Genomic DNA, 57671 nt, shown 5'->3' on the forward strand with positions numbered 1-57671 from the left:
GCACCGGATTGATCTTTGATTCCAGATTTGGCAATCCTGCACGCAGGCTGCATGAACTGGATTGCTCTTTACTTTCGATTAGCTTCTCGCGTCTGAATCCTAGACTGGCTAAGCTTTTGTCCGAGCGTGGGGTGGAAATTATGGCTTGGACTGTGAACAAAGCGAAAGAGATGCGTCGCTTAGCCGACATGCATTCTGATATAATGATCTGTACAAACCGCCCGGATATATGGGGCGACACCTTTCTGAAGGTATAAATAATCCAAATCGATGGGAAAGAGAGCTGACTGTTTATGTGCGCTGCTGTTAATAATCTATATTGTGTTGGACGCAACTACAAGCTACACGCGGAGGAATTGGGTAACAATGTGCCCGTGGAGCCGCTCATCTTCATGAAGCCCTCACATGCGGCTGTTTCCCTCGATAAAGCAGTAATTAAGCTGCCAAAGGATGCGGGTCAGATTCATTATGAAGGTGAACTTGTACTGCGTATTGCACGTGATTATACACCAGGCATGAGCGTGGAGGATCTGGTAGATGTAATGGCACTGGGACTGGATTTCACGCTGCGTGATGTGCATAATGATCTGCAGAAGAAAGGTTTGCCGTGGACGCCAGCTAAAGGCTTTAAAAATGCCGCACCACTCACCCCTTACATAGCGTTTCCAGATAAGGAAGAGCTGGAGGGAACTGATTTTACAGTGGTGAAAAATGGGGTGGAAGTACAACGCGGCAATGTTAAAAACATGATTTTTTCACTTCAAAAAATTGTTGGTTTTATCGCCGAGCGCTACGGGTTAGGGAAAGACGATGTGATATTTACAGGTACTCCGGCAGGCGTGGGTCCTACTGTAGCTGGCGACGCTTTCGAGCTGTACTGGGGCGACAAGCTGATGGGGACTTGCCTGATCGGTTAATAGATCTGTTGGAGATGAATCTATGCAGTGGGTTATTGGCGCTTTAGGCGCTTTGATTGTTGCGGGAGCGGCATATTGGAAGCAGTCTTTAAGTCTCTCTGGCATGATTGCCGCGGTAGTGATGGGCACTATTTATTTTGGTGCCGGAAATGCTTTTTGGTTTGGGATATTGCTGATCTTCTTCATCACTTCAAGCCTGCTGTCCAAACTTCATCATGATAATAAAGCAGAATTAGAGCTGACGTATGCTAAGACGGGCCGCCGCGATGCCGGGCAGGTCTTTGCTAACGGTGGACTTGGCATGGTTCTGGTTTTTCTGAATGCGATCTTCCCGAATGAGCTATGGGGGTTCCTATTTATTGGTGTAATGGCTACAGTAACCTCGGATACATGGGCTACGGAGATCGGAACACTGAGCAAGAAACCGCCTCGTTCTGTCCTTACGGGTAAAGTTCTTCCTGCCGGAGCTTCGGGTGGTGTATCCAGCTTAGGTACGCTGGCGGCAGCAGCAGGAGGCGCACTCATCGGTGCGTCAGCTTGGCTGCTGCGTATGATATCCGGCATGCCGGATCACTCTTTCGTGCTGCTTACCCTAGCAGGACTTGCCGGAGGATTAGTCGGCGCCTTTGCCGACTCTATCCTTGGTGCAACCGTGCAGCAGATGAACCGCTGTACCGTATGCGGCCGCGAAGTGGAAGGCTCACAGCATTGTGGGGCTCCAGCTGTACACGCAAGAGGCTGGAAGTGGATGAGCAATGACGCAGTCAATGCCATCAGCTCTATCCTAGGAGGTACGGCAGCCTTACTGCTGAGCATGATCATTTAGCATTTGAATTTAAGCTTTGAACGGCACAGTTTAGGGAGGGACCGATGAGTAGCACATCCAATCAAAAACATACTGCTATTCTGGATGCCGCATACGAGCTCTTCGGTTCAGGTGGATTTTACGAAACGAAGATGTCGGAAGTGGCGGAGCAAGCCGGGATAGCAAAGGGCACCGTTTATTTATACTTCAAGAGCAAGGAAGAATTATTCATGGCAGTGACTCGCCGCGATTGTGAGGGATTTCTCCTGCAATTACAGGAAAGGCTGAAGGCTAGTGATACTTTGGCCGGTAAACTGTCGATCATTGCTAAACATCACCTGAATTATTATTATGAACGCAAGCGGCATACGAAGCTCTTTTTCCGTGCCCCTAACAATAATCCTGAATTAGTGGCGTATATGACTCAATTTATGGAGCAATACATGCAAGATGTGGTCAAGGTATTATTAGAAGGTGGAGCATCCGAGCCTGAGCTTATGGCACAGTCCTACATAGGGATGCTGGATCGTTTGAAGATGGATATTTTATTTGATCCGTCTTTTACGGAGGAGGACGCGTATAAACGCGCTGATTTCGCTGCTGGTCTTTTTATTAGAGGGGCCATGATCACCTGAATTTTGGATAGGATGATAGACCGGATAAATAGCATTGGTTAGATGCGGGCCGGTTTTATGAAAATATAAGGCAAGCGAGGAAATAGCATGAATATTATGACCGTGGAACATCTTTCCAAGAGTTATGGCGAGAAAGTACTCTTTAGCGACGCTTCATTTGGTATGGACGATCGGGATAAAATTGGCTTGATCGGTGTGAATGGAACGGGTAAATCAACCTTTTTACGGATTATTGCCGGTCTGGATACTCCGGATGGTGGACAAATTGCCATCGGGAATAATGTAAGAGTACAATATTTGGCGCAGAATCCTCCTTATGATCCTATGAATACAGTTTTGCAGCAAGTGTTCGCCGGGGATGATCCAGACCTTGCTACCATGCGTGAGTATATGGAGACTATGTCCCAGCTTGAACAGCAGCCTGGTAATGCTGAACTGGAAGGAAAACTAGTAAAGATTGGGCAGGCGATCGACGCTGCGGGAACATGGCATTTGGAGAGTGAAGCCAAAAGCGTGCTTACCAAGCTAGGCATCTTAAAGTTTGATGCGTTAATGGACACACTTTCTGGTGGACAACGTAAACGTGTGGCTCTGGCAGCTGCACTGATTACCCCCTCTGAACTGCTGATTCTTGATGAGCCTACCAACCATATTGATACGGATTCCGTGGCTTGGTTGGAGCAATATTTGCAGAAACGGCGCGGCGCTCTTTTGATGGTGACGCATGATCGTTACTTCCTGGAGCGTGTGGCTAGTGTCATGCTAGAGCTGGATGGTGGCCAGCTTTATCGTTATGAAGCTAACTATTCACGGTTTCTAGAGCTTAAAGCCGATCGAGAAGAACGAGAAGCCTCTGCCGAACAGAAGCGTAAGAATCTGTTGCGTACAGAGCTGGCTTGGATTCGTCGCGGTGCCAAAGCCCGTTCAACAAAACAGAAGGCAAGAATCGACCGCTTCGAGAAGCTGAAAGAGAGTACGGGAAGCAGCTCGAACGGTTCATTGGATATCTCTGTGGCTTCTACACGTTTAGGTCGCAAGATCATTGAAATTAATGATCTGTCGAAAGCGTTGGATGGTCGTCAGCTAATCAAAGATCTCAGCTATATCGCTGTACCCCAGGATAGAGTGGGCATCGTCGGCCCGAACGGCAGCGGCAAATCAACACTCTTAAATATGATTGCAGGTCAGCTGCAACCCGATAAAGGTGAAGTTCAGCTTGGCGCTACGGTTAAGCTTGGTTACTTTACACAAGAGCATCAGGATATGGATGACAGTATGCGTGCCATTGAATACGTGAAGGAAGAAGCAGAAGTGATACGGACAGCAGACGGCAGTGTGATTACGGCTGGTCAAATGCTGGAACGCTTCTTATTCCCTCCTGCGATGCAGTGGACACCGATCTCCAAGCTGTCCGGGGGCGAAAAAAGACGCTTGTATCTGCTTCGTGTATTGATGGGAGCGCCTAACGTATTGCTTTTGGATGAACCTACGAACGATTTGGATATCGGCACATTGGCTGTTTTGGAAGATTATCTGGATGAATTTCCGGGTGTCGTCTTTACCGTATCCCATGACCGTTATTTCTTGGACCGTACGATAGATAAGCTGATTGCTTTTGAAAATGGCGATATCCGGATTCATGTTGGCGATTATACGGAATATGAAGAATGGCTGGCCAAAAATGTACCGTCACGCATTGGAGAACCGAACAAAGAAGGAAGCTCAAAGCAAAAAGAGGCCGCGGACACTGCTAGCAACTCTGCAGCTTCAACGGCTCCCAAAACAAAACTCAAATTCAGCTTCAAGGAACAGCGTGAATATGAGGGCATTGATGAGCAAATTGAGCTTGCAGAGCAACGTTTGACGGATATTAGTGTACAGATGGAGGCGGCTTTTGCTGACTCTGGAAGGCTGCAGGAGCTAGTAGAGGAGCAACGCCTAGCCGAAGCAGAGCTGGAGCGTCTTATGGAACGCTGGACCTATCTGAACGAGCTTGCGGAGAAAATCGCTGGTAAGGCTTAAACCCGTTGGATGGCTTTGAATGAAAATAGGGGAGGGCTCTGTGTGGAAGATAAACTTAAAGCTGCCGTAGCCCTACGCAACGCTGGTAAAGCGGAAGAAGCCAAAATGATGCTGTTTGAGCTATATGAGCAGAATGCTGGGGACGCTGAACTTCTATATCAATTGGCCTGGACGCATGATGTGCTGGGTTTGGAGCGGGCGGCAGTACCCTTTTATGAGAAAAGCTTGGCGTTAGGATTACCTTCTGAGCAGAGAGTTGGCGCTCTATTGGGACTGGGCAGCACCTACCGGACACTCGGAGAATACGAGAAGTCAAAAGGTCTTCTGATGCTGGCTGTTCAGGAGTACCCGGAGAATAAGGAATTTCCGGCGTTCCTAGCCATGACCTTGCACAATCTTGGAGAGCATAGTCAAGCGATGGAGCTGCTGCTTAAGCTGTTGGCAGAAACCTCTGCGGATGAAGGGATAAGAAGTTACAGTAAGGCCATTTCTTATTATTCAGATAAACTGGAGCAAGTCTGGGATTGAGGCTGGCTTTTAAATCACAGTGATTCTTACAAATCACTACCCGGACACAGCTGACCTTAAACGCAGCATTATAACCCATTTGGAATGTTAACGGACACCACAATCGCTATTGACACTAAAAGCACCCAATACGTTCCTTTTTTGCGTGAATAACGTCGCTTGGGTCCGAAACAATGCTCCAAAGGCTAATAATTTGCGAATAACGCCATCTGGGTCCGTAAGCACCAGCCGAAAGTGAAGACCACCGGAAATTCCGGGAGTGTCTGTTGAAGAACAAGTGAACCACCAATAAACAAAAAAAGAGTAGGGTCCTCCACTAATTGGAGAATTCTACTCTTTTATTTTTCTACTTATTTATTTCGTTCCGTCCACAGCAATCATTTGTACTACAGGCCGAGAATCGCCGGGTACAATGATTTCCTTCGCATTCATCTGGGAAGAGCCATCTCCGTCCAAGAAGATGCCCTCCAGACCCTTAGCAGGAACTGTCTGGAGGATCGCTGAGCGGAACTCTGCCGCTGTTGAGAGCGTTGGGGTAACAATCAGCCAGAGCTTTCCTGTGTTGTCATACACCATGCCTGAGCGCAGGCGTTTCTCATCAGCGTAAGGAAGATGCCCTTCAGCTACTGCCGCTTCCCTTAAGTCTTCGTGTCCCAGATTCATACTAATGCCACCTTGCGCAAAATAATGCTGGCGATCAGTAATCTTCAATTCTTCTCCAGAAGAGACAACCTGTACGGAGAAGCTACGGTTGGCACCATCCCAGACAAGGGTTCCACGTGCGTATTTAGCATTGAACCAGCCAGACCCATAACCCTTCTGGGCTCCGTTGACTGGAGTATCATTCATGATAGCCATGGATAAAAGCGCATCTTGATAGAAAAAACCACCGTTAATCCCATATGCATTAACTTGCCGTAAAGGGACACCCGCGGCCTTGAGCTTAATATCTTCAGGTGAAAGTGACATCATATAGAGCTGAACGTTATCTGTACTCACTGTTTCCAAAAAGCTATAGGCGTGAGGAAGACCTTTAAAGGGATCTTCCTTGTGATTTCTAAATACCAGAAACAACGATAGCGCTAACCCCACTATCAATAACACCAGAAGTGAGACGATAAGTCCCTGTCTGCGCCTCCAGAGCTGGTTCAGCTTGCCAGAGCTACCCTCAGTTTGTCCCCACATAAGCAGCGAGAAGCTTAGCAGTGTTCACTACAGCTTGCTTATGCGTACGTTCCATGGAGTGGGAGGCATGTACACCTGGGCCAATCAATGCTGCACGGATATTGTTTCCGCCTCTGAGCGCTGCGGAAGCATCGGAGCCGTACATAGGATAAATATCAACGGCATAAGGAATTGCGAGTGCTTCTGCCAGTTCAATCAAACGACCTGTCATAACATAATCGTAAGGGCCGGAAGAGTCTTTTGCACAGATGGATACATCGGTTTCTTTACAGCTGAGATCATCACCCATGGCGCCCATATCGACGGCAATCATTTCATTGATTTCACCAGGAATCCAAGCTGTACCATGTCCCACTTCCTCGTAGTTAGAGATGAGGAAAGAAAGGTTGTGGAGAGGTTTCCAGCCTTCACGTTTAATACTTTCCAGCAATCCGAGAAGGGCAGCCACGCTTGCTTTGTCATCTAAATGACGGGATTTAATGTAGCCGCTAGGCGTAATCACTGCACGTGCATCGAAAGAGATGAAATCTCCGACGGAAATGCCAAGCTTGAGTACGTCTTCTTTAGAAGATACCAGCTCATCAATACGTACTTCCATGTTCTCCTCTGATCGTTTGAAGTCACGAGCGTCTGGATATACGTGAACAGATGGATGGCTGGTTAAGATGGTTCCTGTATAAGTTTTGCCGCTACGGGTATGGATCGTGCAGTATTCATTCTCAATGCTGTGCATGGCGAAGCCACCCACAGAGGTCAGACGCAGTGTACCATTAGCTTTAATCGAGCGGACCATGGCACCAAGTGTATCCACGTGAGCGCTGATGCCAATAGTACGAGAGGGATCTAAGCCAGGGACGTTAAGAATTACGCCGCCTTTTTCATTCCAGCTTAAAGGTACGTTCAGCGCAGCTGCTTCTTCAGCAACTAGTGTCATTACCTGTGCGGTGAAACCGCTTGGGCTGGGGGTGTCGAGTAATTTTTTTAGGATGGAAAGTATGTAGTCTTCATTAGGTTGAATGGTAATCATTAGTTAAGCCCTCCTGTTAAGCCATCATTGTCTGTGTTAAAAGAATCCAGTGAAGTGTCGGCATCACGAAGCTTGGTAAGCTCAGCAGTTAAGCTTTTAATTTGCTTTTGTAGTTTGTATTGACGAAAAATGCCGTAAGAGCCCACGATGATTCCGCCAATTAACGCGCAGCCAAGAATAACGAGTATAAGTGGTATATTAACCACATCAAAACCGAAATTGACTTGAACGGGATCAACGTTGATGACTGCGAATATGGCGGTTAGCAGCGCGAAGATTAGACCCGCAATTAGTGACCATTGAATTCTCATTGAATTCTTCCTCCTCAGGGGGATATAACAATATAAAATCCCCTGCCCAGATAGGGCAAGGGATTAATGTAATACTAAGCTCTCTGCCTTATTTGGTCAACTGTTCCATTTGCTCGATAACACTTTCGAACACACTCATCGCTTCGCGAATCGGCTCAGGAGACGACATGTCAACGCCTGCTTTTGACAAAATATTGATGGAGTAATCACTGCCACCGCTCTTCAGGAAGCCGAGGTAACGATCTACCGCCGGTTTACCTTCTTCAAGGATTTGTTTGGCAAAGCTAGTCGCTGCCGAGAAGCCTGTTGCATATTTGTAAACATAGAAGCTGTTATAGAAATGCGGAATTCGTGCCCATTCCATCTCGATATCCTGATCTACAACCATTTCTTTGCCGTAGTATTTGACATTCAGGTCGTAGTAGATACTCGAAAGATCTTGTGGGGTAAGCGAATCGCCCTCTTCAACACGCTGATGAATGATCTTTTCGAATTCTGCGAACATTGTTTGCCGGAAAATCGTTGTCCGGAACTGATCGGCATAGTAAGTGAGCAGATACATTTTTTCCTTAGGATCTGTAGACTTTTTGAGTAGATAATCCATAAGCAAAGCTTCATTGGTAGTTGAAGCAACCTCTGCAAGGAAAATGGTATACTGTGCATCCCGATAGTTCAGAGCGTTGTCTGAAAAATAAGAGTGTAGAGCATGACCCATCTCATGTGCCAGAGTAAACATACTGTTCAGATTATCGTTATGGTTCAGCAGGACGTATGGGTGTGTGCCATAAGGGCCCCAGCTGTAAGCTCCAGAGCGTTTATTCTCGTTCTCATAGACATCAATCCAGCCATTGTCGTAGCCTTTTTGCAGCACATTCAGATAATCTTCACCCAGCGGTTTGAGGCCTTCTTTGGTAATTTTCTTCGCTTCTTCGTACGTGATATCCAGCTTATATTCATCTACTAGTGGTGCAAATAGGTCATACATATGTAACTCATCCACACCAAGCAGCTTTTGACGCAACTTCATGTAACGGTGCATTAAAGGAAGACTCTCATGAATCGTATCGATCAGGTTGGTGTATACCTCTTTTGGAATGTTATCACCGTAAAGAGACATTTCCATTACAGATGGATACTTGCGGACGTGTGAGAAAAAGACGTTTTTGTTCACATTGGCGCTAAGCGTTGCTGCGATGGTGTTTTTTTGCTTACGATAGGTGTCATAGACTGCTTTAAAAGCATTTCGGCGAACCTCGCGATCGGAGCTTTCCAAGAACTTGATATAGTTGCCGTGAGTCAGCTCGACCTCTTTGCCATCTTCATCTTTAATCTTAGGGAATTTCAGATCTGCGTTGTTCAGCATACTAAAAATATTCTGAGGCGCTTGTGCTAGGTTTCCAACTTGGGCAAGCAGAGCTTCCTCAGCCTTGGACAATACATGCGCTTTCTCACGTTTCATCTCTTTTAAAGTGAAGGTGTAAGCGGACAGTTCAGGATCAGCAATAAATTGATCCAGCTTCTCAATAGGCAGTGCCAAGATTTCTGGGGTTACAAAAGAAAAGGCTTCGCCTGCTTCGATCCCAAGCTTCTTCGCTTTGGAGGACAAAGCTTGATATTCAGGATTAGCAGTGTCTTCATCCTGACGCATATGAGCATAGACAAAGAGTCGCTCAGTGGAGACGGACAGCTTGTCATCCAGCTCAAAACATTGTTTCACAGCTTCTGCGGAATCAAGTTTACCTTGGAAATCAGCAGCTTTTTTGATCAGTGATTTAGCTTCAGCATATTCTGCATCCCAATCCTTCTGAGAGGCAAATATATCTTCAAGCTTCCAACGATTCTCAGCAGGTACTTCACTTCTCTTCAATAATTGTTCCATAGAAACCCTCCTAGAATGATGAGATGTAGTAGGCATAATCTCCCTCGGCAATACTGTGGATGATATTTCACCCGGTAGCAAGCTGAGCACAAGTAGAAGAGGGATGGACTTGAGTGTAATAGGCATGACGTCCTCCTCTTTGAAAAGTAGAGTCAGCTTATTATGTCCTGCTAAGTCCTGATTATTAATATTTAGTCTTCTTTATATGGTAGTTATGCCAACAAGCTATAAATAACAAAGATGAAAGCAAACAGAATCATTACGACCGCAGCCATGGCCATGCCCCGCTTTAGTTTCGGCGGGACACGATCCTTGGTCATAATTAATACTGCGCCTAGACAGAGGACTAGGACAACATAAATCGTGAGATTTTCGTTATTCATTTCCTGTTATACCTGTTTGAAAGCTGCAATGATGTTTTTGTACTCTTCTTCATTGTCTTTATAAGATTCTTTGTTGAAGCGGTTATTCACCCATTGCATCATCGCTGGACGACTCAGGAAGGTATGTGTTTCTTCTCCCCATTGATCGGAAATTTCGCGGAGTACAATGTAGCGGCCTTGAACTTCTACCGTCATCATATTCCATTTGTCTGTTTTGTATATTTCATGTTTTTTGATCATTATCATTACCACCCTGGCGATTTTTGGCTTTTGGCTCAATGATAACGCACTGGAGAAGGGAAAAGCAAATTAAATCATATATTAAGGGTTGGGTTTGATTGATTTGAACAGAAGATTGCAGTATACTATAGTTATACGCCATATATGGCGGTTATTTTTAGGAGGTTGTTCAATTGAAAGGTACAGTAAAATGGTTTAACGCAGAAAAAGGTTATGGTTTTCTTCAAGTAGAAGGCGGCGAAGATGTATTCGTACACTTCTCAGCAATTCAAGGTGAAGGATTCAAGACTTTGGACGAAGGTCAAGAAGTAGAATTCGACATCACTGATGGTAGTCGCGGACCGCAAGCTGAAAACGTAGTAAAATTATAAGAAACAGCAGGACAGTTAAGCTGTCTGCTACAAATATATAATTTACTTGGCAAGCCCTTGCAAGAGTGGTTACCAACTTACAGAACACAGTTCTTTCGGGAACTGTGTTTTTTTACGCCCACTATAGATGTTCTCCTAAATGAAAAAGGTCGTTGCACTCCATTGAAGGGGAGTGCAACGACCTCTTTGTATTATGGAATAATACCAACCCTAATTATAGGGAGGCTTTTTTGTTCTTTTTTCTGAAATAATTGATCGGCTCCAGGTTGGATTTCAATAAATGCTGTCCCAGAAACCCTGCAAAAGCAAGCAAGCTGAAACCCGTAGCCACTATATAAAAAATATAACGCCCCGCCTCTTGATAAATAATGCCGCCAAAGGTACCGCTAAGCAGCCCAGAGGCACTTGACCAAACGACGGTGAAAATGGCAAGACCTGTTGCCCGAAGGCGATCCGGGATAATCCGGGTGATATAACGGACAGATGTTACATAAAAAACACCAAATGATATACTGTGCATGGCTTGAATGGCAATCATTGAGCCTGGATGATCCGCCAGGGACATCAAAAGAAAACGCAGAGCATACATCAGACTCCCCAAGGCCAGCAAGGGCAATTCTTTGAATTTGTCGCCGTATCTGCTGAGGATAAATAATACAGGGATCTCACTAAGAGCTGACGCGAGCAATGCCCAGCCAATGATTTCCTCACCTGCGCCTAGTTGTTTTAGACTGATCGTCAGAAAGGCTTCGTTCATTCTATGGCCCAACGCGAGTACAAACACACAGCCGAAGAACCACAACACCTCTTTTTGCAACAATATATCTTTAAGTCCATTTTTGCTATTATCAGCTTCAGCTGTGTCCTTATCTTGATTCGTTGTTTCTATAACAGCAGGTCTCTTAACATCCTTAAGACCTAGGGTAATTAAAAGTGCAGCAATAATGATGATGATACATAGGGTCAAGCTCCAAGTAGAGCCCAATGCTCTTAATGCATAGCCAACGGTTAGAGCAAAGAAAGAGTAGCCTAAGGAGCCAAAAACGCGAATGGTAATGAAGTTCCGTCCGTGCCTTTCGGCAACTTTGATAGCCATTGTATCGGCAAGCGGAAAAACTGGGTAATAGAAGAAGTAGAAGAAGGACAAAATAAGCATGACAGATGAAAATTCGGCCGCTCTGGCTAATAGAAGACCAGTTACTAATTGACCCGCAAGTAGTATGAACATGATCTTTCGAACGGTGCCTAACTTATCGCTTATCATACTCCAGAATAGATTGGATAGGATGGAGATAAGGGGGCCGAGGGAATACAAGTAGCCTATCTGAGAACTGCTAAACCCTAAATGTGTGTAGAATAAAGGAAAGTAGGATACTACAAGGACGCTGGTACCATATATGGTAAAGAGAAAGGAACGCAGCCAGTTTTGATCACTGTAAAGGCTGCCGGTCCGTTTTGAAAACATGGATTGCACTCCTCCGAAATTGAAATATGCCTAGTATAGCATAAAGCAATGGGGAGATGTTTTTAAAAACTGCTGTATTTCTGAATCTTTCATGATTTTACGAAAGTGATTTTGTTGTTTGTACAAATACGCCTGATCATATTATAATAAGTGGTGATTTGGATAAGGAGACAACAATGTGGAGGCACTGTCATTGAGTGAATTAGAGCAAGGCCGTTACCTTAGCCCGCGTGGTCCACTGGGACTTATGAACAGGGTCTATAAGTACGTGCTGCCGGAAGTGAGAGAATGTCTCCATTTCTGGCGCCAAGATGCGAACGGGATTCCCGATCCCGAGCTCCGGAAGCAAGCACTTGCCAGCATTGAAACTAAAGAGTTTCATTGCATAGGCGGTGGTATTTATGCCGCCGGCAATTTATCGATGAAACATATACTGATTCCGCTAATTGTTGCTTATCAAACTATCAGTGATTATCTGGACAACTTATGTGATCGCAGTACTTCGCTTGATCCTGCAGATTTCAGGCTGCTGCATCAATCTATGCTGGATGCTATTGATCCAAATGCTGAGCCAGGTAATTATTATGCGCTTCGAAGTGAACAGAATGACGGCGGATATTTGTACAGGCTGGTTCGTAAATGCCAAGAAATGATTTCTTTGTTGCCAGGTTATTCCGCTGCTGCAGCGGAGATTCGAGAACTGGCTGTGCTCTATACAGATTTACAAGTGTATAAGCACATCCGCCCGGAACTCAGGGAAACAGCCCTGAAGGAGTGGTGGGAGGAACAGGGCAGTCGAGCGCCGCATCTGCAATGGAATGAGTTTTCGGCTGCAACGGGATCAACACTAGGTGTATTTATGTTATTTCTTTCCGCATGTGATCCGAAGCTGAACCAAGCTTCTGCGGCTTCGATTCGAGCTGCGTATTTTCCGCATGTATGTGGTCTGCACATTATGCTGGATTATCTGATTGATCAGGAAGAGGACCGAGCAGGCGGTGATCTTAATTTCTGCAATTATTATGATGACACAGATACCATGCTGAGTCGGATCGCTGCAATGGTTGAGTGGGCCCGTAAGGATGTTCGAAATCTTCCAGAGTCTTCGATGCATCGTATGGTGATTGAGGGATTGCTGGCACTTTATTTATCTGATCCCAAAGTTAGCGAACAGCGGGAAGTTCGCTCTGTATCTAAAAGCCTGATGAAAGGCAGTCCGCTTACAAGACTGTTCTTCTTCGCTAACAGCCGTTGGATACGCAAACGCTTTTTGTAACCATGTCGCGAAGTTGTTTTTATAAGATGTATCAGGCTTCGCACAATTTTAAGGAGGAACAACAGAATGTCTAAAATTCAAAAAATCGCAGTATTGACTAGTGGTGGAGATTCACAGGGAATGAACGCCGCTGTTCGTGCGGTTGTAAGAAGCGCACTTTATTTCGGTATTGAGGTATTTGGGGTGCAACGTGGTTATCAAGGTCTGCTGAATCGCGATATTTTCCCAATGGATCTTCGCAGTGTAGGGGATATTATTCAACGTGGCGGTACTGTTCTGCAGTCTGCAAGATGTCTGGAGTTCACGAAACCGGAAGGACAACAAAAAGGCGCGGATATCCTTAATGAACTGGGTATCGATGGTCTAGTAGTTATCGGTGGAGATGGTTCTTATAAAGGAGCTAACAAATTAAGTAAACTTGGTATCAAGACTATGGCTTTGCCAGGTACGATTGATAACGATATCTCCTTCACAGACTACACTATCGGGTTTGATACAGCGGTTGGCGTTGTTGTAGACGCTATTAACAAGTTGCGTGACACTATGTCCTCCCATGAACGTTCTTCGATTGTAGAGGTTATGGGACGCCACTGTGGCGATATCGCGCTGCATGCTGGACTGGCTTCCGGAGCAGAAACAATTCTTGTGCCGGAAATGCCGTATGATTTGAATGAAGTTGCTGACCGGATGCGCGATAACTTTATCAGAGGTAAACGTCACAGTATCGTAATTGTTGCCGAAGGCGTTGGTAAAGGTGAAGATGTGGCTCAAGCTCTGAAAGACCGTCATGCTTCTCTGGATGCACGTGTTACTGTACTCGGACATATCCAACGTGGTGGAACACCAACTCCTGGAGACCGGAATCTGGCTAGCCGTCTTGGCGATTTTGCCGTACGTAAGCTAATCGAAGGTGAATCCGACAAGGCTTGTGGTATCATCAAAGGTGAATTAACTCTTACAGATATTGATCTCGTTGTAAATACGAAAAAGGGCTTTGACCTGGAGCTGTACGAGCTGGCTTCCCGTCTTTCCCAATAATTAGCGACGCTATATATAAAAAGGAACAGCTGCGAGATGCGCACTGTTCCTTTTTTGTGTAATATGGATCGTTAACTCTGTGGTTGTTCCTGTGTGTATTGTGCGGCATAACGCCGTTGAACTTTGATAAGCCGAGACAATAGCAGGGTCGCACCGATGGCAAGACCGGTGATAAGACCAATCCAGTAGCCGAATGCTCCTAGATCTGTATAAGTTGCAAGTACATAACCTGTAGGTAAGCCAATTACCCAATAGGCAATAAAACAAATGATAAAGGCTGGGTTAACATCCTTATATCCGCGAAGCGCCCCTTGAGTAGGTGTAGCAATTGCATCTGAGATTTGAAAAAAGATTGCATAGATCAGGAAATGCTGAATCAACGAGATGACATCGGGTTCATCTGAATATAGACCAGCTACATGATTTCCGGCAAACAAGAGTAATAAAGCTGTGGCCAGCGAAAGGATTGCCGCCAGCCCGATACCCATTATGGCATATTGGCGTGCATCCTTTTGTCTGCCAGACCCGGTCTCGAAGCCGACGAGGATGGTAAGGCTGATGCAAATACTGAGCGGAATCATATAGAGTGTTGTTGCAAAATTGATTGCTGCCTGATGCGCGGCAATTGTTACGGTGTCAAATCGGCTCATTAACAAGGTTACAGCGGAAAAGACAGCCGTTTCGAAAAAAATCGAGAAACCGATGGGTACTCCGATTTTGAGCAAATCTTTAATGCTGTTTAACGATATGAAGTAGAAATTACGGAATAATCTGAGATTTACAAAGGCCTGAGAACGATATATGAACAGTAGAGCAACGGCAAATATAACCCAATAGGTAATGGCTGAAGCTACGCCTGCACCAACACCCCCGAGACGAGGAAATCCGAAGTTCCCGAAGATGAGCAAATAGTTCAAACCTACATTTACAGGCAAAGCTATTAGTGTAATACACATGGATACGCGTGTTTGTCCTAAAGCGTCTATACAGCTACGAAGTACCGTATATCCAAACAGGGGGATAATTCCGAACGAAATAGCACTGAGGAAGCGGAAAGCAACATCTCTTACACCAGGCTCCAAGTTCATAAAATTAAGAATAGGTGACAAGGCAAAGCTGCCAATCAGCAAGACGATGATCGAAACAATTAGTGACAGCCAAATACCTTGTGTGACTTGAAAGGCGACATCCTTATCTTTTTTGCTCCCGATGAGCTGTGAAACAATAGGTGTGATCCCCATAAGAATACCGCTGAGACCGGTTTGGATTGGAATCCAAAGACTAGTTCCTATCGCAACTCCTGCCAGATCGACGGTCCCGAATTTACCGGACATATTAGTATCAAAGAAGGTGATCGCGGATAAAGCAATTTGTGTAACAAGGATTGGGAATAAAATATGAAAAAATTGTCCTGCCTTTTGTTTTAAAGAGGTGGTCTGTATCATAATTCTGTGCCTCATTCTTTATGATTTTTCATGGAATAGGTTAAATAGTTCAATAAGTTTCCGTTAAAAGACCCGGCAGACGCCGGGTCTTTAGCATACGTATATCAGATCAGCTATAAATAATAAGGGCTGTATTCATTGTTTTTCGTAATCAACATCGGCTGTATAGCGATTGTTGGCGTTCCAGAGAAGGAACTCATCCACATTCTCATCTTTCAAAGCGCGGATTTGATCTTCCACCTGTTTTTTACCATATTTCACATAATGACCACTTCCGAGCCAGCTTGCTGTAAAGTCTTGAATCCAAGGCCGAATAACGGGTTTGTAGCTGCCCAGTGGATCAAGCTTCTTATGTGTATCAACCATGGAGCCTTTGATTGTAGCGTAAGGATCTAAGTCGGGCTCTTTCACGCCAAACCATCCCGTTGAATAGTGACTTGGATAAACCATTGGACTGATAACATCCACATTCTTGGATATTTTAACAAAGTCTTGGCCGATACCCTCAGCAGGGGCAGATGCGGCATATCCAAAAATATCTACGGACACACGGACACCAAGTGGAGCTAGCTCTGCTTTGGCATATTTAACAAAATTAGATACAATTTCTACGCGTGAATCACTGGTTTTAGTGTATTTAAGGGTTTCAGCGCGTTTTTCGAATCCTTCCGGAAAACGAACATAGTCGAACTGAATTTCTTTGAAGCCGAGCTTGACAGCCTCCTTGGCGATATCCACATTGTATTTCCAAACATCTTCATTATAAGGATTAACAAAGCTGTCGCCGCCTTTATTCTTCCATACAGTGCCATCAGAATTAACAAAAGACATCTGCGGGTTCTTCTTGGCAAGAATGGAATCTTTAAAAACAACAATCCGGGCGATAGGATAAACATCATGTTTCTTCAAACGTTCCATTAACTTGCTGATATCTCCAATAAAAGGCTGAGGGTTACCGAGCTTCTGAAGGTCGGCATTATCGGTCTTATATGTGATATAACCCGCATCGTCCTTAATGTCTATAACCATTGAGTTAAGTTCGGTTTGGTCAAGCAATGTAAGCAGCTTTTCCATTCGTTCCCCACCAGCACTGTAGGCGGTAACATAAATGCCTTTTACTTTGGGTGCGTCTGGCTGTGGATCGGTGTGTAACATACTTTCTGAGTTTGTTGCTTCAGGTGAAGCGCTTGGAGCTGGAGTTGCTACATTCGAATTGTTGTTTTGTTGTGCAATGATGGGGGGATTCATGGCGGACTTCAAAGCGATCGCCACTTCAGCGTCATGTTGGTTCTGTTGTACGCCTACGCTTCCCAAGGCCATCATCAGTAGAGCCCAGGTGATGTTCATTCGTTTTTCTCTCCCTTTATGTACTTTCCCCTAAATTATATAGGAACGGTTGCTCCCAAAAAGAACAGTGTTGTAACAATATTAGCTCAGATTGGGAATAAAAAACCGCCTTTGTTGTTTATAAACGAGATGTATGGATTCGAAACGGTATGAAAAAAGTAAATGCCGCCTTAAATCGGCAACAGGGCCGAACCCAAGGCGGCAACTATCAAGACTTCTCTTGCGGCTTGCTCATTGAAGATACGCAGAATTCTGATGTTCACAGATGCTGTAATGGATAATATCCATGGCATCTGCAGGTTCCAGAATACTTAGCCCGTCTCGCAGAACGATTACTGAATTTAATTCGTCCTGTTTGAGAAACGGCATCATATCAGGATACCACCTCATGACGATTGCTGACAGTTTTACCGTTTCCATTTCCACAAAAATCACCCTTTCCTTTTTCGATAGTTCTGAATAGATTCAGTGTTCATCGGAAAACGAAGTGCTTTGGAAAAAAGAGGGGTAAATCTCAATCTTTATGAAATTGTTAGGGTTCTGCGTGTGTATAATATATCATAATTCTGAGTTTGGTGCATTTTCCAATACTAGGAATTTTTATTTCCTCATTTTGTCTTTCCGAAAGGAACCCATAACACCCACTGTTTCAACAATATTTACAAAAGCTTGCGGATCTGTCGTGCGGATGATACGTTGCAGTTCTGCAAGTTCGTAGCGGGTTGTTACCGTCATTAGCATGTCCTTTTCAACGTGAGAATAAGCGCCTTCTGTTTTAATCTTTGTGACACCTCGTTGAAGGCCTATTAGATGTTGCAGTAATTCATCTGTACGGTTTGTTACAATATATACGGTTACCTTTAAGTGGCTGATATGAATCATATCCAACACTTTACCTGTTACATATATAGATACCATTGATGAAAGTGCTAAATTCCAGTTCTGGTCAAGATAAGCGGCCGCCAGGATAACTAGTCCATTTAAACTTACCACTACATTGCCGACCGGGAAATCACGGTATTTAGTGATAATTGAACCCAAGATGTCAAAACCTCCGGAAGAACCTCCTGCACGGAAGGAGATACCGCAGCCAATCCCAACGAGAACTCCGCCAAATACAGAGGACAGCAGCATATCTGTAGCCACCAGATGCTCAGGAATCACCGTTAAGAACCAGGTTGTAAACACAACGGATAACATGCTCATAATAATAAATCTCCGGCCTAACTGGAACCAGCCTGCAGCCAGCAGAGGAATATTAAAGAGCAAGTATAGGAGGCTTATGTTTAATGGGGTGAAATAACCCACTAACATGGAAAGCCCAGATACGCCACCACTTAGTAAACGGTGTGGAATTAAAAATAGATTAAATCCACTGGCGATCAGTGCTGCCCCTAAAAAAACAACCAAACAATTCAAAATCTGTCTTAACAAGTAAATCCACCCTTATATATATATTTAAAAAAATAAAACATGAAAGCAATGAAAAGAAAGGAACCCACTGGTATTCTCACATGTGTTTGTGATATAATGTATAGGATATTCTTGAGTAGAACGTTACAATGGTATTTTTGCATTGCATCGGATGTAAAGCTACAGTTGCTCAGGTACAACAAGGTACCTGATGATTAGGGAGGCTTTTCGTCCCAAAAGCGCTATATCATGCAGAAAATAGAGCATGATTGGACAGCCTATAAATGTGTTTACCGCTACTTAAGAATACAGACAAGCATGTGGAATGTCCACTGTATAGAAGGAGCATGAATAATTTGAAAACATTCGCAGAATTTGGCTTGGAGCCAAAAGTGCTACAAGCAATCACAGAGTTAGGATTTGAGGAGGCAACACCGATACAGGAACAGTCGATCCCATTAGCATTGACTGGGTCGGATCTGATCGGTCAAGCTCAGACTGGTACAGGTAAGACTGCTGCTTTTGGTATCCCCCTCATTTCGAAGATTAACCGTGAAGACGAAAAAATCTTGGCCCTTATTATGGCACCAACTCGTGAGTTGGCCATCCAAGTGTCAGAAGAAATTGGCAAACTAAGCCGTTTCAAAGGTCTTCGCTCGTTGGCGATTTATGGCGGACAGGATATTGGACGTCAAATCCGTGGATTGAAAAAGAAACCACAAATCATTATTGGTACACCTGGTCGTTTGCTCGATCACATCAACCGTAAAACGATCCGTTTGGATGATGTTCAAACCGTTGTATTGGATGAAGCAGATGAAATGCTGGATATGGGCTTTATGGAAGATATTCAGACTATCTTGAAGCTCGTTCCTGTAGAACGTCAAACCATGTTGTTCTCTGCTACAATGCCACCAAACATTCAACGCCTAGCTCAACAATTTCTTAACAACCCGCAACATGTCTCCGTTATTCCGAAACAAATCAGTGCCCCACTGATTGATCAAGCTTATGTGGAAGTGCCTGAGCGTCAAAAGTTTGAAGCTCTTAGTCGTTTGATTGATATGGAATCACCTGAATTAGCTATCGTATTCGGACGTACTAAGCGCCGGGTTGATGAGCTTGCTGAAGCTTTGCAAAAACGCGGATATTCTGCTGATGGATTGCATGGTGACTTGTCACAGAACCAACGTGATGCTGTAATGCGTAAATTCCGTGATGGCAGCATTGACGTGCTGGTAGCTACTGACGTAGCGGCACGTGGTCTGGACGTATCCGGCGTAACTCACGTAATTAACTTTGACTTGCCACAAGATCCTGAAAGCTATGTACACCGTATTGGTCGTACAGGACGCGCAGGTAAAGAAGGTACGGCTTGGTCATTCGTTACTCCACGCGAAATCGATCACCTGCATTTGATCGAACGTGTTACTCGTCACCGGATTACTCGTAAACCTTTGCCAACAATGGCTGAAGCTATTGAAGGTAAACAACGCGTTACTGCTGAGCGTTTGCTTGAAGTGGTAGAAAGCGGAGAGTTGAACGAGTACAAAGGAATTTCTATTCAATTGCTTGAGCAATATGATTCCGTACAATTGTTGTCCGCAGCTATGAAGCTTCTCACTGGCGACAAGAAGGATTCTGCAATTGAATTGACTCCTGAAGATCCAATTCGTGCTAAACGTCGTGGTGGCAAAAACGATATCCGCAGTGGCCGTAAACCTAATGGTGGTTATGGCGGAAACCGTGGCACTTCCGGTGGCAGCAGTAGCGGTGGTGGATACCGTGGTAACCGTGATAATAACGGTGGCGGTAGTCGTGGTGGCTATAGCAGCGGTGGCAGTAACTACGGTAGCGGCAGTGGCGGCTATGGCGGTGGCTATAAAGGCAACCGTGATGGTGCACCAGCTCGTGACGGTGGTGCAAACCGCAGCGCAGAGCGTAAACCATACACTCGTCCAAGCAGCACGAGCACTCGTCCTGCAAAACGTGAAGATTTCGATAATTAATACTTCGTCAAGATACCAAAGAAGACGAGATGCCGCATTGCGGTTCTCGTCTTCTTTTTGCTGAAATATAAGGATGTTTGGTGAATTGTTGTGTCCTTAGTAGGGCGCGAATTTGTTTTGTGAGATATTAGTATCCGAATGTACGAGTGATGATAACGAGCAAGATAAACAATACGAGGATCGTGCCTGTAGAAGTCCAACCGCCGAAGCCAACAGGTGTAGACATGAGATAACCTCCTTTAGAATGTGGGGATTTTGGTATTTCTTATGGTTACAATCCTAATATATGGACTATAAAGGCTTTACGTATAGACGATAGTCTATAATTCAGAAAGTTGGGCTATGGAAATGAGGAGGTCAAATGAGGTATAGTTAAGATATGTAGTATGTAAGAGACAGAGGAGGAAGGGAATTGGAGTTTAAAGGAGCAATGGGCGGCTTATACCGCGTGACAGAATGGATTTCACGTATCGCAGGAAGTAATATCTTATGGGCACTATGTTCCGCCCCGTTTTTGTTTTTTGGTGTTTTAAAGATGATTATGTTAGGGACAGGCGCAGGTGGAGCGAACGAGCAAATTACATTGAACTGGGCAATGGGGATTCTAGCGCCCTTTACGGTGTTTCCAGCTTCAGCCGCTTTATTTACTGTAGTACGTAAGTGGGTAATGGGGAATACGGATGTAGGAACTTTTCGTACATTTTTCCAGGGGTATAAAGAGAACTATGTAAAAAGCATGCTCGGAGGAGTTATCTATACATTGATGTTCGTTGTTATGTACGTTGATGTAACAGTTTACATGACACAAATGCCTAACTTCAGAATTGTTGGTATTTTGATGTTGGTGCTGATGATACTTTTGTCGGTATCCATGTTTAACTTCTTTTCCATTGTGGTTCATTACCAAATGGGCTTCAAGCAAGTGATGACCAATTCTATATTGCTGACTATAGCACGCCCAATTCGTGTGTTCTCTACATTGATTGCAGCCGCGGTTCTTGTTTATATCGGTCTTAGATATCCGGCTCTGTATTTCATTTGTATTCCAACGTTGATTGCAATGGCGGCCTTCTTTAACTTCTACGCTACTTATAATAAGCTACAGCTGCAAGTAGAAAAGAAGAAACTGAAAGAGCAGGAAGAAGCAGAAGCAGCAGCATTGAACAATCGGGCGGATGAATACGACGACGATGACGATGACGATGACTACGAGGATGAAATTGATGAAAAGGACACCAAACGCATTTAACAAAATGCTGGATTAAGCGTTGGATATTTCCAGGTAATTAATTCCTGTGTAAAAATAAAGCGCATACAGGTTTACTTTTTCGTTAAAACGCAATATAATAATAACAAATCCTGCGATGTACGTTACGGTTACTCGTTGTTTTGAACCAATGATAATGTCTTGGGAGATCTACACGAAGCGCAGCTGAACCGCCCTGTCTATATGACTTGGGGAATTCAAAAACGTTTTCTGCGATCACCCACCTGCTCTAGCAGGTTCAGAAGACACTGTAGCCGGACGGCATAAGCGGGTTTTCTCTTGTTTAAGCCAAGGCGCCCTGTTTCCCGTGAATAATGGGAGCGGGCGCTTTTTTGTATGTCTGGAATAAAGGGAAAGTGAGTTATACCCTTTTGTTCCTGAGACAAGAGTGTTACACTTATAATAATGAACTTGGGATTTGTAGAGGGGGAAGAATTTTGTCGTTAAAAAGAACCTTGGTTGGCTTATTCCGCAGTCATGATGGAACAAGCGACCGCGCCAAAGATCCGACATTAAAAACGCGTTATTACAATCTAACTAAAGACAAAGCATGGGAAGAAGTTTCATCAACTTTAAAGAAAGTTCCTGGATTTAAGGTGCTTCACGAAGTGGAGTCTGTAGGTGAGATTACTCTTGAGAAAAGAACGGCATTTGGCCGTACGCTGGACATTACGGTATCGGTGCTAAATACGACGCCTGTTCGTTGTGGTGTAGATATGTATTCTGCATCTAGAGGTTCACTTGGTGATCTCGGGGCGAATTACCGTGTGATTCAACGCTTGTATGCATCTTTGGACAAAAAATTAGGAAAATACAAAGCAGACTGAATTTTAGAGGCCCGTCAAACCCTTCTTGCTTAGGGGTAGTATGAATGCGTTTACGTAAACGGTGAGCTGCTCAGTGTGTTATCGATAAATCTTTCTATTACAAAAAAAAGCGGGAGAAGGATGGACCTTCTGCCGCTTTTTTAACAGAGATAATTAAGTATTGTTGGAATAACCGCTACTGATTAAAGGATTAGAGCAGCTTCTTCACGGCAGCAATAGCATCTTCATAGTTAGGGTGCTCGGTCATTTCACTCAAATATTCAACATATACGATCTTGTCGTTCTTATCCAGAACAAAGATGGAGCGCATATCTAAGCGGAATTCTTTAATCAGCACACCATAGGCTTGTCCAAATGAGGTTGCTTTGTGGTCGGATAGAGTAATAACTCGATCGATACCGGCAGCACCGCACCAGCGAGCTTGGGCAAACGGCAGGTCCGTGCTTACCGTGAGAATTACCACATCGTCACCAAGCTCTGCGGCTTCACTGTTGAACCGGCGGGTCTGTGCGTCACATACCCCGGTATCAAGAGAAGGGACAACACTGATTAGCTTGATTTTACCGGCATAATCACTTAGAGACACGTCTTCCAGAAGATTCTTGCTCAGAACAAAATCGGGTGCAGGATCACCAGCTGTTAGCTTAGGTCCTACGAGAGTGATGGGGTTGCCTTTAAAAGTAGCTACGCCTGTTTTTTCTTGCGTCATATCCTTGTTTTCCTCCTCGAATTATAATATTGGATTCTTACTGCCACAATAAATTATAATCTTAATAGCAGGAAGATGTCCAACCGGACAAGATATATATGTAAAGGGATGGGTGTTATGATATTTATTCGATACGAAAATTGGAAAAGTTATGTCCGGTATTATCCGGTAACCTGTCTGCTCATATTGGCCAATGTGATCATGTTTATCCTGACGGTAATTAACGGAGGATCAACTAATATTCAAACGCTTATTGATTTTGGTGCTATAGTTGATGTGAGTCCGTACAAAGAGGAACTGTGGCGCTATCTGGCCGCTATTTTTTTACATAATGGGTTTTCCCATCTGTTCTTTAATTGCTTCGCTCTCCTGGTGTTTGCACCGCCTCTGGAGCGATTGCTGGGCTGGTGGCGTTATGCGCTGCTCTATGTGGCGGGTGGTTTTCTGGCAAATCTGCTTACAATTGCGATTAGTGCCCGCTCAGTTGTGGAGGTTGGTACGGTTTCGGTTGGCGCTTCTGGAGCAATCTACGCCATTTATGGTGCATTTTTATACATTGCCGTTATTCAACGGGCGATGATGGATGAGGGCTCGCGTAAGACTTTATACGGATTGCTAATGATCGGGATCATTATGTCGTTTGCTACACCGAATGTGAATTGGGTTGCACATCTCGGAGGTTTGGTTTCTGGCTTTTTCGTATATGGGCTAATTATTCGTATATTCAAAAAAAGCCTAAGACAGGGGCGATGATGGAGTGGAGCTAAGACAGCTGCAATATTTTTTAAAGGTAGCTCAAAAAGAACACGTAACAAGAGCGGCAGAAGAGCTTCATGTAGCGCAGTCTGCGGTAAGTCGTCAGATTCATCAGCTGGAGCAAGAGCTTGGGGTTGATCTATTCATGCAAAAAGGGCGCAATCTGCAGCTTACCCCTGTTGGGCAGCTCTTTTGCAAGAAGGTTGAGAGTATCCTTAAGGAGTTGGAGCATTCAGTAAATGAGGTGCATGAATTTCTGGATCCCGAGCGTGGTGAGATTCGGATTGGATTCCCGCATAGCCTTGGCACACATCTAATCCCGACTATCGTTGCAGATTTTCGTAAGTATTATCCTCATGTCAAATTTCGTTTTAAACAAGGATCTTACCCTTCTTTGATAAAAGACGTATTGTCTGGAGAAGTGGATTTAACTTTCATTTCACCTTTTCCTGAGAATGATGAGCATGTCTCGGGGGATATTGTAATGACTGAAGAGTTGTTTGCGATTCTTCCTCAGAATCACCGGTTGGCAGGAGAATCTGAAATTCGGTTGGAACAGCTGCAAAAAGAGAAGTTTGTTCTATTCAGCCAAGGCTATTCGTTGAGACCTATCGTTTGGCAAGCTTGCTTGCAGGCGGGATTCCAACCGCAGATTGCTTTTGAAGGCGGAGAGACCGATACCATTCGTGGTTTGGTGGCCGCAGGGATGGGTGTAAGCCTGCTTCCGGAGATGGCGTTCTATCAGACGAATCCTCTCCAACCAGCCCAGGTGAAGGTTGTGGAGCCTGCGGTGACGAGAACGGTTGGCTTGATCTACCGTACAGATAGTAAATTACCGCTGGTGGCACGTTCCTTTCGGACTTTTTTAATCTCCTACTTTAAAGCTAGGCAAAATAATACCCCGGTCGGCTCTTAGCCTTCCGGGGTTTTTGTTGTTTAGAGGTATGCGATATTAGTCGCGGTTGCCTAAAAAGACTGTGATCAAGCGAAGCAATTCAAGCAAGGATACTAGAGCGGCAGCAACATAAGTTAATGCAGCGGCGTTGAGAACCTTTGCTACTCCGCGTTCTTCTTCGTTGCGGATGAAACCTTGTTCTACCATGACCTGACGAGCCCGGTTACTGGCGTTGAATTCTACAGGCAGCGTTACGAGCTGGAATGCAACAGCTGCTGAGAAGAAAATGATACCCAAGCCTATAAGATTAAAGTAACCGAAGATGAAACCTGCCATCAGCATGAAAGGCGCGATGCCTGATGCGAAATTAACTACCGGGAACATCCGGTGACGAAGTGTCAACATAGGATAACTTACTTTATGCTGAATCGCGTGGCCTACTTCGTGACAAGCGACAGAAATTGCAGAGATGGAACTTTCATAATACACAGGCTCTGATAAGCGTACAACTCTGTGGATGGGGTCATAATGGTCTGAGAGTGTGCCTCTTACAGGTTCAATCGGAACATCGTGTAAGCCATTAGCATCGAGCATACGTCTCGCGGCTTCATATCCAGTCAGGCCGTTCGAATTAGCTACCTTTGACCACTTGCTGAAGGTTCCTTTGACTCTAAACTGTGCCCACAATGAGAAAAGAAAAGCAATAATTACTAATAGGTACATAAACATAGATGCATTCCTCCACTGTATTGTAAATATGGTATTTACATTGGCGGTCCTTGCGTAAGCAATAGCCGGATCGCTTCCATGCAGGCTAATCCCTGAGGGAGCAGATTTGAAAGTACGCGACTGGCCTGTCCTGGCTTCAAACCACTAATAAGAGGTTCAAGGGCTTTTACTTCCCGTTCTAGCCGCTGCATTTGCTGCTCTAACTCAACTAATTTATCAGAGACGTCAGTTTCTGGTGTTGCCTCGTTCCATTTGCCTAGCATAGATTTGATTTCTTCCAATGAATACTTGTCATGCTTTAATTGAGTAATACGTTCTAAAGCAGCCAAGGTTTCATGGCTGTATAGCCGATAATTTTTGGTGCTTCTAGATTCCGGGGAGATTAATCCCAGTTTCGTGTAATAATCAATAGTTCGTTCACTAATGTGAGCAGCCTTAGCTAATTCTCCAATTCGATACAAAATCATATCCCCATTTAATCTCGCCTCACTAATTGAATATGACTGCCGATAAGTGGCGGTCATCTCCTAAATTGATGGTTTCTTATGCTATCTGTAATGATAACAAACTGGAAACCATACAGTCAAACGTCATACTTTCATAAAGTATATGCAGTAAAGAAGGGTTAATTCATGAACGGTGATCTGTAGTTTCTATACAATACACTCAAACTCAAAGGGATATCAAATTTGAAGAATGATTGGGGTTGAAAACTATAAGTTACCCCAATACATAACATTAAATGTTATGTATTTTGTGGTTTTGGTAAAAGATGAGTTCAATTATCAGGTAATATAAATGAGGTTGTGCGCGTAGTTATTTTTAATGAAAATGCAGCTAGAATCAGGCCTTTAGGACCTCTAGTCCATTAGTACTGTGAAAATTTCGTGTGCTCAAATAAAATAAAATAAAAACATTCCTAAAATAGTCTTGTCAATTTACCTGACTTCTGATTATAATGACATTAAGAGTTTCACGCTTTGTTAGAAAATATAACATTGGGGAGTGGGGTAAAAATGAAAAAGAAATGGTTGATGATGTTACTGGCCATGATTACACTGATGATTTATCCGGTAAGTGCTTTTGCAGCGGACGGTCCGACGAACGTAGACTTACAAGTCGGATTGGACACAGCGTTTACCTTCCTGGCATTCATTTTAGTATTCTTTATGCAAGCAGGGTTTGCAATGCTCGAAGCGGGTTCGGTTCGGATGAAGAATGCAGGGCACGTAGCAGGTAAGACAGTACTTACCCTGGCTATCGCAAGTCTTTGCTTCTGGGCTATCGGCTTTGGACTTGGTTTCGGTAACGGCAATGGCTTCTTCGGTACTACAGGCTTCTTGTACGGAGGAGATTCAACCGCAGCTTCCTTTGAATCACTTGCATTTTCTGATGTTACTTTAAATGTTAAATTCTTATTCCAAATGGCCTTTGCAGCAGTTTCCTTGGCTATCGTATCTGGTGGTATGGCAGAACGTGCGAAGCTAAGTGTGTATATCATTTTCGGAATTTTGTTCTCCGTCGTAATTTATCCAGTTGTAGCTCACTGGGTATGGGGCGGTGGCTGGTTGGCTGAGCTGGGTATGCAAGATTATGCAGGTTCCACGGTTGTCCATCTTACAGGTGCAACGGCAGCAGTCGTAGCAACCATATTGCTTAAGCCTCGGCTTGGTAAGTTTAATAAAGAAGGTAAACCCGTGATCATTCCAGGTCATAACCAAGTATTTACTGTACTCGGTGTTATTATCCTCTGGTTTGGTTGGTTCGGATTCAATCCAGGTAGTGCTTTGTCCCCAATGGGCGGTTTCTTCGGTCACGTAGCCCTAACAACGAACATCGCAGCAGCAGCAGGTGGTTTGGCAGCATTGATTGCTTCTTGGTTGTACTTTGGTAAGTCTGATATTCCAGCAATGCTGAATGGTGTTCTGGCTGCATTGGTTGCAATCACAGGAGCGTGTGCTTTCGTTGATCCATGGGCAGCAATCATTATTGGTTTTGTAGCCGGTGCTTTTACATTCATGACTTCCCAATGGCTGGAACGTGCAGGGCTTGATGATCCAATCTATGCTTTCTCGGTGCATGGTATTGCGGGGATGTGGGGTGCAGTTTCAACGGGTCTGTTCGCTGTACCTGAGCTTATCACTAAAGGCGGCTTGGTAGGTGAAGCTGGGTTGTTCTACGGTGGTGGTTTCCATCAACTAGGCGTTCAAGTGCTTGGTGTGGTTGGAACATTTGTTTTCGTAGCCGTTCTTTCTTTCATCATCTTGTATGTAATGAAGGTAACTATCGGACTTCGTGTTACAGAAGAAGAAGAATTGATGGGCCTGGATATCAGTGAACATGGTACTTACGGATACCCTGAGCAAATGAAATTGATCGCAGATTCGGAATCCAAAACCCTTAAACAATAACATTTCAACTCGGACAGGGAGGCGGACCGTGTGGCATCGATGGAGTTAACAGATGAGTATAATGAAGAAAGCTTTAGGACCATCGTATTGGCCGGTTCGTCAGAGGAGCTTAGGGAGAGGCGTGTTGCCTGTCAAAAAGTACTTCTCGAACAGTTGAATGTTATTCCTATAGAGGAATGGATGTTCCGTGTGAATACTATGCATGATCTTATTGCCCAAACCGCAGTACTCATATGTGAGGCGCAGATGAAAGAGGCGGGCTATGGCCCGCCTCCCTGTGCTTATTCCTTTATTGTGTTTGGCAGCAGTGGGAGGCAGGAGGCAACGCTTTGGAGCGATCAGGATAATGGCCTGATAGTCGAAGGAGAGCCTGATGGGGAAAAAAATCGCTATTTCGAATTTTTCGGAACTTTGTTATCCGATATGCTTGAAGAAGTAGGATATGAGAAATGTGCGGGGAAGGTAATGTGCTCCCAAGTCATGTGGCGTAAGACATTATCTGAATGGATAGAGCAGCTTGATAGCTGGAGAACTCAGTTGGAATGGGAGCCGATCCGGTATCTTATTATCTCTTCTGATATGCGTCATGTGGCAGGAAGCGTGAAGTTATCAGCGAAGTGGCAAGAAGCTTTCTATGAAGGCTTTGCGGAAAATGAGCAGCTGTCTAATGCTGTTCTTCGCAATACAGTACGCCACAAAGCGACTTTGAATTTACTGGGACAGGTGTTAACAGAACGGTTTGGTGATTATGCAGGCGGATTTGATGTTAAGTATGGGGTCTATATTCCGTTAGTGAACATTGTTAGACGGTTGTCATTACTACATGGCATTAGAGCTGGCTCGACATTAGAGCGGATTGAAGCGCTTGATAGGCTTGGGAAATATCAACATTTAGAGGATATTCGCAGAGCTTTCTTATTAGCAATGCGGTTGCGAGTGAACACGCCATATAGTGTTCAGGATGGATTGTTAATCAGCAGTGATTATGTAGCTGAGAGTGAATTGAAGAATAAGCAGCTGCTGTCTGAGCTGCGTGAAAGCCTGCTGCTTGTCAGACGCCTTCATCGGGCGCTGCAGCGTCAGCTCCGCTCAGCGGAAAGGTGGCGGTCATGAGGGAGCCGAACAAAAGCGGAGGATTCTGGAGTAATCTAAGACAAGGTGGAATGCCCTCGGCAATTGCTTCGATGAGAGGTGGAGAAACTGCACAACAGACTGCGCAGCAAATGGCCTTTATTAGATCTTTGATGCGAGAGAAACGGCGGCCTGAGGTGCTGCATACCCCATTGTCTGAATTAGAGACAGTGATCTTTGATCTAGAGACTACAGGCTTTTCCCATCAGCATGGGGATGAGATTATGTCTTTTGGAGCCGTCAAGGTTGTTGGAGAGCAGATCAAAGAAGAGGAATGCTTTTATACACTGGTGAACTGTCAGACGGCTATTCCGGAGGATATTACAAGGCTGACTGGGATTACGGAAGAAATGACACAATCCGCTCCCTCCTTAATGGATGGCCTTCATAATTTTATGTCCTTTGTAGGTCAGAATGTGCTGGTTGCACATGCAAGCTCACATGATAAGGCTTTTCTTAATGCTGCTTTATGGAAAACCTCTAAAGTTCAGCTAACACACCGTGTGCTGGACACGATGATGTTAGCGCGATGGCTTGAGCCACAGCGAAGTAATTATTCGCTGGATGAGCTGCTATATGTGCATGAAATTCCGATTCATGGCCGTCATCATGCCTTGGAAGACGCAAAGATGACAGCACAGCTGTGGGTGATCTACCTGCGGGAAATTTCGGAGCGCGGCCAAGTGGATACCTTGGGAGATCTATATGCTTATTTAAGTAGAACGTGAAGCGGGGCTTGGGATAAACCGCGGGACAAATTACCGCGGTTATCAGGCAAACGCTCAATATAAAATCCGTTCAGAATGGGATTGCAGCTGTCTTTGATGTTGGGAGAACCTATAAGATAGAGCGCAAACTCAGGTCCTAGTGCTGTTAATCCTTTATAATCGGCAACTGAAGGGATAGGTGCTGAATGTGGGTGGGAATGAAATAGGCCGATGATTGTCGGTTCGTTGTAAAGAACATCAATCCACTCTTCAGGGTGAGGAGTAAAGGTGTGCAGCGGGTCTGGCGCTACGTTGCGCAAGGGTACGTAAGTATCTATGAGCATGCCACCCGCTGCGGCAGCACCCAGCAGGACTCCGCATGCTTCATGCGGATAACAGGACAGCAGGTGCTTCCCCAGTGCTTGCTGTACGGAATATTTCAGTCTAATAGGCTGGACATTTCCCTGGAATGCTGCCATTTGTTCACCCCTCTCTCTTCATTAGGGTTTCGTCGCAGACGAAACCCTCTTTTTTATTATAAAAGTATATATTATTGTGTAAAAAATGGATGGTTTGAAATTTAACCTATTGAGGGTACAATAGTAGAAAACTATTCCAATCGTAAAGGAACAGATGACTATGAAAGCAAGTAATAAATTAAATATAACAGTATTACTCATAGTTGTATGTGTTGCTGTGTTTGCGGTGTGGTATAATCGTGAGCCAAAAGCAGAAGCTGTGCTTGCGCAACAAAATGAGCTGCCGATGAAGAGCGGACCTAAGGCTGGACTGCGTGCACCTTCGTTTTCACTTCAGGGAACAGATGGGACTACCTATGTTGTTGATGGCCCCAGAGATAAAGCGGTAATCCTTAATTTCTGGGCTTCATGGTGTGATCCCTGCCAGCAGGAAGCTCCTGAACTTAATACCATGGCCACTAAGTATAAGGATGTTCTAGATATCTACGGTATTAATGTGAGCAGTCAGGATTATAAACCCAATGCTGAACGTTTTATCAAGAAATACGGTCTTGTGTTTCCGGTTATGTTTGATGTAAAAGATGAGGTGTACAGCAAATATAATGGAGCTGTTTTTCCCACCAATGTGCTCATTGATAAGAATGGAGTGATCTCTGAGATTATTCTAGGTATTCTTAGCCCTGAAGAGTTGGAGGAGAAAATAATCAAGCTTACCGAATCATGAAGCAGGCTGTCCCATGTGGAGACAGATCTGCTTTTTTCTCCAAACAGCAAAAGTCTACAGATCAGCGATTCTTCTTTTTGGAGGATCGCTGATCTGCGTTTTTGGTCAGCCACGATTTGCTTTAGTTGACCCCAAGCATTAATTTCACTATACAGTGGAGCAGAAATAGCTGGAACCCCGAAGGAAGCCTCGTTGTACAATTGGGGAGTTTTCCCTATTATTTCGAGATCTCGGGTCATTCAACGAATAATTAGGGAAAATATCCCTCTAATCTAGCTGTTTTGGTGGAAAATAATGAAATCACCCTGATTTTTAGGGAGGAATTCCCTGGTTCTGTTCATTTATAGCGAATATCGGCTATTTTCAGGGAGTTTTTCCCTAATTACTCTACCGCACCCGCACCCCGCACTCGCCCCCGCGCATCCCGCACCGCACACTGCCCATTGCTCACCACCCACCACCCAAAGTCTATGGGCTAAAGCAATAGTCCGTTACACACCCTATTTAATAAAAAGAAGCTGCCCTAAAAGTAGAGTTCTACTTTTGGGAAGCTTCTTTTTTGTCTTACAAAATTCTATAAGTGATCAATTAATGATTGACCAGGCCTCTAGGTTCACTGCTGGTCGTCTTCTCATTCTCCAAAGAGAGCTCATTGAGAAGCGCGTAGCGCATACTGTCAACAAGTGCCTCCCAGCTGGCTTCAATTACGTTACTGGAGACACCAACCGTACTCCAGGTGTCTGTGAAGTTCTTGGATTCAATCAATACCCTTACCTTCGCTGCAGTCTGATCTTGTTCATCTATTACACGGACTTTATAGTCGGATAGATGCATTTCCTTTAATTGTGGGAAATAGGTCTGTAATGCTTTACGAAGCGCGTTATCGAGTGCGTTGACTGGACCGTTACCTTCAGCAGCGGTATAAAGATTCTCACTGCCAACTTTCAGCTTCACGAACGCTTCAGATACTACTGGATGTTCTGCGGTTTTCTCAACTAACATCTTGAAGGATTCAAAGGTAAAGGTTTCATTCATCTCGCCAGTAGCTTCCCGAAGGAGTAGCTCCAGTGAGGCATCGGCACCTTCAAACTGATAGCCTTGATGTTCCATCGTTTTGATTTTCTCGATCACCCGGCGAGCCTGCTCGCTGCTTGGATCCAGATTTAAACCCATGTCCTGCGCTTTGGAAAGTACATTGCTCTGTCCAGCAAGTTCGGAGACCAGCACCCGCTGCTTGTTCCCGACAAGCTCAGGAGCGATATGCTCATAGGTCCGTGAATCACGCATGATGGCGGAGACATGGATTCCACCTTTGTGTGCGAAAGCTGCATTTCCGACATAAGGCTGATTTACCGGCAGATTAACATTGGCAACTTCACTAATGTAGCGGGCAGTGTTGGTAAGCTGTGACAATGAATCGCCTGGAATACAGTGATAACCCATTTTGATCTGTAGTGTAGGAATAATAGAACATAGGTTGGCGTTGCCACACCGTTCACCGTAACCATTAATGGTACCTTGTACTTGCCGTGCTCCAGCTCCGATGGCGCTAAGTGCATTGGCAACCGCTAGCTCACAGTCATTGTGAGTGTGAATTCCGAGATTGGCTCCGGGCAATTGTTGATTTAGAGCGGTAACAATCTCATGAATTTCGTAAGGTAAGGTCCCACCGTTGGTATCGCACATTACAAGCCAATCTGCTCCGGCTTCCCGGGCTTTGGACAGAACAGCTGCTGCATATTCAGGATTATTCTTGTATCCGTCGAAGAAATGCTCGGCATCAAAAATCACTTCAAGGCCTTGGCGTTTCAAGTAGGATATGGAGTCGCCGATCATGGCGAGATTCTCCTCAAGCGTAGTCTGTAATGCAGTGTGTACATGGAAATCCCAAGATTTTCCGACGAGTGTAGCAGCAGGAACCCCTGCGTCAATCATACGTTTTAAATTGTCATCGTTTTCGGCCAAGGAATTCTTCCGCCGAGTGCTGCCGAACGCTGTAATTTTGGCGTTCAGATGAAGCTCCTTGACTCTTTTGAAAAATTCAATGTCTTTATTGTTGCTTCCCGGGATGCCACCTTCAATATAGTGCACACCCAGATCATCGAGTTTCTTGGCAATCTTCAGCTTGTCGTCAGCCGACAGACTGATGCCTTCACCTTGGGTGCCGTCGCGTAATGTAGTATCGAAGATGGAGATGGACTTAGACATGAGAGTCCTCCTTATAGGGAAATGAATTTATATATTATAGCATTTTTACGCGGGAATGTAACAAAGAACTTTACAGCCTCTTAAGTTGACCTAACCGCAGCGGAGAGTTATTCTAAATTGGACAATAGAAAACCTGAGGATAAGAAGGTAGATATTGTGCAGAATGTTGATCAGTATTATCCAACGAGTGGCAGGGTTATCCTGCATGTTGATATGAATGCTTTTTACTGCTCTGTGCATGAGGCAGAGGACCCTGACCAATATAGAGGCAAAGCTACTGCGGTTGCGGGTAGTGTTGAATTGCGGAAAGGGATCATAGTGACTTGTTCCTACGTCGCCCGCAGAATGGGGATTTCGACGGGAATGCAGGTTCAGAAGGCGCTTCGTATTTGTCCATCGCTTATCGTTATTAAACCGGACTTCCATTTATACCGCAAATATTCTAATGCTTTTATGCAGATTGCATATAGCTATACTCCGTTACTGGAAGCAGTGTCCATCGATGAATGTTACCTTGATATAACTGGCTCCAGACAATTCGGTACACCCATGGAAATAGCGGAGACGATTCAGCGCCGTATAATGGAAGAATTGGGCTTGCCATGCTCAGTGGGGATCGCTCCCAATAAGCTGCTTGCGAAGATGGCTTCCGATTTAAAAAAGCCAAACGGTATTTCAGTGCTGCGACTGCGGGATGTGCCTAAGATTTTATGGGACAAGCCTTGTAACGAAATGTTCGGCATTGGTGGAAAAACAGCAGAAAAGCTCCGCAAACTGGGCATTTACAGTATTGGTCAATTAGCAGCGGCTGATGAAAATATGCTGGTTGAGAATTTCGGAGTTATGGGCTCATGGCTAAAGCGTGCTGGCAACGGTATTGATCATGGGATCGTTAATCCTGAGCGGGAGCAGAGTAAGTCGATTGGACACACCACAACATTGCCGCGGGATGTCATAGGTCTTGCTGAGGTACGACCGATTTTGTTGAATTTAAGTGATCAGGTAGCCCGGCGCTTGCGTAAGCAAGGACTTGTTGCCTCAGGGGTGCAGCTGACCATTCGGACACCCGATATGAAGACCATAACCCGTTCGCGTCAGCTAGAGGCTCCTTCGGAGAGTGGGGAGGATATCTACAAGTCCGTCTGCGATCTATATGTTCGTCATTGGAATGGGGAGAAGCCTGTGCGGCTGCTGGGTGTGACCCTGCAGGGCTTGATTGCTAAAGAGGATTCTGCCATTCAGCTTGATTTGTTCGATTACGAACGTCAGCCTAAGAAAGAGTCTCTTAACAAGACTATGGACATGCTACGTAATAAATTCGGTGAAAATGCAGTGTTGACCGCCGGGATGTTAAGCGATTCTCACTCTGCAAGGCTCCGCAATCATAAAGAACGTGGCACTTCGTTGCAAAAGGATAATCTTCTATCTGTCGAGTCTGATAAAGAGTAACAAGAACATTCTATGACATGTCAAAATAGATGCCGTAGAATGCGTCAGAAATGCAAACGTATTGAAAATCGATTGAAATTGTATTCTTTTTATATTAATATGAGAAAATATAAGACGCTGGTACAACAGCGCTGTATTGTTCAACGGGAGGCAGAGATAAAATGGCTAAGTACACTTGGGTCGAAAAAGACACTTGTATCGCTTGCGGTGCATGTGGCGCAACGGCTCCTGATATTTTTGATTACGATGACGAAGGTTTGGCAGAAGTTATTTATGAAAATGACGGAAACCACGGCATCACAGCGATTCCGGATGATTTGTTTGATGATCTCCAGGATTCTTGTGATGGATGCCCAACCGACTCTATTAAAATTGCGGATGAGCCTTTTAACAAAGAGGGCTAATTAGCCGGGATTTTGTAACTTCTAGCACAACATAAAGACATCTCCTGCGAACTTTTGTTCAGCTAGGGATGTCTTTTTTGCGATGTCTGACCGATATTAATGTAGGATGGAATTATAAAATTTCGGAGGTTCCGATGAAAAATTCTCAACACCTCAAAGCATATGTACAGATGCATCCAGACAATAAGATGGCATGGTACTTGCTGGGTAAGGAATACTATAAGAACGGTCAACAGGGGAAAGCTAACTATTGCTTCAATCAGGCTGGAGAAGTATATGAAGCTTTCGAGCATAGTAAGGTGCCTGCGGAAACGCTACGGGAATATGAGGAAGGGCTGCTTCAGGCAAGCCGCCAGCGGGACCGAAGGCAGCAAAGATTCCGCTACATTATGCTTGGGCTGATGCTTCTATTACTGGTTATGGTGCCATCGGCTGTGGCTCCGGGTCTAGATATTGCGGGAGATCAGGATACGGTCCAAGACACGGTTACTTCTGAAGTTAAAGATCCGCTTGATCAAAAAGATGTTGAGAAGGAACCCGTTCTAGAGGCACGAAAAATGATGTATACAGCGCAAGAGAGTGGAGCTTCTGCTTCGTCAGGGAAGCTGATGGCAACTATGCTAATGCGCGAGGAACCGTTTCAAGCTGCTATTTTGGGCATGGAGCGGGAAGGGAAGTGGCTGCTGTGGAAAGAGAAGCTTCCGCTTAATTCCACACTGCAGAAGAATGGGAACGGACGGTTGGTATACCAATCCTATGATCCAGCGGCATGTGCATGCGAACCGCCAGAGCAAGGGGAACTTGCGGTGGATGCAGCTAAGTGGCAGGGGGATCAAGAGGAGCTAGCTACATTATGGAGTGCAATGAGGTCTTATCAGAATCATAAAGGCAAGCTTCCGGCTTCTTTGGCGGAATTGACCAGACCTTTTCCGGAAAATTGGATTGGCGGGACGACACCAGTTATGAAGCGTGAGTTCAAATCTCTTAAGGAAATAGCAACTGCTAAGGCACTGGGTACACCGGAAGTTGCAGGTGAGCCTCCAAGCTCAACTGCTGAGGCGGGAATGGTCATACCGACAGCGCTAAGTGAGAGTGCAAGTAGTGGGAAGGGTGTTCCCTTTTTTGACCAGCCGCTTAGAGTGATTGTGGATAAACAAAAACACCGCTTGGCAGTAGTCAGCGGCTCTGTTATTCTACGAAATTATGAGGTAGGGCTTGGGGGAGACAAGACCCCGGAAGGCAACTTCATCATTACAGATAAAGTGGTCAATCCAAACGGTCATGATAATGGGGAGTTCGGAAGCCGCGGACTACAACTTTCAGATAGTAATTATGCTATTCATGGCACCAATGAGCCAGAAAGTGTCGGCAAGGATGAATCCCTTGGCTGTATTCGGATGAGTCGAGAAGATGTGGAAGAACTATTCGCTATGATTCCAAAAGGAACAAAAGTGGTGATTAGTAAAGGGGTTCTGCCTGACAAGCAGCTGCTGCCGGCGAAACGCTTCAACCCTGCTGCTCCGTATGATCAGACCAACCCCCACAAAGTATACCACTGGCTGAATTAGTTCCCGGCAACTATAAACAGAACGATGATGAGAAGAATTAGTAAAGTTAAACTTACGCCGATCCACATTAGCGCTTTACGATTAACTTCTTCTTTCTTTTGCTGCAAAGTTGGTGGTTTACGTTTAGTTGACATCCAGCATACCTTCTTTCTCTCTTAATCGCTGATTACCCCTATATTGTAATGCGTTTACAAGAAAATTACTATACTTTGGGTTAAGCCTCTGCACACTTACAGGGTAAAATGCTTTTCTTTTGTTCAAGAAAAGGCTAAAATTAAGAAGAAACCTACAGAATCGGGTAGACACGTGGATTAGTGAAGTACCCCTTAAGGAGCGAGAACGGTGTTGTATCGTAATTTTGGTAAACCAATTTTCTTTAAGCTGGACCCTGAGAAGGCTCACCATCTCGTCATAGGTGGATTGGATAAATCATCATCAGTTCCAGGGGGAAGCGCGGCATTGCGTTTAATGTATGGCGTTCCTGAAACGGCAGATTTAGCAGTTGATCTGTTTGGCATACATTTTCCGACTCCAGTTGGACTGGCAGCAGGCTTGGATAAGAATGCCGAGGCTGTTTCTGGATTCTCTTCGATCGGATTCGGATTTATGGAAGTGGGGACGGTTACCCCTAAGGGTCAACCGGGAAATGATAGCCCACGTTTGTTCCGTCTTCCCTCTGATGAAGCTCTGATCAATCGTATGGGCTTCAATAACGAAGGGGCTGACGCTATGGCAGAGCGTCTAAAAAAATTAAAAAATCGCAGAGTTCCAATAGCAGTAAATATTGGACGGAATAAAATAACTAGTAATGAAGCGGCTCATGAAGATTATCGTCAGTGTATCCGTACGCTTTATCCGTACGGTGATTTTTTTGTGGTCAATATCAGCTCACCAAATACACCGGGGCTGCGCAGTCTCCAGCATGGCAGCGAATTAGCGTTCCTGCTAGCACAAGTAAAGGAAGAAATGGAGATTCAGCGTAAAGCCACCGGCATGAATAAGAGCTTGTTGGTTAAGATTGCTCCAGATGTAAGTGATTCTGAATTGGAGTATATGGTTCAATCACTGACAGAAGCTGGTATGGATGGTATTATTGCTACGAATACTACATTGAACCGGGATGGACTTAGTCATGAAAAGGCTAATGAGACAGGTGGATTAAGCGGTAAGCCACTTCGTGACCGGTCAACGGAAATCATTCGTAGGATTTATCGCCAGACTGAAGGGAAGATGCCGATCATAGGTTCAGGGGGCATATTCACCAGTCAGGATGCGTATGACAAGATAAGAGCAGGCGCAAGTCTGGTCGAAATTTATACAGCACTCATCTACGAAGGACCGGAGGTTAACCGCAGGCTGCATGCCGGATTACGGCAGCTCTTACGGCGGGACGGATTCAGTCATATCTCTGAAGCAGTGGGTGCTGATCATCACTGATTGAAGGAGTCGAAAGGACAGGAGGACGAAGGCGATGGACGGCAGGGACTGGGGAACTTTTTTGCTTCCATATGAACAGACTGTGGAAGAATTGAAAGTTAAATTCAAAACAATGCGTTCGGAGTTGAAGAAAAGAGAGGAATACACGCCGATTGAATTCGTAACTGGTCGTGTAAAGCGGCTGTCAAGCATTTTGGAGAAGGCTAAGCGCCTGAATGTGAAGATGGAGGATCTGGAGACAGGCATTGAAGATATAGCCGGGATCCGGATTATGTGCCAGTTCGTGGAGGATATCCGCAGAGTGGCCGAATATATCCGGGCTCGTAAGGATCTTGAAGTCCTGTATGAGAAGGATTACATCACCAATTATAAAGAGAGCGGGTATCGCAGCTTTCATATGATTATTAAATATCCTGTGCAGACAGCTCTGGGACAAAAAATAGTGCTCGCAGAGATCCAAATTCGTACACTAGCTATGAATTTCTGGGCAACCATAGAGCACTCTCTGAATTATAAATATCGGGAAAGCTTACCGGATGAAATGCGAGTGCGCCTGAAAACCGCAGCTGAAGCAGCCTCCATCTTGGACAGCGAAATGTCCAGTATTCGTGATGAAATCCTGGAAGCACAAAAGACCTTCGAGGAAAACTCGAATATGACGACTCAAATTCTCAAATCTATTCATCAATTGTATTTCTATCATTTGGTGAATGAGGCTATAGATACTCAGGCTCGATTTAACGAAATATGGCAGGCTCAGGACATGGAAGCGATGAAGGAGCTTCTGGATCATGTACGGGGACTTCTCTCCGCAGCTAAAAAGGATAGTTTGCCGGATGGCTTATGATCCGTTGTACTTGGCGTATCTAGTGTACTTTAATCGTGACCGGGATTATTTCGAATGTCACGAGGTGCTCGAAGAGCTATGGCTTGCCAAGCAACGCGACCCATTGTACAAAGCACTTCTCCAAGTAGCTGTTGGGTTGTACCATTGCCGCAATAATAATATGCGTGGTGCAACGATTATGCTAAGCGGGGCTGCTGCCAAGCTGGAAGAATATTCAGCAGTGACACTCGGCATTAATTTGGCTAAGCTAGTGGTGGAAGTGAAGGATTATGTTCGCCGCATGGAGTCGTGTGAGCAGCAGCCATTTTCTTATTATGATCTGACTATAGAAATCATTGATCAAGGTCTAGCGGATGAAGTGAACTCTGCGGCTGAGGTGATCACACCGAATAATCCTCAACGACGAGGTCCTCAAAGACCGACCTCTTCTCATCGTAAATAATGATCCTCTATAAATGAGTATTGCCAAAGGGACACCCGTAAGGGTGTTCCTTGAATCTTTAAACACCTAAATTTTAGCAGTACTATCAGGAGGACGGCATCATGGCGGCACAACTGCCCAGTTCTTTCAGCGAGCGTATGATGGACTTGCTGGGAACGGATTATAATCAATTTGCGGATTCGTACAAGGAGACCCCTAACGGAGGCGTTCGTGTTAATACCTTGAAAATTTCAGTGGAGAAATTGCAAGCTCTTTCCACTTTAGAGCTGGAACCCATTCCGTGGTGTCCAACCGGATTCTATACAGAGGATGGGGCCAGACCAGGTAAACATCCACATTATCACGCGGGATTGTATTACATTCAAGAGCCAAGCGCTATGGCACCTGTGGAACTGCTTGATGTACAGCCAGGAGATCGTGTCCTTGATTTATGCGCTGCACCTGGGGGCAAATCCACACAGATTTCTGCCAAGCTCTCAGGAGAAGGCTTGTTGGTTACCAATGATCTTCATCCAGAACGCACGAAAGCCTTAGCCAAAAATCTAGAGCTATATGGGGTGCGCAACGGTATCGTATTAAACGAAAGTCCAGATCATATTGCAGCGGCATTCCCGCTTTATTTTGACAAAATCTTGATTGATGCTCCTTGCTCAGGTGAAGGGATGTTCCGTAAAGATGAAGACATGGTGAAGCAGTGGGATTCAGGTACACCTGCCAAATATGCAGCCATGCAGCGGGATATTTTACGTTCTGCTGCAACAGCGTTGGCACCGGGAGGTACACTTGTCTATTCAACCTGTACATTTGCTACAGAAGAAAATGAAGAAATTATATCGGAGTTTATTTCTGAACATCCACAGTTTTCGGTGATTACAGTTGGAGGCACTGGCTCATTTGCTCCTGGTTTTGGAGAACTATCAGGGACAGCAAGACTATGGCCGCATAAAGTAAAAGGTGAAGGACATTTCATGGCTGTGCTGCAGCATGTGGGGCCAAAGGTATCTGCAGAGGAACGTGATCAAGCCGAAGTTAAGTTGAGTGCAGTTACACGGAATACGAATAAAAAAGGCACTGCTCATATTAAATCCGCAAACAAACCAGAAGCCAGACGAGGGAAAGAAGGTAAGTTCTCTAATAAATCTGCTGCTGGCGCTGAACGTGGCCGTCAAGGTTCAGGAGAAGAGCAAGCCTTGGCTGCATATGGAGATTTTATAAAAGACCAGCTTGGCTGGGAGCCAAAAGGGTATCCGATTTTCTTCGGTGATCATCTGTACATCTCCCCACTACCTAAGGAAAGATTAAATGGATTAAAGGCGATTCGTCCAGGATGGTATGTAGGACATGTCCGTAACGGCAGATTTATCCCAGGACATCCAATGGCTACCGCGTTACACCCTGAAGAGAGCTGCCGAAGTGTCTCACTTTCCAGTACGAGTAATGAAGCTATTTCCTATCTTAAAGGAGAGACATTGTTGATTAGTCAAGAACGTCTCTCTATTAAAATAGGAACTACCCAAAAAGGATACGTACTGGTCTGCATAGATGGTTATAGTGCAGGCTGGGGGAAGTGGCAGGACGGTGTGCTCAAGAATGAATATCCCGCAGGCTGGAGGTGGATGTAAGAATGAGCCTATCAGGGAAAACTGCAAAAAAGCAGCGTTTAGATAAAGTATTGTCCCATATGGGGGTAGGATCACGCAGCGATATTCGTAAACAAGCCAAGCAAGGTTTAATTACCGTGAATGGTGCAGTCGTCAAGGATAGTGGATTTCATGTAGACCCGTATCACGATAAAATTGTGGTTGGCGGCGAGCTTGTTACCTATCGTGAATTTATTTATCTTATGATGAATAAGCCACCGGGAGTTCTGTCGGCAACAGAGGACAAGCGGGATCGGACCGTTCTGGATCTTTTAAAGCAGGAATATGTACAGTTTGAACCTTTTCCTGTAGGAAGGTTAGATAAGGACACAGTAGGGCTGCTTCTGCTCACCAATGATGGAAAGCTTGCTCACGAGCTACTATCGCCACGCAAGCATGTCCCTAAGACGTATGAAGCAACAGTTGAGGGAGACGTAGATGCAGACGATGTAGCGGCTTTTGCGGCAGGTGTCGAGCTGGAAGATGGATATGTTACTTTACCTGCACAGCTAACTATATTGGGAAGAGAACGCGGCAGTAAAGTAATCTCACATATTTCGCTGATCATCACAGAAGGAAAGTTTCACCAGGTGAAGCGAATGTTCCAAGCTGTCGGCAAAAAAGTCACTTTTCTGAAACGAGTATCTATGGGAGAATTGAAGCTGGATGAAAGCCTGCCACTGGGAGCTAGTCGTGAACTTACGCTAGAGGAACTGGCACTCTTAAGTACAGAAGCATCAGAACAATAATATAGAGAAAAAATGGTATATAAATTGAATTTGGAAACTTGGGATAAGGGAATGGAGTGGCGGAGGGGAAATTTGGAACTGTAAGAGCGATAGCGGCCGCCTTTGTTTCCGGATTTCAACCACTAGTAAACGGTATAAATCAAGAAATCTGGAAACAACAGCGGCTGGAAGTCCAAATATTCACCGCAGTTGCGACTGAAACTTAACTCAAATAGCCAGGTTCAATATATATAGAAAAAGAAAGACAAGGATGGTGGGAGTATGAGATACAAACTGATTGCACTAGATGTAGATGGTACACTGTTGAATGATGATCACCACTTGAGCACTGAGAATAAAGAAGCCATTGCTGAGGTTACACGTCTTGGAGGACAAATCGTGTTATGTACCGGCCGCAGTCCGCAGAACTCGATTCCTTTTATGGAGGAAATGGGGCTGTCTGGTTATGTGCTGGGTCATAATGGAGCTGCTACGGTTCGTGTGAAAGATCGGGAAGTGCTGCATCAATACGGTATGGATGCTCGTGGTCTTGACCCTTATATTGATTATTGTAGAAAGCATGATATTCATTATGATGTGAATACGGCTTTTGATATGTATGTAGATAATGTAGAAAACCTGACCAAAGAAGCCAATTATATGTATGAACACTTCCGTATCGTGCCGGCTACACTGCCAGCATGGGAAGATTTCCGTGAACCGGTTGTTAAGTTTACTGTATTTACACAACCAGAAATCCTTGACGAAGCTGAACGTGAATGGCGTACTTGGACCCATGAGTACAATATTTTGCGCAGTGGTGAATTTTTCGTTGACTTGATGCATCCGGAAGCCTCCAAGGGCAACGCCTTAAAGAATCTGGCTGTGAAGCTGGGAATTCCGCAAGAGGAAGTTCTTTCGATCGGTAATTATTTTAATGATATTTCTATGCTTACATACGCGGGTATGGGCGTTGCGATGGATAATTCTCCGGTTGAGGTCAAAGCGGCAGCGAATGCTGTCACGGGGTCTAACAACGAGCATGGTGTGCGAGATGCGCTGGTTAAATATTGTTTATCTTAATAATGGAAAGCATAAAGCGGACTTGAGTCCGTTCTATGCTTTTTTTGTTGTGAAGGAAATAAAAGAGATACCTAAACAGAAATGATTTTATCCATAAATAAACCCGCCCTTAGGATTAACTAGAAAGGGCGGGACATAGATTAACTTCCTGCATTAAAGTTTAATTTCCTCGTTCCGGCTAGGATCGCTATATTTATAGATACCAGGGTTCAGTTCGATTTTTTCGTCGAAAGGGATATCTTTGTAGCTATCAATATTAGTTCCTGTAGATATCATGCCCTTAGGTGTAATTTCAGGCACCACTTCTTTGCCATTAATCCGTAACGTAGTTTGGTTAACGCTTTTGAAGCCAGAAGATTTGGATGTTGATTCGACAATCAAATTTTCGCCCTCAGTATAGTAAGTGAATTCAATTTTTAACCCATCGACATCAAGTGAAGTGAACTGCTTTTCTTCTTTAGGTTTGTTTATAGTGATCCAATTCTTAGTAGTATCACGTTTCTCAATGACAGCATCCTTTAATATAAGTTTCATTGGAACATCGGACCAGTCGTTATACCATTCCGGAGATTCGAATTGAAATAAATGCTGGTAGCTTTCGGAATGATCTCCTTTCAAATTCCAACCCCCAGTGATTGTTTGATCACCTATAACCAACTGAGCGGTATTATAGTGGACAATTCCTTTTTTAAGCGAATCATTTTCATCTATTAGAATTTGGATATCCAAAGGGGTAACTACTAGCTGATCTAAGGTTATGCCGGTCTTTTCTTGAAATTCAGGACTGTTATACAGTTTCTTAGTGTAAATCGCCTCACTTGCTTTTTTTCCATCTGCTTTAAAATCGAACTTCCACGTACCTGAAAATCGTTTCGCTTCTTCAATGTAACTAAAATGAAGACTAGCTTCCTTCCAATCTGATTCAGTTATATTGAAAACCTGTTCAATAAATAAATCCGATCCTTCGTTAGGCATGATGGTTGGAATTGCTTCATTCTTTTGACCACCAGTACTAACTACCAAATGTGGATTACCCCGTCCTAAGTCAGATGGTGATGCAGCGACTTTGTAACGGATAATGGTTTGATTGGAAACATGTCGAACGGATTCGATTTGAAGGCTTGGATATTGCTTAACTCCAGTATTGATAGTATCCCCTGCTTGATGATTAGATTGTAAGGGAATATTCCGATCACTGTAAAAAATGAGATTCCGTGCTTCAAACCTGTAGTCCTTTTTATCATCCTTTAATGTATCAGGTGTCTCATATACTCCAATGAGTTTCTGGCTTTCAGGATCGTATTCTAAATAACCGTATACCTTTGCCTTGGCACCGGATTCACTAGTCATGATGTTTTCCTCTGTAGCAAATCCAGTATATTTGGATAGATCAGATTTAGTATCAAGTGATAACAGCATTTTCATTTTTTCTCCATCAGTTACAACACCGTTCAAATTCATTGTTACTCCTGAACTGGAAGTTTGAAGATTATACTGTTGACCGATGCCGTTATTTAATGCATTGCTCACACTTCGACCACCAATTTTATCCCAATTAATCGTCATACTAGCGAATACAGGAATGGCTACAAGTAAGAGGCAAGAGAAGACAATACTGATAGGAATAACCTTTTTATTAGACCTAGGAGTATTCTGGGAGGCATGCTGATTTCTTTGACGTGTATATGCTTCTTGTTCTATGGCAGTCCACATCAAATCATAATCCGGTCGGGGAATATGTTTATCTTTTTCAATATACAGACTCATTACTATTCAGCTCCTTTAGTTGGGTTCCACCCATTCTATTTAGTATTTTAAGTCCCTTGTTCAGTCTGGATTTTACAGTTCCTTCGGGTATGCTCATAACTTTAGAGATCTCGGGTACAGTCAATTCGTTTATAAAACGAAGGACTACTACCATTCTGATTTTGTCAGGAAGCTGACTGTATAACCCTTGTAATTCTTTTTTAGTTTCCTGTCGATCCAAACGTTTTTCTACAGGGTTTGATTCCTCAGACCTGGATAGTAAATAATTACGTACTTCTTTCATCCACCCCGTCTTACGCCTTTTGATCACACTGTTGCACTCATTCGAAGCAATTCGTAAAATCCAAGCTTTCAAGTTTCTTACCTTCGACTTATCCGCTAAGATAACTTTTACAAATACCTCTTGGGAAATATCCTCCGCATCTGCCTGATTTTTCATTAAGTAGTAACAAAAATAATATACTTGTTCTTTATAGAGCTCGAAAATTTCCCGGTCACTCATTTTGCTGCACCCCCTGTCTTTGCTGTTCTCATTAATAAGACTTATAAGCGTATGTAATCGTTCATTTTTCATTTTGATTGTAGTATTTCTTCTGAGTATCATAGCGAATTCGAATGGAAGATAAGTCGTTTACAGGTAATTATAACCATGATAAAATTAGCGGTGGGACATGCGTCCGTAATCTATTAAAACTAATTGAATGTCCGCGTTAAAGGTAAAATCATCGAAAGATGATGACACAAAGCCATGGGTCTAAAGCCTTTCGACAGAAGGAAATGATCGCCAGGCCGCCATAGGGATGTCTTATGAAGCATAAAGGATAGCTCTAAGAATATGTAGTCTATTTTGAGCTCTTTTATTATTTCGACCTATACGGCGTTACATTATCGCAAGGGGCCGAAAGGGGAAGTACATGAACAGTTTTTTCAAAACAATAGGTACTAGTTTGGCAGTAGGTGCTTTATTGCTGTCCGGAACGATCGGATGGATGTCTAATCCAGGAGTAGTGTCAGCAGCTACCTCAACAGTAGTAACCGCGGATCAGATGATCAGCAAAGTAACGGCAGCCTCCAAAGCAATAAAGAATTTCCATCTGGATGTGACCAAAAAACAGGATATTCAAAGCGGCGGGGTGCGTATCAGCAACACCAACACTCTGAAGCTGGATATCAACCGTCTGCCGAATTTTGCCGCAGCAGGCACTGTCGCTAGTAGTCTTTTAGAAACATCGTACAGTCTATATGCCAATGACAAGGAGTTTTACTATCTTGTAGACGGAAGTGAACTGATCGATGAATCTGAAGATGAAGGTTACGACGATGACGGGGAGCCAATCGATCCTGATGCACAATATTGGCTTGGACTGGAGAAAACGGAATGGGATGCCTTTTACTCTAAAGGCCAATACGATCCTGTTTCCATGCTTGATTCGGTCAAAAGTTATAAAAAATCCATGAAAGTCAGCACTGCTGGCGCACAAACAGTCTTACAATTCACGGTAACCGATCCGACAGCAGCTAAGGGGATAATCAAACTCTATGACCAGGAGAACCTCTGGGATGGAGAGACAGTTCAACCCAAAAGCGTAACGTGGAAATTATTCGTCAATACTAAGACCTGGCAAACGGAAAAGCTGATAGTCGATCTGAGTTATGTGCTGGTAAGTGATGGAGCCAAAGATACATACACCACGAAAATCGAAGCTAAATATTCCAAAAATAATAAAGGTGCAGCCATTGTAAAACCGGCCGAACTAGAATAATAAGGACGATTCATAACGAGCGAAAAGCGCTGTTCAGCGGAACAGCGCTTTTTGTTGTATCCAACAGCAGTTCTTTATTAGTTGACAAGAATAAATCATTGCTGTAATTTATATGTATGCGCATGTATATAATAATTTATCTAAATATAATTTAATGAAAGTTGGGAAAAAGATGATAGCACTAGACACAGCATTAACTTTTCGCAGAGGGCTGACATTAAAAAACCGAGTGGTTATGGCTCCAATGACCACTCGAATGAGCTTTTATGACGGTGTAGTAACACAAGATGAATTGAAATACTATTCGCTAAGAACGGGCGAAGTAGGTGCGGTCATCACTGCGGCAGCAAATGTACAAGAGGGTGGAAAAGGATGGGAAGGTGAACTTAGTGTTTCCTCCGATGAATTTATTCCTAGCCTCAGCCGATTAGCATCTACTATTAAACGAAATGGAACAAAGGCTATTTTACAGCTATTCCATGCAGGAAGAATGACAGATTCAAAAATATTGCGTGGCGTACAACCCGTTTCCTCCAGCGCCATTGCTGCCGAACGCCCGAATGCAGAAATTCCAAGAGCATTAACAGAAGATGAAATTTTCGGTGTAATTGAGGATTTTAAAAAAGCGACTCAACGTGCTATTCAAGCTGGATTTGACGGGGTAGAAATTCATGGAGCAAACACATATTTAATCCAACAATTCTTCTCTCCACACTCCAACCGTCGTGAAGATCAATGGGGAGGAAGCTTAGAGAAAAGATTTAATTTCATTAACCAATTAGTGGATGCAGTTATTGCTGTCGTTGACAATTCAAAGGTTAAGGATTTTATTGTCGGGTATCGTTTTTCTCCAGAAGAATATGAAGAGCCTGGAATTAAAATCACCGATACCTTTTATCTCATTGATAAATTAGCTGATAAAAAGCTGGATTATCTGCATATTTCATTAGGGGACTTCAAGAAAGTATCTGCATCAGAAGATTTTAAAGAAAAATCAATCCTGCAATATGTGCATGAGAAAATCAATGGCCGTATACCTTTAATTGGGGTAGGAGATATCCGTACCAAACAGGACGCAGAGGACACGTTGACAAATGCTGAATTAGTAGCAGTAGGACGGTCTCTTATCATTGATCCTCATTGGACAAGTAAAGTACTGGAGGGTAAAGAAGATCTCATCAGAAGAGTACTTGCTGATCAAGATAGAGAAGAACTTGTAGTAGAGAATGGTATTCTAGAATTCCTTAAATTAATGATGCCTGATCGTTTACGCTAAACCCAAACACAGTTTTGAGGTCTAAATCTATAACGTTCCGCGGTAAATTCCGCGGAACGTTATTTTTCTGTAACGACTCTATTCCCTCTTTAAGATTGTTGTCGTATGTTTCAACATTCGATTCATGAGATTTCGCCGCTCTGTTTTTATGTCGGTGTCGCTTCTCTTTAATGCGTCGCGGATGGGGATGATCTCTGTAATTTTCCTGCCGCTTTTTATTCTTCGATCTACACAAGTCGGGATGTAACCTACGTTAGTTATACTCGTGTGTCCTTTTTCATCCTTCTTTATTTTAAGCGTAAGAATGATACCGCTTTGTGTATAAGGAATATTCATTAGTTTAGTAGAAACAAAATTCCCCAATGAGTAAATAACGAATTGTTTTTTTCCACGAAGTGCTAACGGTTGAAGAACATGTGGGTGAGACCCCAGTATGATGTCGGCGCCATTTTTAAAAAAGAGATTGACCAGCTCTTTTTGCCTCTTGTTTGGAGTGTAACGATATTCGCTTCCGAAATGCAGATAAAGCAAGACTAGATCGACTTTCTTTTTTAAATCTCGAATCTCCCGAATGATCTTGGGCGTAGATATCCGATTAACCAGCCATGGCTTACTCACTGGTACAGGAATTCGGTTAGTTCCTGCTGTGTAGGAGAGGATGCCAATCGTAATTCCTTTGACGTTTTTAATAAGCGTTCTCTTGGATTCTTCTAATGATTTAGCTGTTCCCGTGTGGTCGATTCCATTACGGTCCAGAACTCGTAACGTCCGAACCAGACCCGGGGCACCATAATCCATGCAATGATTGTTGGCCGTTACTAATACGTCGAATCCGGCTTCCTTAAGTGCAGGGGCCAGTTCGTCTGGACATTTGAATATCGGACCGCCTGATCGGGGGCTTTTCCGGCATTCGGGGCCGCTTCCAGCAAAGGTGGTTTCGAGATTGCCAATCGTCAAATCAGCCTGTTTCAGATAAGGAGCTACTTTTGCAAACAGGGGGCTGAACGAATAGGTTCCGTCAGGCTGTTTAGCATCCGAAATAATATAACGTTTGACCATTAGATCTCCCACAGCAGCTATTTGTATTTCAGTCATGGATATCCACCTTTTTATTATTTTCATTAGGATATGGCATAAAGTTGTTATGGGTTATTCTTTCTTTAAGGCGAAGTGCAAACATTTGTGTGGCTTTTTATTTAAAATGTGACTCAACGCATAATCACTTTATTTAGATCGTCTAAATTTAAGGTATTCATTTTTTTCAAACTTTTATAATTTGATTCAAATCCTCTTTTTTGTTTGGCAGCCATAATAAAATAAGGTTGTTGATAAACATTATCAATCAAACATTGGAGGTTAAAGAAATGAGTACACAATTCAAAAAAATCGCCGAGGATACTTACTGGATAGGCAAAATCGATAACCGCCAGGTTCCATTTCACCGCCTGATTCTGGCAAAAGGAACTACCTATAATTCTTATTTATTAAAAACAGGTAAGCCAACTGTCATTGATACCGTAGACATGGAATTCGGACGTGAATATGCCGAGTGTCTGGGTGAAATGATTGATCTTCTAGATATCCATTACATTGTAATTAATCATACAGAGCCTGATCACTCTGGTGGACTGGCAGCTCTCGCTGCCAAGGCTGCAAATGCCACGATCGTATGCACCGAGATTGCTGTTCCCGAATTGCAGGAAATGTACAAGCTTCATAGCCGGAACTTCCTGGTGGTTAAAGACGGAGATAAGCTGGATATTGGCGGGAAAATGCTGCTGTTTAAAGAAACACCGCATCTCCATACCGCAGAAACGATGATCACCTATTGTATCGAAGATCAAATCTTATTTCCTTGTGATATTTTCAGCACGCATGTTGCGGTGGAGAATCTATTCAGCGATGAAGCCGGGTTTGATATTACGGAAGATTTCGAGGGCTATTACGCAGCAATTATTCATCCTCACAGAAGATATGTAAGAACCCTGTTAGAGGCTGTTAAGGATCTTGAGATCCGGATGATCGCTCCTTCCCATGGATTTGTGATCCGGAAGGACATACGTAAATATATCGGGATGTACGCCACATTGAGCCGTGAAACGACGCAAGGAAAAAAGGCAACCATCGTATATACCACCATCAAAAACAGTACCAAGAAGATGGCCAAAATCATACAGGATTGCTTGCAGGAAAATAATATAGAGACAGAGGTCTGGGATGCAGATAAAAGTAGTGCCACTGATATTCTGAACAGCATAACGTCAGCGGACGCGGTCTTTATTGGCAGCTCCACTAAATACGCGGACATGATTGGGAACCTGGAGAACATTCTGAAAGAATTGCACAATATGAATCTGGAAGGTAAACTTGCTGCAGCCTTTGGCTCCTACGGCTGGAGTGGTGAAGCCATTGAAGTCATTCAGGATTATCTGAATGGAACAAACATGACGGTGCAAAGCACATCTGAGGTTATTAAAACCACGGGGATGACACATGTAGAGTTCCCTGTACGAATCAGATTTTCCCCGAAAGAGCCTGAGAAAGTTCAAAAAATTAAAAATGCGGCTGAATTTGTTTCGGATTTGCTGCTGAGTTCATTTTAGGGAGGAGGAACATAGGATGACAAAACATTACGTTATTGTTGGCGGAGGAGTAGCCGCCGTCCATGCCGCCAAAGCCATCCGTGATCAAGACGCAGAATCGGAAATTTCGATCCTCGGGGAGGAAAGTCAACTGCCCTATAACCGGATTAAGCTGACCAAAGGGCTGTTTACCGACCTGCACAGTGAGAAGGTGCTGATTAAAAAGGAAAAATGGTACCGCGATAACCGTATCTCCGTAAAAACCTCGACCCGAATCCGTTCTGTCCACCCGGACCGGCAAATAGTTGTGACAGAAGATGGGCAGAGTGTTTCTTATCATAAGCTTTTATTGTGTATGGGAGCGAAGAATCGTGCAATCTCCCTTGAGGGCTTCGCCCTGAACAATGTTCATACCCTCCGGGATATGAACGACGCGGACAGATTGAAAGAAAACCTGCAGGATGGCAGCCATGTAGCCGTAATCGGTGGGGGAGTGCAGGGAATCGAAACCGCTTGGGCGCTGCATGAAGCTGGATATCAGGTAACGGTGATCGAAGCTTTTCACCGGTTGATGGGCAGACAGCTTGATGAGAAATCCTCACAGCTCCTTAAAGAGAACCTTGAACAAGCAGGTGTGAAGGTTATTCTTCGAGCTGATGTAGCGTCTATAACAGGAACTGAGTATGTTACCGGAATTACGCTGCACGACCAATCTCATTTTTCCTGTGACCATGTAGTCTACTCTATTGGTATTGTACCGAATACGAAACTGGTAAGTGGCTCGAATATTCAAGTCCGGCAGGGCATTATCGTAAATGAACAAATGCAAACAAATGATCCGCATGTGTATGCAGCCGGAGATGTGGCTGAAATTAACGGGCATGTGGAAGGACTGTGGGGCGGAGCGATTGAGCAGGGCAGGATTGCCGGCAGTAATATGGTCGCCAATCTGACGGCGTATCGTAGAGCTGTTCCGGTTACCTTGTTTACCGCCTTTGGTATCTCTTTATTTTCGATAGGCAACGTGGATGAACAGTGTTGCGATACGGCGGTAAGCGGAGATGACAATGGGGCGTATACGCGTATATATGTGAAAGATAACACAATGATCGGTGCGATATCCTGGCAAGGTGCAGCTGCTTCTCTTGGGTATAAAACCGCTGTAGAGTATGGCATCTCCCTTGAGGGGATCGATGTTAACGGGAGTAGCATCGAGGAGATTATGGCTGAAGTACAAACCAGGTTGAACTAAACTATTAACTTTTTAGGAGATGATAAAGATGAAAAAATACATTTGTCTACCCTGTGGTTATATCTATGATCCGGCATTAGGCGATCCCGATGAGGATGTTGTTGCAGGCACTGCATTTGAAGATTTGCCTGAAGATTGGGTCTGTCCGGTATGCGGTGAAGATACCAGTCATTTTGCGCCGGTTGAAGATAAAAAAACTTCTGTATCCTAAAGGAAAGTAGGAGTTGTACAAAAAAATGAACAACAGGGGGGACAGTTATGAAGGAGTATTCTTGCCAATACGCTGCTGAACCTTGTACCCGCAAGGTGCCTATTTTTGCTGCGTTAAGCGATGACGATCTCTCCCGGATCAGCGCTATGATCAAGCATCGTAAGTTTACTAAAGGTCAACCTTTAATTCTGGAAGGGGCGCCGTCAGATACGCTGTACATTATTCAGCGAGGGCATGTTAAATTATCCAAAACAACTCCTGAGGGCAAGGAACAAATTTTGCACATCTTGACGAATGGAGACTTTTTCGGAGAACTGAGCATTTTTAACAGCGATGAGCTGAGTAACTTCAGTGCTTATGCTCTGAAAGACACTAACATTTGCATGCTGACCCGAACGGATATGGAGCAGCTGATGAGGGATAATCCGGATATTTCGCTCAGGCTACTGAAGAGTGTGACCAAAAGACTAGCCCATACGGAAAATCTGGCGCAAAGCCTGGCGACCAAAGATCCCGAAATACGAATTGCTTATATGATCATGGAACTCAGCGACAAATATGGTAAGCAGCGTGGCACTCATATTCATATTGACCTTCCGTTGTCTCGTGAAGAGCTGGCCAGTTATGTTGGGGTCACCCGCGAAACTATTAGCAGAAAATTCTCAAGGTTTGAAGATTCAGGTCTTATTGAGCTAATCGGAAACAAGCAAATGCTCATTATAGATCCAGCCGGTTTGGAGAGTTATATGGGGTATTAAGAGGATTACGGTGTATTGACCGATCTGTATGACACCGTGGGTGCAGAACATACGCTATATGGGGCCAGACTCCGATACTTGTCGTTCCCAAAGGATTTCAGTATGATGAATACTATATAAACTTGTCCCTATGGGCTCGATTAATCGGAAGATGGCGAGGAAACCCAATGCAGAAAAGGAATAGCAGAAAATTTTTCCGTATCAGGCTAGAGGAAATGATTCAAACCTTACGACATGAAATTCATTCGGGAAGTATAGCGATCGGCAGTTATCTTCCTTCAGAAAGCGACTTAGAGGTGCGCTTCGGACTTAGTAACGCTTCTGTGCGCAACGGGCTTAAGGTGCTGGTGGATGAAGGCTTAATTGAGAAAATTCCGCGTGTTGGCAATCGGGTAATTCCTCCGGTAGAGGAAGGCAGAACGACGATCAAGTTCGGATATGTGAACACCATCCCCAAGCTTGTAGAGATGCAAGAGCTACTGAATGAGTTCGGCAAACGCTATCCGCATATCGACGTTCAGCCGCTCGAGTTGTCTTCAGGAAACTACTCGACATCTTTGAAGGAATATTTGCAGTCGGAAATCATGGATGTCGTACTGATGAATAATAACAATTATCAGGATTTTTTGGAGCAAGGCTGTACGGAGCTGCTGGAGCCGATGGAGGAACAGCCGGACACGTATCGTTTTCTTTCCGACCCGTTCCGGTATGGTGACCGTAATCGCGTTCGCCCCTTCATTTATTCTCCAGTCGTGCTTTGTTATAATAAACAGCACTTTAAGGAAGCCGGCGTATCACCACCAGACAGTAGCTGGACCTGGGACGATTTGTTTGCTAATGGTCGAAAGGTAGCTGAAGGTCATGACTGGTATGGTTTTTATTTTTATTTGCCTTCTCGTAACCGGTGGCCGTTGTTCCTGCTTCAAAGCGGCACAACGTTTGCGGCAGAACAGGATGACGAAGGGAAATACCGGTTCAGCGGCTCAAAGCTACTCGACAGTTTAGGAACCATCCGAAAGCTGATAGGCATGAAAGATGTATTTCCAGCTGTATTGTCTGAGAGCGATGCGGATGCGGAAGCCTTGTTCTTGCAAGGCAAAGTGTCCATGATAATGACGACCTATTACTTCTTGAATCAATTGCGTCAATCCGATTTGGCATTCGATATTGCTCCATTGCCGCGGCTGCAAAATGCTGATACGCTGCTGATTATAAATGGACTGGCGGTTAACAGCAAATCACAGAACAAGGATGCATCCATGCTGCTCGTTGATTTTCTCACCTCACACGAGGCGCAACTGATCATTAGGCGCAAGACGCTGAATATTGCAGCCAACCGTTTGGTGATGGATTGGGAAGGCGAGGAAGTGGGGTATCGTCCGGCCCGTTTTCAGCTTTATCGTGAGATCTTCCCTACCTATCGTCTGGTTACAGAGCTGGGTTTGAGCAACCTCCAGTTGAAAGAGATTCAACGTGATATCATGATGTTTGTTTCAGGTCTACTGGACAACGACGAGTTATGCCGCAGACTTGAGGAAATATTGAATGCGGTAAATCAGGAGACTCAGCACTCTTGAGGACTGAAAGTTTATGTGAAAATCCCGGCACAGGTTCAATTCTGAATCTGTGCTTTTTGGTATGTTGAAGTATTTGTTTGTTGCACAAGAATTGACTCATATATGACTCATAATAAACATAAAAACTTGTTGACTATGCTTTTGTTGTTATTATATGATGCAATAGAAGTCAGGTATGAGTTAACGCGAACTCGATTTTATTAAGGTGGTGTAGCTGCAAAGATGGAAAAGGAAGGCGTTTATTTTCACAATGTTTCGGAGCTGGTTCATAAACCCTATCAATCTGGATTGCATCTCCAGCGTTTTCCACAGCATGTGCGCAATGGCTTGTCAGAGAAAGGAAGAACCAAAGCTATACAATCGAACGGCTGCGAATTGCGGTTTGTCACCGAATCCAAGCATGTTAGGGTCACTGTCGGATCGAATGATAGTAACGGCCGCGTTGTGGTATGCAGAGGGGATTTTTTTCATTCTCAGCATTTTCTGCAGGCGGGTACGGTAACCACTCTGCACTTGGAGGAGCCGGAACGTTTTACAGAGGTATCAAGTAAGCGGCTGAATCAGTCTGGATTTTCCTCTAACGTATGGCGTTTGCATTTTGATCGTTTCGGAGCTGTTTACTACGATGTGGATGCTTTTGGTTGTGAAGTACGTGCGCCTAGACCGGAAGAGGTACCGAAGCTTACGATGCTCGCCTATGGATCTTCCATCAGCCAGAGCGCGGGATCCACGCATCATTTCAATGGTTACTTACAGCAGACAGCGCGCAGACTTGGTGTGGATGTGCTAAATCTTGCGCTTAGCGGATCTTGTTATTGCGAGGACGTAGTTGCCGATCATCTGGCTGAACGTGAGGATTGGGATTTTCTGTTTCTGGAACTTGGTGTCAATATGCGTGCTGTAGTGTCTCCCGAGGAATTCAAGCGTAGAGTGTCTTACATGCTGGACCGGGTTATCAAAAATCATCCTGACAAACCTGTGTTCGTTACTACGATTTATCCGAATCGTGCAACGTATTTTCTTGATACAGGCCATCTTCTTCATGTCCAAGAGGCGGTTTTTAACGAAGTGCTGCTTCGTTACTGTGAGAGCAATAAACATCCACAACTACATCTGCTGGATGGCGCATCAGTCATGCGCGATCTAACCTCGCTGACCTCCGATCTTATTCATCCTTCCGATTATGGACACACGCTAATGAGCGAGCATTTAGCAAAGCTGTTGCGGCCCATGATCGAACCCCTCCGAACTTCTAGTCATTCTACCGAAGTGTCCCCAATTTTATAATAGGGAGTTGATGGAAATGAAGCGTTGGATGCTTACCATGGTGGGAGTTTCATTATTAGCCGTCTCTATGAATGGATGTTCCTCTTCTAATAAGGGGGGAGAAGAACAAGCAGGGGAGAGTCCGGAAAAAACCACTGTTTTCTCCATATCGTTCCGGAGCGGAAACATTTCGTATGCAGACAATCATCCGAATATCAATGATGACAAATGGGTCAAAAAGCTGGAGGAACTTACAAATACAGATCTTAACATCCGTTTGATGCAGCAGAAAAATTTTGATTCGCAAATGATTCAAATGTTCGCGATCAACGACATTCCGGATGTCGTGCAAGCAAGCTCTGGGCTGACGAACCCTCAGTTGGCAGGTTCCGTGGAGGCCGGAGTATTCATGCCCCTAAATGAATTGCTTGAGCAGTATGGGCAGTATCTTCTCAAGAAAGTCCCGAAGGAGGCATGGGAGAAGGAGACCGATGCGAAAGGTAATATCTATGCGATTCCGGAATGGCTGTCCAATCCGTCACGCCGTGCAACTTGGATTCGTGCGGATCTTTTGGAACAAACAGGGCTGCCAGAGCCTAAAACAGTAGATGACTTCCTGAATGTCATGCGTGCTTTTAAGAAGCTGGGTGTGGAGAATCCTTATATGGGCCGGGAGGACTTTGTATATTCGGATATGTTCTTCGGATCTTACGATACCTTTGCTAATTTCTTTATGAAACAAGGGGATCAAATTGTCCCGAAATTTATGAATATCGAAAATATGCAAAAGACGATCCAAACGTACAAGACAATGTTCGACGAAGGACTGATCAACAAGGAATTCGTCACAATTAATCCCACGAAATTTAAGAACGATATTCTTGCAGGCAAGGCGGGCATCTGGAACATGAATGCGAACCTGTTGATCCAATGGGATCAGCAGCTAAGAGAACAGGTGCCTACTGGTAAAATGAAGCTGATCGCCTCGCCCACAGGGCCAGACGGTAAGGGGGGACTTCGTCTTGTCGGTACGGTGCCGCGAGCGTATTTAATTAACAAGAATGCGAAAGACCCTGCCGGGATCGTCAAGTTTTTCAACTGGATGGTTAGTGACGAAGCGGAGAAGTTTTTTACCTTCGGAATTGAAGGGGAAAACTACACTGTAGAGAACGGAAATATTAACTATAACAGACCGAAAACAGCTGATGAAGTTGATGAAGAAACGTTCCGTCAAATCCTGCTGTGGTTCGTACAGGATACTACCTACAATAAAGGTGCGCTTAGTCTCACACCCGAAGGAAAAGATTTGATGAAGCTCTACGACACAGTACTTGCGAATGAGGGACGCGACGGGATTCAATTTGAACCGCAAGTAAAAGGCTATCAGAAAAACCCGGACATCACCCCAGGTGGAGATAAATTGCCACCAGTTATATTGACGCATGTGATCAATATGGTATACGGAAAAAAGCCGATTTCCGACTATCCGAAGGTGGTGGAGGAATGGCTGCAGAAAGGGGGAAGTGACGTCGTCAAGGAAGCAACAGAACGTTATAACAATAACGACGGTGTGATTTTGTCCCGACATTAATAAGCTGCATCTCACAAGAGGTTTGAACTCCATAATGCTTGTGATTACCTATACCATGTCAAGGAGGAATTTATTTGAGAAACGGACTATATAGGAAAGCTTTTCGAGTGGGCATTAGAGTACTGTTGTCTTTGGCTTTGTTATATTCGCCTTTGGAAATGCAAGCGCTTACTGAAGTTTATGCAGACGGAATAACCGATGACTATGTTACGCTCTACGAGGAAAACTTCGATGACCCTGACAATTTTGGATCTACCGGTGGTATTGCCATTCTGGGGCCTTGGCTGCAGGAAGGCGAAGGAAACAGTATGGCGAAAACTTCGGTTTCGTCCACGGCCCCGTCCGTACCGAATCTGGTGAAAATCGATGGCAAGGATGCATTGGCGCTGCCAGTGAATTCGACGGGGTACCGCAATCTTCAATTGAGTTATTATACACGGGCATCCTCCTACATCGGAGGAAGCGTCATCGTAGAATGGTCAAGTGACGGAGGGATAAATTGGACAACGCTGGAGGAATTTAAGCTGCCCCCAGGAACGCTGGAACAAAAGAACAGTGAGCCGAACCAACTCAAAGTCCAAAACTTGGGCAGCGGAGCTGACAACAACCCGAACGTCAAAATCCGGGTTCGTGTGGGGGAGCTTATGAGCGCGAATATGTACATCGATAGTGTCGCCCTCAAAGCTCAAGCGATTCCCGGAATACCACCCGCAGAGACACCGGTGCCAATCCCTACACCGGCTGAACCTAAGCCGTTTGTGGTTCCTGAAGGCGTTAAGCTGTATGAAGATGTGCGGATTGGGAATGCTGGAACGCGGCCGATTTATACTTCGATTGCCGTACCCAAGATCCTGCCTCAAGCACCCGTGCCAGTGATGGTATACATTCATG

58 protein-coding genes, 1 other RNA gene and 1 riboswitch (2 of these 60 only partly in view) are annotated in these 57671 nt (G+C 44.4%); of the genes, 38 read left to right on the top strand and 21 right to left on the bottom strand.

The window, feature by feature from the left end; translation table 11 throughout:
• The 6 genes from MHB56_RS24430 to MHB56_RS24455 form a co-directional block, all read left to right on the top strand.
• On the top strand, positions 1 to 257 hold the 3' end of the coding sequence (locus MHB56_RS24430) for a glycerophosphodiester phosphodiesterase (RefSeq protein ID WP_076125104.1). It extends 475 nt beyond the left edge of the window; only the last 257 of its 732 coding nucleotides appear in the window; its start codon lies beyond the left edge, outside the window; the stop codon is at positions 255 to 257.
• A gap of 36 nt (positions 258 to 293) precedes the next feature.
• Entirely contained in the window at positions 294 to 917 is a 624-nt protein-coding gene (locus tag MHB56_RS24435; protein ID WP_340393929.1) for a fumarylacetoacetate hydrolase family protein, read from the top strand.
• A gap of 22 nt (positions 918 to 939) precedes the next feature.
• Entirely contained in the window at positions 940 to 1743 is an 804-nt protein-coding gene (locus MHB56_RS24440; RefSeq protein ID WP_340393931.1) for a DUF92 domain-containing protein, read from the top strand.
• Between the two features lie 44 nt (positions 1744 to 1787).
• Positions 1788 to 2357: a TetR/AcrR family transcriptional regulator gene (locus MHB56_RS24445; protein WP_036689257.1), complete on the top strand. Its 570-nt coding sequence runs from the start codon at positions 1788 to 1790 to the stop codon at positions 2355 to 2357.
• 87 nt (positions 2358 to 2444) lie between these two features.
• Positions 2445 to 4379: an ABC-F family ATP-binding cassette domain-containing protein gene (locus MHB56_RS24450; protein WP_076305537.1), complete on the top strand. Its 1935-nt coding sequence runs from the start codon at positions 2445 to 2447 to the stop codon at positions 4377 to 4379.
• Between the two features lie 42 nt (positions 4380 to 4421).
• Complete coding sequence (locus tag MHB56_RS24455) at positions 4422 to 4907, top strand: tetratricopeptide repeat protein (protein WP_248549266.1); 486 nt, start codon at positions 4422 to 4424, stop codon at positions 4905 to 4907.
• Positions 4908 to 5261: 354 nt separating this feature from the next.
• On the opposite strand, the gene MHB56_RS24460 is transcribed toward MHB56_RS24455, so the two are convergent.
• The 6 genes from MHB56_RS24460 to MHB56_RS24485 all read right to left on the bottom strand — a co-directional run bounded on the left by MHB56_RS24460 (position 5262) and on the right by MHB56_RS24485 (position 9932).
• On the bottom strand, positions 5262 to 5999 hold the full coding sequence (locus tag MHB56_RS24460) for a hypothetical protein (protein ID WP_341144104.1): 738 nt from the start codon (positions 5997 to 5999) through the stop codon (positions 5262 to 5264).
• Positions 6000 to 6075: 76 nt separating this feature from the next.
• Positions 6076 to 7116, bottom strand: a complete 1041-nt coding sequence (locus MHB56_RS24465) for a M42 family metallopeptidase (RefSeq protein ID WP_076184364.1) — start codon at positions 7114 to 7116, stop codon at positions 6076 to 6078.
• A 2-nt stretch (positions 7117 to 7118) separates the two neighbouring features.
• Positions 7119 to 7430 carry a LapA family protein gene (locus tag MHB56_RS24470; protein WP_042126298.1) on the bottom strand — a complete coding sequence of 104 codons (312 nt, stop codon included), beginning with the start codon at positions 7428 to 7430 and terminating at the stop codon, positions 7119 to 7121.
• 88 nt (positions 7431 to 7518) lie between these two features.
• Positions 7519 to 9309 (bottom strand): oligoendopeptidase F, encoded by a 1791-nt coding sequence (gene pepF / locus MHB56_RS24475; RefSeq protein WP_076125113.1) that lies wholly within the window; start codon positions 9307 to 9309, stop codon positions 7519 to 7521.
• Between the two features lie 212 nt (positions 9310 to 9521).
• Positions 9522 to 9692, bottom strand: a complete 171-nt coding sequence (locus MHB56_RS24480; RefSeq protein ID WP_036689267.1) for a hypothetical protein — start codon at positions 9690 to 9692, stop codon at positions 9522 to 9524.
• 6 nt (positions 9693 to 9698) lie between these two features.
• Complete coding sequence (locus MHB56_RS24485; RefSeq protein ID WP_036689271.1) at positions 9699 to 9932, bottom strand: hypothetical protein; 234 nt, start codon at positions 9930 to 9932, stop codon at positions 9699 to 9701.
• A 173-nt stretch (positions 9933 to 10105) separates the two neighbouring features.
• Here MHB56_RS24485 and MHB56_RS24490 point away from each other — a divergent pair, with 173 nt between their 5' ends.
• Positions 10106 to 10303, top strand: a complete 198-nt coding sequence (locus MHB56_RS24490; protein ID WP_036689272.1) for a cold shock domain-containing protein — start codon at positions 10106 to 10108, stop codon at positions 10301 to 10303.
• Positions 10304 to 10517: 214 nt separating this feature from the next.
• Here the strand turns inward: MHB56_RS24490 and MHB56_RS24495 are convergent, their stop codons facing one another.
• Positions 10518 to 11768, bottom strand: coding sequence for an MFS transporter (locus MHB56_RS24495; protein ID WP_076125115.1), 1251 nt, complete (start codon positions 11766 to 11768; stop codon positions 10518 to 10520).
• Between the two features lie 193 nt (positions 11769 to 11961).
• On the opposite strand from MHB56_RS24495, the gene MHB56_RS24500 reads away from it, so the two are divergent.
• Both MHB56_RS24500 and pfkA read left to right on the top strand, forming a co-directional pair.
• The gene (locus tag MHB56_RS24500) at positions 11962 to 13044 is read left to right on the top strand and encodes a tetraprenyl-beta-curcumene synthase family protein (protein WP_036689648.1); all 1083 of its coding nucleotides are present in this window, start codon (positions 11962 to 11964) and stop codon (positions 13042 to 13044) included.
• 66 nt (positions 13045 to 13110) lie between these two features.
• On the top strand, positions 13111 to 14082 hold the full coding sequence (pfkA, locus tag MHB56_RS24505) for a 6-phosphofructokinase (RefSeq protein ID WP_036689277.1): 972 nt from the start codon (positions 13111 to 13113) through the stop codon (positions 14080 to 14082).
• A gap of 71 nt (positions 14083 to 14153) precedes the next feature.
• On the opposite strand, the gene MHB56_RS24510 is transcribed toward pfkA, so the two are convergent.
• From MHB56_RS24510 to MHB56_RS24525, 4 genes are all read right to left on the bottom strand, one after another.
• The gene (locus MHB56_RS24510; RefSeq protein WP_076125117.1) at positions 14154 to 15527 is read right to left on the bottom strand and encodes an MATE family efflux transporter; all 1374 of its coding nucleotides are present in this window, start codon (positions 15525 to 15527) and stop codon (positions 14154 to 14156) included.
• 135 nt (positions 15528 to 15662) lie between these two features.
• Positions 15663 to 16874, bottom strand: coding sequence for a putative glycoside hydrolase (locus MHB56_RS24515; RefSeq protein ID WP_076125118.1), 1212 nt, complete (start codon positions 16872 to 16874; stop codon positions 15663 to 15665).
• Between the two features lie 231 nt (positions 16875 to 17105).
• Positions 17106 to 17294, bottom strand: a complete 189-nt coding sequence (locus MHB56_RS24520) for a hypothetical protein (protein WP_036689649.1) — start codon at positions 17292 to 17294, stop codon at positions 17106 to 17108.
• A gap of 180 nt (positions 17295 to 17474) precedes the next feature.
• Complete coding sequence (locus tag MHB56_RS24525) at positions 17475 to 18308, bottom strand: YitT family protein (RefSeq protein ID WP_036689285.1); 834 nt, start codon at positions 18306 to 18308, stop codon at positions 17475 to 17477.
• Positions 18309 to 18643: 335 nt separating this feature from the next.
• Between MHB56_RS24525 and MHB56_RS24530 the strand changes: the two genes are divergently transcribed.
• Positions 18644 to 20296: a DEAD/DEAH box helicase gene (locus MHB56_RS24530; protein WP_076308293.1), complete on the top strand. Its 1653-nt coding sequence runs from the start codon at positions 18644 to 18646 to the stop codon at positions 20294 to 20296.
• Between the two features lie 127 nt (positions 20297 to 20423).
• On the opposite strand, the gene MHB56_RS24535 is transcribed toward MHB56_RS24530, so the two are convergent.
• Positions 20424 to 20522 carry a hypothetical protein gene (locus MHB56_RS24535; RefSeq protein WP_036689290.1) on the bottom strand — a complete coding sequence of 33 codons (99 nt, stop codon included), beginning with the start codon at positions 20520 to 20522 and terminating at the stop codon, positions 20424 to 20426.
• A 186-nt stretch (positions 20523 to 20708) separates the two neighbouring features.
• On the opposite strand from MHB56_RS24535, the gene MHB56_RS24540 reads away from it, so the two are divergent.
• From MHB56_RS24540 to MHB56_RS24550, 3 genes are all read left to right on the top strand, one after another.
• Positions 20709 to 21545: a YesL family protein gene (locus MHB56_RS24540; RefSeq protein WP_076125120.1), complete on the top strand. Its 837-nt coding sequence runs from the start codon at positions 20709 to 20711 to the stop codon at positions 21543 to 21545.
• A 104-nt stretch (positions 21546 to 21649) separates the two neighbouring features.
• Positions 21650 to 21841: non-coding RNA, 6S RNA (ssrS, locus tag MHB56_RS24545), on the top strand.
• A gap of 159 nt (positions 21842 to 22000) precedes the next feature.
• Positions 22001 to 22390 carry a DUF1499 domain-containing protein gene (locus MHB56_RS24550; protein ID WP_036689295.1) on the top strand — a complete coding sequence of 130 codons (390 nt, stop codon included), beginning with the start codon at positions 22001 to 22003 and terminating at the stop codon, positions 22388 to 22390.
• A 190-nt stretch (positions 22391 to 22580) separates the two neighbouring features.
• Here MHB56_RS24550 and tpx read toward each other — a convergent pair whose 3' ends face one another.
• On the bottom strand, positions 22581 to 23099 hold the full coding sequence (tpx, locus tag MHB56_RS24555; protein WP_076125122.1) for a thiol peroxidase: 519 nt from the start codon (positions 23097 to 23099) through the stop codon (positions 22581 to 22583).
• Between the two features lie 117 nt (positions 23100 to 23216).
• Here tpx and MHB56_RS24560 point away from each other — a divergent pair, with 117 nt between their 5' ends.
• Together MHB56_RS24560 and MHB56_RS24565 are read left to right on the top strand one after the other, a co-directional pair.
• A complete protein-coding gene (locus MHB56_RS24560; protein ID WP_076125160.1) occupies positions 23217 to 23852 on the top strand; it encodes a rhomboid family intramembrane serine protease in 636 nt (211 codons plus the stop codon).
• Between the two features lie 4 nt (positions 23853 to 23856).
• Entirely contained in the window at positions 23857 to 24771 is a 915-nt protein-coding gene (locus MHB56_RS24565) for a LysR family transcriptional regulator (RefSeq protein ID WP_076125124.1), read from the top strand.
• A gap of 36 nt (positions 24772 to 24807) precedes the next feature.
• Here MHB56_RS24565 and MHB56_RS24570 read toward each other — a convergent pair whose 3' ends face one another.
• Both MHB56_RS24570 and MHB56_RS24575 read right to left on the bottom strand, forming a co-directional pair.
• A complete protein-coding gene (locus MHB56_RS24570; protein WP_076125126.1) occupies positions 24808 to 25479 on the bottom strand; it encodes a zinc metallopeptidase in 672 nt (223 codons plus the stop codon).
• Positions 25480 to 25514: 35 nt separating this feature from the next.
• On the bottom strand, positions 25515 to 25946 hold the full coding sequence (locus tag MHB56_RS24575) for a MerR family transcriptional regulator (protein WP_036689305.1): 432 nt from the start codon (positions 25944 to 25946) through the stop codon (positions 25515 to 25517).
• Between the two features lie 549 nt (positions 25947 to 26495).
• Between MHB56_RS24575 and MHB56_RS24580 the strand changes: the two genes are divergently transcribed.
• Genes MHB56_RS24580 through MHB56_RS24590 form a run of 3 tightly spaced genes read left to right on the top strand, consistent with a single transcriptional unit; the run spans position 26496 to position 29749 of the window.
• Positions 26496 to 27890, top strand: a complete 1395-nt coding sequence (locus MHB56_RS24580; RefSeq protein WP_036689307.1) for an ammonium transporter — start codon at positions 26496 to 26498, stop codon at positions 27888 to 27890.
• A gap of 39 nt (positions 27891 to 27929) precedes the next feature.
• Positions 27930 to 29003 carry a DUF294 nucleotidyltransferase-like domain-containing protein gene (locus tag MHB56_RS24585; RefSeq protein ID WP_076184365.1) on the top strand — a complete coding sequence of 358 codons (1074 nt, stop codon included), beginning with the start codon at positions 27930 to 27932 and terminating at the stop codon, positions 29001 to 29003.
• The gene (locus MHB56_RS24590) at positions 29000 to 29749 is read left to right on the top strand and encodes an exonuclease domain-containing protein (RefSeq protein WP_038569828.1); all 750 of its coding nucleotides are present in this window, start codon (positions 29000 to 29002) and stop codon (positions 29747 to 29749) included. The genes MHB56_RS24585 and MHB56_RS24590 overlap by 4 nt, the downstream gene beginning before the upstream one ends.
• Here the strand turns inward: MHB56_RS24590 and MHB56_RS24595 are convergent.
• Complete coding sequence (locus tag MHB56_RS24595) at positions 29731 to 30207, bottom strand: M67 family metallopeptidase (protein WP_076280961.1); 477 nt, start codon at positions 30205 to 30207, stop codon at positions 29731 to 29733. The two genes, MHB56_RS24590 and MHB56_RS24595, sit on opposite strands and share 19 nt — an antisense overlap.
• Positions 30208 to 30367: 160 nt before the next feature.
• Here MHB56_RS24595 and MHB56_RS24600 point away from each other — a divergent pair, with 160 nt between their 5' ends.
• Positions 30368 to 30931: a TlpA family protein disulfide reductase gene (locus tag MHB56_RS24600; protein WP_076191350.1), complete on the top strand. Its 564-nt coding sequence runs from the start codon at positions 30368 to 30370 to the stop codon at positions 30929 to 30931.
• Positions 30932 to 31519: 588 nt separating this feature from the next.
• Here the strand turns inward: MHB56_RS24600 and cimA are convergent.
• A complete protein-coding gene (gene cimA, locus MHB56_RS24605) occupies positions 31520 to 33139 on the bottom strand; it encodes a citramalate synthase (RefSeq protein ID WP_076191352.1) in 1620 nt (539 codons plus the stop codon).
• A 117-nt stretch (positions 33140 to 33256) separates the two neighbouring features.
• Here cimA and MHB56_RS24610 point away from each other — a divergent pair, with 117 nt between their 5' ends.
• From MHB56_RS24610 to MHB56_RS24620, 3 genes are all read left to right on the top strand, one after another.
• On the top strand, positions 33257 to 34588 hold the full coding sequence (locus MHB56_RS24610) for a DNA polymerase IV (protein ID WP_282579938.1): 1332 nt from the start codon (positions 33257 to 33259) through the stop codon (positions 34586 to 34588).
• 161 nt (positions 34589 to 34749) lie between these two features.
• Positions 34750 to 34992, top strand: coding sequence for a ferredoxin (locus tag MHB56_RS24615; protein WP_036689316.1), 243 nt, complete (start codon positions 34750 to 34752; stop codon positions 34990 to 34992).
• Between the two features lie 134 nt (positions 34993 to 35126).
• Positions 35127 to 36560: a L,D-transpeptidase gene (locus tag MHB56_RS24620; protein ID WP_340975600.1), complete on the top strand. Its 1434-nt coding sequence runs from the start codon at positions 35127 to 35129 to the stop codon at positions 36558 to 36560.
• Here MHB56_RS24620 and MHB56_RS24625 read toward each other — a convergent pair.
• Positions 36557 to 36694, bottom strand: coding sequence for a hypothetical protein (locus MHB56_RS24625; RefSeq protein ID WP_167348489.1), 138 nt, complete (start codon positions 36692 to 36694; stop codon positions 36557 to 36559). The genes MHB56_RS24620 and MHB56_RS24625 overlap by 4 nt on opposite strands.
• Before the next feature lie 208 nt (positions 36695 to 36902).
• Here MHB56_RS24625 and MHB56_RS24630 point away from each other — a divergent pair, with 208 nt between their 5' ends.
• From MHB56_RS24630 to MHB56_RS24655, 6 genes are all read left to right on the top strand, one after another.
• Complete coding sequence (locus tag MHB56_RS24630) at positions 36903 to 37997, top strand: quinone-dependent dihydroorotate dehydrogenase (RefSeq protein ID WP_036689322.1); 1095 nt, start codon at positions 36903 to 36905, stop codon at positions 37995 to 37997.
• Between the two features lie 34 nt (positions 37998 to 38031).
• Positions 38032 to 38844 carry a GTP pyrophosphokinase gene (locus MHB56_RS24635; protein WP_036689325.1) on the top strand — a complete coding sequence of 271 codons (813 nt, stop codon included), beginning with the start codon at positions 38032 to 38034 and terminating at the stop codon, positions 38842 to 38844.
• Positions 38834 to 39286, top strand: a complete 453-nt coding sequence (locus MHB56_RS24640; RefSeq protein ID WP_076130116.1) for a DUF309 domain-containing protein — start codon at positions 38834 to 38836, stop codon at positions 39284 to 39286. Before MHB56_RS24635 ends, MHB56_RS24640 begins: the two co-directional genes overlap by 11 nt.
• A gap of 101 nt (positions 39287 to 39387) precedes the next feature.
• Positions 39388 to 40908: an RsmB/NOP family class I SAM-dependent RNA methyltransferase gene (locus MHB56_RS24645; RefSeq protein ID WP_339281916.1), complete on the top strand. Its 1521-nt coding sequence runs from the start codon at positions 39388 to 39390 to the stop codon at positions 40906 to 40908.
• 2 nt (positions 40909 to 40910) lie between these two features.
• Positions 40911 to 41675, top strand: coding sequence for a pseudouridine synthase (locus MHB56_RS24650; RefSeq protein WP_076280959.1), 765 nt, complete (start codon positions 40911 to 40913; stop codon positions 41673 to 41675).
• 261 nt (positions 41676 to 41936) lie between these two features.
• Positions 41937 to 42737 carry a Cof-type HAD-IIB family hydrolase gene (locus MHB56_RS24655; protein WP_036689337.1) on the top strand — a complete coding sequence of 267 codons (801 nt, stop codon included), beginning with the start codon at positions 41937 to 41939 and terminating at the stop codon, positions 42735 to 42737.
• 153 nt (positions 42738 to 42890) lie between these two features.
• Here MHB56_RS24655 and MHB56_RS24660 read toward each other — a convergent pair whose 3' ends face one another.
• Both MHB56_RS24660 and MHB56_RS24665 read right to left on the bottom strand, forming a co-directional pair.
• Entirely contained in the window at positions 42891 to 44504 is a 1614-nt protein-coding gene (locus MHB56_RS24660; protein ID WP_341144105.1) for a DUF4179 domain-containing protein, read from the bottom strand.
• A complete protein-coding gene (locus MHB56_RS24665) occupies positions 44488 to 45006 on the bottom strand; it encodes an RNA polymerase sigma factor (RefSeq protein ID WP_076301217.1) in 519 nt (172 codons plus the stop codon). The genes MHB56_RS24660 and MHB56_RS24665 overlap by 17 nt, the downstream gene beginning before the upstream one ends.
• Positions 45007 to 45209: 203 nt before the next feature.
• A riboswitch (cyclic di-GMP riboswitch) is annotated at positions 45210 to 45301 on the top strand.
• A 117-nt stretch (positions 45302 to 45418) separates the two neighbouring features.
• Here MHB56_RS24665 and MHB56_RS24670 point away from each other — a divergent pair.
• Positions 45419 to 46267 (top strand): DUF6612 family protein, encoded by an 849-nt coding sequence (locus tag MHB56_RS24670; RefSeq protein WP_076301216.1) that lies wholly within the window; start codon positions 45419 to 45421, stop codon positions 46265 to 46267.
• A gap of 112 nt (positions 46268 to 46379) precedes the next feature.
• Positions 46380 to 47543 carry an NADH-dependent flavin oxidoreductase gene (locus MHB56_RS24675; protein WP_339172987.1) on the top strand — a complete coding sequence of 388 codons (1164 nt, stop codon included), beginning with the start codon at positions 46380 to 46382 and terminating at the stop codon, positions 47541 to 47543.
• Between the two features lie 78 nt (positions 47544 to 47621).
• Here MHB56_RS24675 and MHB56_RS24680 read toward each other — a convergent pair whose 3' ends face one another.
• Positions 47622 to 48638 carry a CapA family protein gene (locus MHB56_RS24680; RefSeq protein WP_076130122.1) on the bottom strand — a complete coding sequence of 339 codons (1017 nt, stop codon included), beginning with the start codon at positions 48636 to 48638 and terminating at the stop codon, positions 47622 to 47624.
• Positions 48639 to 48907: 269 nt separating this feature from the next.
• On the opposite strand from MHB56_RS24680, the gene MHB56_RS24685 reads away from it, so the two are divergent.
• From MHB56_RS24685 to MHB56_RS24720, 8 genes are all read left to right on the top strand, one after another.
• Positions 48908 to 50146 (top strand): FprA family A-type flavoprotein, encoded by a 1239-nt coding sequence (locus tag MHB56_RS24685; protein ID WP_341144106.1) that lies wholly within the window; start codon positions 48908 to 48910, stop codon positions 50144 to 50146.
• 16 nt (positions 50147 to 50162) lie between these two features.
• A complete protein-coding gene (locus MHB56_RS24690; protein ID WP_341144107.1) occupies positions 50163 to 51377 on the top strand; it encodes an NAD(P)/FAD-dependent oxidoreductase in 1215 nt (404 codons plus the stop codon).
• Between the two features lie 28 nt (positions 51378 to 51405).
• The gene (gene rd, locus MHB56_RS24695) at positions 51406 to 51588 is read left to right on the top strand and encodes a rubredoxin (protein WP_076130123.1); all 183 of its coding nucleotides are present in this window, start codon (positions 51406 to 51408) and stop codon (positions 51586 to 51588) included.
• A 47-nt stretch (positions 51589 to 51635) separates the two neighbouring features.
• Positions 51636 to 52346 (top strand): Crp/Fnr family transcriptional regulator, encoded by a 711-nt coding sequence (locus MHB56_RS24700; protein ID WP_051491610.1) that lies wholly within the window; start codon positions 51636 to 51638, stop codon positions 52344 to 52346.
• 167 nt (positions 52347 to 52513) lie between these two features.
• Positions 52514 to 53923 carry an extracellular solute-binding protein gene (locus MHB56_RS24705; RefSeq protein ID WP_340975609.1) on the top strand — a complete coding sequence of 470 codons (1410 nt, stop codon included), beginning with the start codon at positions 52514 to 52516 and terminating at the stop codon, positions 53921 to 53923.
• A 222-nt stretch (positions 53924 to 54145) separates the two neighbouring features.
• Positions 54146 to 55210, top strand: a complete 1065-nt coding sequence (locus MHB56_RS24710) for an SGNH/GDSL hydrolase family protein (protein WP_076280258.1) — start codon at positions 54146 to 54148, stop codon at positions 55208 to 55210.
• Between the two features lie 16 nt (positions 55211 to 55226).
• Positions 55227 to 56780 carry an extracellular solute-binding protein gene (locus tag MHB56_RS24715; RefSeq protein ID WP_341144108.1) on the top strand — a complete coding sequence of 518 codons (1554 nt, stop codon included), beginning with the start codon at positions 55227 to 55229 and terminating at the stop codon, positions 56778 to 56780.
• 74 nt (positions 56781 to 56854) lie between these two features.
• Positions 56855 to 57671, top strand: partial view of an alpha/beta hydrolase fold domain-containing protein gene (locus MHB56_RS24720; RefSeq protein ID WP_341144109.1) — the start only. Its footprint extends 3437 nt past the window's final position; only the first 817 of its 4254 coding nucleotides appear in the window; it begins with the start codon at positions 56855 to 56857; its stop codon lies beyond the right edge, outside the window.

The organism is Paenibacillus sp. FSL H8-0315 (genome assembly GCF_038005365.1).
GTDB classification, from domain to species: Bacteria; Bacillota; Bacilli; order Paenibacillales; family Paenibacillaceae; genus Paenibacillus_AQ; species Paenibacillus_AQ odorifer.

Coding starts and splice junctions, on each gene's coding strand:
- MHB56_RS24710 (WP_076280258.1), top strand. CDS start 54,146: ATGGAAAAGGAAGGCGTTTATTTTCACAATGTTTCGGAGCTGGTTCAT.
- MHB56_RS24645 (WP_339281916.1), top strand. CDS start 39,388: ATGGCGGCACAACTGCCCAGTTCTTTCAGCGAGCGTATGATGGACTTG.
- MHB56_RS24680 (WP_076130122.1), bottom strand. CDS start 48,638: ATGACTGAAATACAAATAGCTGCTGTGGGAGATCTAATGGTCAAACGT.
- MHB56_RS24445 (WP_036689257.1), top strand. CDS start 1,788: ATGAGTAGCACATCCAATCAAAAACATACTGCTATTCTGGATGCCGCA.
- MHB56_RS24715 (WP_341144108.1), top strand. CDS start 55,227: ATGAAGCGTTGGATGCTTACCATGGTGGGAGTTTCATTATTAGCCGTC.
- rd (WP_076130123.1), top strand. CDS start 51,406: ATGAAAAAATACATTTGTCTACCCTGTGGTTATATCTATGATCCGGCA.
- MHB56_RS24580 (WP_036689307.1), top strand. CDS start 26,496: ATGAAAAAGAAATGGTTGATGATGTTACTGGCCATGATTACACTGATG.
- MHB56_RS24660 (WP_341144105.1), bottom strand. CDS start 44,504: ATGAGTCTGTATATTGAAAAAGATAAACATATTCCCCGACCGGATTAT.
- MHB56_RS24520 (WP_036689649.1), bottom strand. CDS start 17,294: ATGGAAACGGTAAAACTGTCAGCAATCGTCATGAGGTGGTATCCTGAT.
- MHB56_RS24485 (WP_036689271.1), bottom strand. CDS start 9,932: ATGATCAAAAAACATGAAATATACAAAACAGACAAATGGAATATGATG.
- MHB56_RS24470 (WP_042126298.1), bottom strand. CDS start 7,430: ATGAGAATTCAATGGTCACTAATTGCGGGTCTAATCTTCGCGCTGCTA.
- MHB56_RS24575 (WP_036689305.1), bottom strand. CDS start 25,946: ATGATTTTGTATCGAATTGGAGAATTAGCTAAGGCTGCTCACATTAGT.
- MHB56_RS24705 (WP_340975609.1), top strand. CDS start 52,514: ATGCAGAAAAGGAATAGCAGAAAATTTTTCCGTATCAGGCTAGAGGAA.
- MHB56_RS24640 (WP_076130116.1), top strand. CDS start 38,834: ATGGCTTATGATCCGTTGTACTTGGCGTATCTAGTGTACTTTAATCGT.
- MHB56_RS24585 (WP_076184365.1), top strand. CDS start 27,930: ATGGAGTTAACAGATGAGTATAATGAAGAAAGCTTTAGGACCATCGTA.
- MHB56_RS24515 (WP_076125118.1), bottom strand. CDS start 16,874: ATGAACATCACCTGGGCTCTACTGATGATGGCCTTGGGAAGCGTAGGC.
- MHB56_RS24650 (WP_076280959.1), top strand. CDS start 40,911: ATGAGCCTATCAGGGAAAACTGCAAAAAAGCAGCGTTTAGATAAAGTA.
- MHB56_RS24450 (WP_076305537.1), top strand. CDS start 2,445: ATGAATATTATGACCGTGGAACATCTTTCCAAGAGTTATGGCGAGAAA.
- MHB56_RS24440 (WP_340393931.1), top strand. CDS start 940: ATGCAGTGGGTTATTGGCGCTTTAGGCGCTTTGATTGTTGCGGGAGCG.
- MHB56_RS24615 (WP_036689316.1), top strand. CDS start 34,750: ATGGCTAAGTACACTTGGGTCGAAAAAGACACTTGTATCGCTTGCGGT.
- MHB56_RS24435 (WP_340393929.1), top strand. CDS start 294: ATGTGCGCTGCTGTTAATAATCTATATTGTGTTGGACGCAACTACAAG.
- MHB56_RS24600 (WP_076191350.1), top strand. CDS start 30,368: ATGAAAGCAAGTAATAAATTAAATATAACAGTATTACTCATAGTTGTA.
- MHB56_RS24655 (WP_036689337.1), top strand. CDS start 41,937: ATGAGATACAAACTGATTGCACTAGATGTAGATGGTACACTGTTGAAT.
- cimA (WP_076191352.1), bottom strand. CDS start 33,139: ATGTCTAAGTCCATCTCCATCTTCGATACTACATTACGCGACGGCACC.
- MHB56_RS24700 (WP_051491610.1), top strand. CDS start 51,636: ATGAAGGAGTATTCTTGCCAATACGCTGCTGAACCTTGTACCCGCAAG.
- MHB56_RS24690 (WP_341144107.1), top strand. CDS start 50,163: ATGACAAAACATTACGTTATTGTTGGCGGAGGAGTAGCCGCCGTCCAT.
- pepF (WP_076125113.1), bottom strand. CDS start 9,309: ATGGAACAATTATTGAAGAGAAGTGAAGTACCTGCTGAGAATCGTTGG.
- MHB56_RS24625 (WP_167348489.1), bottom strand. CDS start 36,694: ATGTCAACTAAACGTAAACCACCAACTTTGCAGCAAAAGAAAGAAGAA.
- tpx (WP_076125122.1), bottom strand. CDS start 23,099: ATGACGCAAGAAAAAACAGGCGTAGCTACTTTTAAAGGCAACCCCATC.
- MHB56_RS24670 (WP_076301216.1), top strand. CDS start 45,419: ATGAACAGTTTTTTCAAAACAATAGGTACTAGTTTGGCAGTAGGTGCT.
- MHB56_RS24495 (WP_076125115.1), bottom strand. CDS start 11,768: ATGTTTTCAAAACGGACCGGCAGCCTTTACAGTGATCAAAACTGGCTG.
- MHB56_RS24535 (WP_036689290.1), bottom strand. CDS start 20,522: ATGTCTACACCTGTTGGCTTCGGCGGTTGGACTTCTACAGGCACGATC.
- MHB56_RS24480 (WP_036689267.1), bottom strand. CDS start 9,692: ATGAATAACGAAAATCTCACGATTTATGTTGTCCTAGTCCTCTGTCTA.
- MHB56_RS24560 (WP_076125160.1), top strand. CDS start 23,217: ATGATATTTATTCGATACGAAAATTGGAAAAGTTATGTCCGGTATTAT.
- MHB56_RS24590 (WP_038569828.1), top strand. CDS start 29,000: ATGAGGGAGCCGAACAAAAGCGGAGGATTCTGGAGTAATCTAAGACAA.
- MHB56_RS24665 (WP_076301217.1), bottom strand. CDS start 45,006: ATGAGTGACCGGGAAATTTTCGAGCTCTATAAAGAACAAGTATATTAT.
- MHB56_RS24675 (WP_339172987.1), top strand. CDS start 46,380: ATGTATGCGCATGTATATAATAATTTATCTAAATATAATTTAATGAAA.
- pfkA (WP_036689277.1), top strand. CDS start 13,111: ATGTCTAAAATTCAAAAAATCGCAGTATTGACTAGTGGTGGAGATTCA.
- MHB56_RS24510 (WP_076125117.1), bottom strand. CDS start 15,527: ATGATACAGACCACCTCTTTAAAACAAAAGGCAGGACAATTTTTTCAT.
- MHB56_RS24570 (WP_076125126.1), bottom strand. CDS start 25,479: ATGTTTATGTACCTATTAGTAATTATTGCTTTTCTTTTCTCATTGTGG.
- MHB56_RS24620 (WP_340975600.1), top strand. CDS start 35,127: ATGAAAAATTCTCAACACCTCAAAGCATATGTACAGATGCATCCAGAC.
- MHB56_RS24685 (WP_341144106.1), top strand. CDS start 48,908: ATGAGTACACAATTCAAAAAAATCGCCGAGGATACTTACTGGATAGGC.
- MHB56_RS24635 (WP_036689325.1), top strand. CDS start 38,032: ATGGACGGCAGGGACTGGGGAACTTTTTTGCTTCCATATGAACAGACT.
- MHB56_RS24595 (WP_076280961.1), bottom strand. CDS start 30,207: ATGGCAGCATTCCAGGGAAATGTCCAGCCTATTAGACTGAAATATTCC.